Source organism: Sorangium sp. So ce385 (assembly GCF_051474135.1).
Lineage (GTDB): Bacteria > Myxococcota_A > Polyangia > Polyangiales > Polyangiaceae > Sorangium > Sorangium cellulosum_D.
Map to the genome: position 1 here is coordinate 459,962 of NZ_CP150337.1, position 57,172 is coordinate 517,133.

General features: G+C 72.2%; 46 protein-coding genes (2 of these 46 cut by a window edge). 27 read left to right on the plus strand and 19 right to left on the minus strand.

Annotation, left to right across the window (positions count from 1 at the left end; genetic code table 11):
• The 6 genes in view from WME83_RS01780 to WME83_RS01805 are tightly spaced (at most 10 nt apart) and all read right to left on the minus strand, a layout consistent with a single transcriptional unit that may run on beyond the window.
• Positions 1 to 1,231, minus strand: the 5' end (the start) of a protein-coding gene (locus tag WME83_RS01780; RefSeq protein WP_437317527.1) for an nSTAND1 domain-containing NTPase. Its footprint begins 2,690 nt before the window's first position; 1,231 of the gene's 3,921 nt are visible here — the first part of the coding sequence; its start codon is at positions 1,229 to 1,231; its stop codon lies beyond the left edge, outside the window.
• Entirely contained in the window at positions 1,228 to 1,632 is a 405-nt protein-coding gene (locus tag WME83_RS01785; protein WP_437317528.1) for an SCP-2 sterol transfer family protein, read from the minus strand. The genes WME83_RS01780 and WME83_RS01785 overlap by 4 nt, the downstream gene beginning before the upstream one ends.
• A 10-nt stretch (positions 1,633 to 1,642) precedes the next feature.
• Positions 1,643 to 2,713: a hypothetical protein gene (locus WME83_RS01790; RefSeq protein WP_437317529.1), complete on the minus strand. Its 1,071-nt coding sequence runs from the start codon at positions 2,711 to 2,713 to the stop codon at positions 1,643 to 1,645.
• Positions 2,710 to 3,315 (minus strand): hypothetical protein, encoded by a 606-nt coding sequence (locus WME83_RS01795; RefSeq protein ID WP_437317530.1) that lies wholly within the window; start codon positions 3,313 to 3,315, stop codon positions 2,710 to 2,712. Before WME83_RS01795 ends, WME83_RS01790 begins: the two co-directional genes overlap by 4 nt.
• Entirely contained in the window at positions 3,299 to 3,844 is a 546-nt protein-coding gene (locus tag WME83_RS01800) for a hypothetical protein (protein WP_437317531.1), read from the minus strand. The genes WME83_RS01795 and WME83_RS01800 overlap by 17 nt, the downstream gene beginning before the upstream one ends.
• 7 nt (positions 3,845 to 3,851) lie before the next feature.
• Positions 3,852 to 4,910, minus strand: coding sequence for a polyprenyl synthetase family protein (locus WME83_RS01805; protein ID WP_061626110.1), 1,059 nt, complete (start codon positions 4,908 to 4,910; stop codon positions 3,852 to 3,854).
• A 1,149-nt stretch (positions 4,911 to 6,059) separates the two neighbouring features.
• Between WME83_RS01805 and WME83_RS01810 the strand changes: the two genes are divergently transcribed.
• Complete coding sequence (locus WME83_RS01810; protein WP_437317532.1) at positions 6,060 to 7,433, plus strand: serine hydrolase domain-containing protein; 1,374 nt, start codon at positions 6,060 to 6,062, stop codon at positions 7,431 to 7,433.
• 228 nt (positions 7,434 to 7,661) lie between these two features.
• Complete coding sequence (locus WME83_RS01815; RefSeq protein ID WP_437317533.1) at positions 7,662 to 9,053, plus strand: serine hydrolase domain-containing protein; 1,392 nt, start codon at positions 7,662 to 7,664, stop codon at positions 9,051 to 9,053.
• A 52-nt stretch (positions 9,054 to 9,105) separates the two neighbouring features.
• Here the strand turns inward: WME83_RS01815 and WME83_RS01820 are convergent, their stop codons facing one another.
• Positions 9,106 to 9,762, minus strand: a complete 657-nt coding sequence (locus tag WME83_RS01820; RefSeq protein WP_437317534.1) for a YceI family protein — start codon at positions 9,760 to 9,762, stop codon at positions 9,106 to 9,108.
• A 21-nt stretch (positions 9,763 to 9,783) separates the two neighbouring features.
• Positions 9,784 to 10,731, minus strand: a complete 948-nt coding sequence (locus tag WME83_RS01825) for a dioxygenase family protein (RefSeq protein ID WP_437317535.1) — start codon at positions 10,729 to 10,731, stop codon at positions 9,784 to 9,786.
• Positions 10,732 to 10,776: 45 nt separating this feature from the next.
• Between WME83_RS01825 and WME83_RS01830 the strand changes: the two genes are divergently transcribed.
• The 6 genes from WME83_RS01830 to WME83_RS01855 all read left to right on the plus strand — a co-directional run bounded on the left by WME83_RS01830 (position 10,777) and on the right by WME83_RS01855 (position 18,406).
• Positions 10,777 to 11,736, plus strand: a complete 960-nt coding sequence (locus tag WME83_RS01830) for a LysR family transcriptional regulator (RefSeq protein WP_437317536.1) — start codon at positions 10,777 to 10,779, stop codon at positions 11,734 to 11,736.
• Between the two features lie 85 nt (positions 11,737 to 11,821).
• Positions 11,822 to 13,219, plus strand: a complete 1,398-nt coding sequence (locus WME83_RS01835; RefSeq protein ID WP_437317537.1) for an ABC transporter substrate-binding protein — start codon at positions 11,822 to 11,824, stop codon at positions 13,217 to 13,219.
• Positions 13,216 to 14,133, plus strand: a complete 918-nt coding sequence (locus WME83_RS01840) for an ABC transporter permease (RefSeq protein ID WP_437317538.1) — start codon at positions 13,216 to 13,218, stop codon at positions 14,131 to 14,133. The genes WME83_RS01835 and WME83_RS01840 overlap by 4 nt, the downstream gene beginning before the upstream one ends.
• On the plus strand, positions 14,109 to 14,897 hold the full coding sequence (locus WME83_RS01845) for an ABC transporter ATP-binding protein (RefSeq protein WP_437317539.1): 789 nt from the start codon (positions 14,109 to 14,111) through the stop codon (positions 14,895 to 14,897). The genes WME83_RS01840 and WME83_RS01845 overlap by 25 nt, the downstream gene beginning before the upstream one ends.
• Positions 14,894 to 16,246 carry an LLM class flavin-dependent oxidoreductase gene (locus WME83_RS01850; RefSeq protein ID WP_437317540.1) on the plus strand — a complete coding sequence of 451 codons (1,353 nt, stop codon included), beginning with the start codon at positions 14,894 to 14,896 and terminating at the stop codon, positions 16,244 to 16,246. The genes WME83_RS01845 and WME83_RS01850 overlap by 4 nt, the downstream gene beginning before the upstream one ends.
• Positions 16,247 to 16,855: 609 nt before the next feature.
• Positions 16,856 to 18,406 (plus strand): S28 family serine protease, encoded by a 1,551-nt coding sequence (locus WME83_RS01855; protein WP_437317541.1) that lies wholly within the window; start codon positions 16,856 to 16,858, stop codon positions 18,404 to 18,406.
• A 53-nt stretch (positions 18,407 to 18,459) separates the two neighbouring features.
• Here WME83_RS01855 and WME83_RS01860 read toward each other — a convergent pair whose 3' ends face one another.
• A complete protein-coding gene (locus WME83_RS01860) occupies positions 18,460 to 19,284 on the minus strand; it encodes a DUF6597 domain-containing transcriptional factor (RefSeq protein WP_437317542.1) in 825 nt (274 codons plus the stop codon).
• Positions 19,285 to 19,349: 65 nt separating this feature from the next.
• Here WME83_RS01860 and WME83_RS01865 point away from each other — a divergent pair, with 65 nt between their 5' ends.
• The 4 genes from WME83_RS01865 (at position 19,350) to WME83_RS01880 (ending at position 23,716) form a co-directional block, all read left to right on the plus strand.
• Positions 19,350 to 20,024, plus strand: coding sequence for a glutathione S-transferase family protein (locus WME83_RS01865; protein WP_437317543.1), 675 nt, complete (start codon positions 19,350 to 19,352; stop codon positions 20,022 to 20,024).
• A gap of 170 nt (positions 20,025 to 20,194) precedes the next feature.
• Positions 20,195 to 21,514 (plus strand): S41 family peptidase, encoded by a 1,320-nt coding sequence (locus WME83_RS01870; RefSeq protein ID WP_437317544.1) that lies wholly within the window; start codon positions 20,195 to 20,197, stop codon positions 21,512 to 21,514.
• Positions 21,515 to 21,761: 247 nt separating this feature from the next.
• On the plus strand, positions 21,762 to 22,400 hold the full coding sequence (locus WME83_RS01875; protein WP_437317545.1) for a peroxiredoxin: 639 nt from the start codon (positions 21,762 to 21,764) through the stop codon (positions 22,398 to 22,400).
• A 32-nt stretch (positions 22,401 to 22,432) separates the two neighbouring features.
• Positions 22,433 to 23,716: a hypothetical protein gene (locus WME83_RS01880; RefSeq protein WP_437317546.1), complete on the plus strand. Its 1,284-nt coding sequence runs from the start codon at positions 22,433 to 22,435 to the stop codon at positions 23,714 to 23,716.
• Positions 23,717 to 23,796: 80 nt separating this feature from the next.
• On the opposite strand, the gene WME83_RS01885 is transcribed toward WME83_RS01880, so the two are convergent.
• Positions 23,797 to 24,681, minus strand: a complete 885-nt coding sequence (locus WME83_RS01885; RefSeq protein ID WP_437317547.1) for a LysR family transcriptional regulator — start codon at positions 24,679 to 24,681, stop codon at positions 23,797 to 23,799.
• A gap of 111 nt (positions 24,682 to 24,792) precedes the next feature.
• Here WME83_RS01885 and WME83_RS01890 point away from each other — a divergent pair, with 111 nt between their 5' ends.
• Both WME83_RS01890 and WME83_RS01895 read left to right on the plus strand, forming a co-directional pair.
• A complete protein-coding gene (locus tag WME83_RS01890) occupies positions 24,793 to 27,120 on the plus strand; it encodes a Vps62-related protein (RefSeq protein WP_437317548.1) in 2,328 nt (775 codons plus the stop codon).
• Positions 27,121 to 27,563: 443 nt separating this feature from the next.
• The gene (locus tag WME83_RS01895) at positions 27,564 to 29,030 is read left to right on the plus strand and encodes a glycosyl hydrolase family 8 (protein ID WP_437317549.1); all 1,467 of its coding nucleotides are present in this window, start codon (positions 27,564 to 27,566) and stop codon (positions 29,028 to 29,030) included.
• A gap of 8 nt (positions 29,031 to 29,038) precedes the next feature.
• Here WME83_RS01895 and WME83_RS01900 read toward each other — a convergent pair whose 3' ends face one another.
• Positions 29,039 to 29,755 (minus strand): DJ-1/PfpI family protein, encoded by a 717-nt coding sequence (locus WME83_RS01900; RefSeq protein ID WP_437317550.1) that lies wholly within the window; start codon positions 29,753 to 29,755, stop codon positions 29,039 to 29,041.
• Positions 29,756 to 30,028: 273 nt separating this feature from the next.
• Entirely contained in the window at positions 30,029 to 31,162 is a 1,134-nt protein-coding gene (locus WME83_RS01905) for a glycosyltransferase (RefSeq protein ID WP_437317551.1), read from the minus strand.
• Between the two features lie 116 nt (positions 31,163 to 31,278).
• Between WME83_RS01905 and WME83_RS01910 the strand changes: the two genes are divergently transcribed.
• Positions 31,279 to 32,445, plus strand: coding sequence for a glycosyltransferase (locus WME83_RS01910; RefSeq protein ID WP_437317552.1), 1,167 nt, complete (start codon positions 31,279 to 31,281; stop codon positions 32,443 to 32,445).
• Between the two features lie 102 nt (positions 32,446 to 32,547).
• Here WME83_RS01910 and WME83_RS01915 read toward each other — a convergent pair whose 3' ends face one another.
• Positions 32,548 to 33,852, minus strand: coding sequence for a glycosyltransferase family 4 protein (locus WME83_RS01915; RefSeq protein WP_437317553.1), 1,305 nt, complete (start codon positions 33,850 to 33,852; stop codon positions 32,548 to 32,550).
• Between the two features lie 536 nt (positions 33,853 to 34,388).
• On the opposite strand from WME83_RS01915, the gene WME83_RS01920 reads away from it, so the two are divergent.
• Entirely contained in the window at positions 34,389 to 35,186 is a 798-nt protein-coding gene (locus WME83_RS01920; RefSeq protein ID WP_437317554.1) for an AAC(3) family N-acetyltransferase, read from the plus strand.
• 506 nt (positions 35,187 to 35,692) lie between these two features.
• Here WME83_RS01920 and WME83_RS01925 read toward each other — a convergent pair.
• The 3 genes from WME83_RS01925 to WME83_RS01935 form a co-directional block, all read right to left on the minus strand.
• Positions 35,693 to 36,997 carry a hypothetical protein gene (locus WME83_RS01925; RefSeq protein ID WP_437317555.1) on the minus strand — a complete coding sequence of 435 codons (1,305 nt, stop codon included), beginning with the start codon at positions 36,995 to 36,997 and terminating at the stop codon, positions 35,693 to 35,695.
• A gap of 81 nt (positions 36,998 to 37,078) precedes the next feature.
• Entirely contained in the window at positions 37,079 to 37,888 is an 810-nt protein-coding gene (locus WME83_RS01930) for a class I SAM-dependent methyltransferase (RefSeq protein ID WP_437317556.1), read from the minus strand.
• A gap of 208 nt (positions 37,889 to 38,096) precedes the next feature.
• Positions 38,097 to 38,792, minus strand: coding sequence for an alpha/beta hydrolase (locus WME83_RS01935; RefSeq protein ID WP_437317557.1), 696 nt, complete (start codon positions 38,790 to 38,792; stop codon positions 38,097 to 38,099).
• Positions 38,793 to 39,027: 235 nt separating this feature from the next.
• Here WME83_RS01935 and WME83_RS01940 point away from each other — a divergent pair, with 235 nt between their 5' ends.
• A complete protein-coding gene (locus WME83_RS01940) occupies positions 39,028 to 39,741 on the plus strand; it encodes an IclR family transcriptional regulator (RefSeq protein WP_437317558.1) in 714 nt (237 codons plus the stop codon).
• Positions 39,742 to 39,746: 5 nt separating this feature from the next.
• Complete coding sequence (ilvE, locus tag WME83_RS01945) at positions 39,747 to 40,637, plus strand: branched-chain-amino-acid transaminase (protein ID WP_437317559.1); 891 nt, start codon at positions 39,747 to 39,749, stop codon at positions 40,635 to 40,637.
• Between the two features lie 129 nt (positions 40,638 to 40,766).
• Here the strand turns inward: ilvE and WME83_RS01950 are convergent, their stop codons facing one another.
• The gene (locus WME83_RS01950) at positions 40,767 to 41,678 is read right to left on the minus strand and encodes a LysR family transcriptional regulator (RefSeq protein ID WP_437317560.1); all 912 of its coding nucleotides are present in this window, start codon (positions 41,676 to 41,678) and stop codon (positions 40,767 to 40,769) included.
• A 646-nt stretch (positions 41,679 to 42,324) separates the two neighbouring features.
• On the opposite strand from WME83_RS01950, the gene WME83_RS01955 reads away from it, so the two are divergent.
• The 3 genes from WME83_RS01955 (at position 42,325) to WME83_RS01965 (ending at position 47,957) form a co-directional block, all read left to right on the plus strand.
• Positions 42,325 to 43,893 (plus strand): hypothetical protein, encoded by a 1,569-nt coding sequence (locus tag WME83_RS01955; protein WP_437317561.1) that lies wholly within the window; start codon positions 42,325 to 42,327, stop codon positions 43,891 to 43,893.
• A 219-nt stretch (positions 43,894 to 44,112) separates the two neighbouring features.
• Positions 44,113 to 46,086 (plus strand): ABC transporter ATP-binding protein, encoded by a 1,974-nt coding sequence (locus WME83_RS01960; RefSeq protein WP_437317562.1) that lies wholly within the window; start codon positions 44,113 to 44,115, stop codon positions 46,084 to 46,086.
• The gene (locus tag WME83_RS01965) at positions 46,083 to 47,957 is read left to right on the plus strand and encodes an ABC transporter ATP-binding protein (protein ID WP_437317563.1); all 1,875 of its coding nucleotides are present in this window, start codon (positions 46,083 to 46,085) and stop codon (positions 47,955 to 47,957) included. The genes WME83_RS01960 and WME83_RS01965 overlap by 4 nt, the downstream gene beginning before the upstream one ends.
• 58 nt (positions 47,958 to 48,015) lie before the next feature.
• On the opposite strand, the gene WME83_RS01970 is transcribed toward WME83_RS01965, so the two are convergent.
• Together WME83_RS01970 and WME83_RS01975 are read right to left on the minus strand one after the other, a co-directional pair.
• Complete coding sequence (locus WME83_RS01970) at positions 48,016 to 48,441, minus strand: organic hydroperoxide resistance protein (RefSeq protein WP_437317564.1); 426 nt, start codon at positions 48,439 to 48,441, stop codon at positions 48,016 to 48,018.
• 142 nt (positions 48,442 to 48,583) lie between these two features.
• On the minus strand, positions 48,584 to 49,192 hold the full coding sequence (locus tag WME83_RS01975) for a VOC family protein (protein ID WP_437317565.1): 609 nt from the start codon (positions 49,190 to 49,192) through the stop codon (positions 48,584 to 48,586).
• 132 nt (positions 49,193 to 49,324) lie between these two features.
• On the opposite strand from WME83_RS01975, the gene WME83_RS01980 reads away from it, so the two are divergent.
• From WME83_RS01980 to WME83_RS02005, 6 genes are all read left to right on the plus strand, one after another.
• Positions 49,325 to 49,990 (plus strand): TetR/AcrR family transcriptional regulator, encoded by a 666-nt coding sequence (locus WME83_RS01980; RefSeq protein ID WP_437317566.1) that lies wholly within the window; start codon positions 49,325 to 49,327, stop codon positions 49,988 to 49,990.
• A 420-nt stretch (positions 49,991 to 50,410) separates the two neighbouring features.
• Positions 50,411 to 51,964 (plus strand): DUF1501 domain-containing protein, encoded by a 1,554-nt coding sequence (locus WME83_RS01985; protein ID WP_437317567.1) that lies wholly within the window; start codon positions 50,411 to 50,413, stop codon positions 51,962 to 51,964.
• A gap of 14 nt (positions 51,965 to 51,978) precedes the next feature.
• Complete coding sequence (locus WME83_RS01990; RefSeq protein ID WP_437317568.1) at positions 51,979 to 54,141, plus strand: hypothetical protein; 2,163 nt, start codon at positions 51,979 to 51,981, stop codon at positions 54,139 to 54,141.
• 2 nt (positions 54,142 to 54,143) lie between these two features.
• The gene (locus WME83_RS01995) at positions 54,144 to 55,457 is read left to right on the plus strand and encodes a hypothetical protein (protein ID WP_437317569.1); all 1,314 of its coding nucleotides are present in this window, start codon (positions 54,144 to 54,146) and stop codon (positions 55,455 to 55,457) included.
• Positions 55,458 to 55,508: 51 nt separating this feature from the next.
• Positions 55,509 to 56,477 carry a hypothetical protein gene (locus WME83_RS02000; RefSeq protein ID WP_437317570.1) on the plus strand — a complete coding sequence of 323 codons (969 nt, stop codon included), beginning with the start codon at positions 55,509 to 55,511 and terminating at the stop codon, positions 56,475 to 56,477.
• A gap of 262 nt (positions 56,478 to 56,739) precedes the next feature.
• A protein-coding gene (locus tag WME83_RS02005; RefSeq protein WP_437317571.1) for a DJ-1/PfpI family protein crosses the window boundary here: on the plus strand, positions 56,740 to 57,172 show its 5' portion. The gene runs 248 nt beyond the window's last position; the window shows 433 of its 681 coding nt (coding positions 1–433); the start codon lies at positions 56,740 to 56,742; its stop codon lies beyond the right edge, outside the window.

Consider the following 57,172-nt stretch of genomic DNA (forward strand, 5'->3'; position numbering starts at 1 on the left):
GCTCGCGCTGGAAGGCGAGCAGGCCCCGGTAGGGGCGGAGCACCAACGGCCGGTGGTCCGGCCCGTCGGCGGCGCGGGCGTAGAGCTGCAGGGAGGCCCAGTCGACGCCGCCCGCGTCGGCCGCGAGCGCGGCGAGGCGCTCGCGCGCCGCGATGAACGCGTCCTCGAGCGAGCCGTGCGCGACGAGGAGCTCCCGGTAGAGCGCCTCCGTGAGCGCGCCGGCGCCGTCCCACGACAGCGGGTAGCGCGACGCGACCACCGCGGGGATGCCGGCGCGGTGGAGCGCGAGGGCGACGCTGCCGAGGCGGCTGTCGATCTCGCCGGCGTCGCCGCCGTGGCAGGCGCAGAGCACGACGAGCCGCAGCACGCCCGCGTGCGGCCGGAGCTTGTCGGCGAGCCGCTCGGCCTCGACGACCTCGTAGCCGGCGCCGTCCGTGGTGCGGAGGCGCAGCCCGTAGGCGGCGCGCTCCGACGCCAGCGATCCGCCGTGACATACGAGGTGCAGGATGTGCACCGGGGCGTGCGCCGCGAGCGCCTCGCCGAGCGCCCGCAGCGACGCGTCGCCGAGCTCGATCACGCTGCCGCCTTCGTCCGGGTGGCCGCCGTCCCGGTAGGCGCCGCGGATGGAGGCGAGCTGCTCCTCGTGGGGGACGCCCATCCCGCCCGCGGACCAGGCGACGAGGATGCGCCCGTGCTCGGGCGGCGGATCCGGCGCCCGCGGCGCCGTCGCGCTGCCCGGCCACGCGTACCGGATCAGGCCATGCGGCAGCTTGCCGAGGCGCGCGCCGGACGGGAGCTCCACCGCCTCCCACGGCAGCGCGAACAGCTCCGCCGCGCCGAGCTCGAGGGTCACCTGGACCGGATGGCGCGGGTCCTCGAGCTGCCGCTCGTCGGCGTCCCACCCGAGGCGCCCCAGGAAGCGGCGGAGGCGAGCTCCCAGGTGAGGGAGCCGCCCCGGATCCGGCGTCGGGCTGCGGAGGTCGAGGAGGTCGGCGAAGACCTCCTCGTCCCACGCGAACTGCGCGTCCGCCGAGGTGCCGTCGGCGCGGGTGCGGAGGTACCCGACGGTGCCGTGGCGGCCGGGGCCGTAAGGGAAGGAGAAGGGATCGCCCGCGTCCTCGGTGCGCGCGAGGTGGACCTCGATCTCGCGCGGTCCGCGCGGGGGATCCCCGGCGGCGCTCGCGGCGCGCGCGTCGCCCGCGCTTCCGGCGCGCTCCCCGCCGGCGCTCACGGCGCGAGCCTCCGGAACCGCTCGAGCAGCGCCGGGAACGAGGGGCACCGCACCGCGCCGTGCACGTACGCGAGCAGCGCCTCGCGCGCCTCCACCAGCCGCTCCAGCGCGCCCACCACCTCGACCTCGTCCGCGAGCACCGCCTCCGCGAGCGAGCGCCGCGCGTCGAGCACGTCGAGGATCGCGCGCCGGCTCGTCGCGACGCGCACCGCCGCCGCCACCTCCTCGTCCGCGCCCGCCGCGCGCACCTGCGGCGCGCCGCCGTCCGCCTCGACCACGAAGCGCTCGCCGTCGACCCGGATCGCCACCGCCCGGCCGGCGAGCCGCGCGCTCACCCGCTCGTGGGACTCCGGCAGCTCGGCGGCGAGCGCCGCGAACGACTCGGCGAGCAGGCGCGCCACCGGGCCCCGATCATCCGTCGCGGAGGAACTCGAAGACACCTGGGCCCTCCATGGCCACCTCGACCCCGCGGACGCGCCCTGAGAGCGCCGCCCGCCCGCTCACCTCGTTGAGCACCGTCACCGCCTCGAGCTCGCGCTCGCTCGGCATCACCACCTGGGCCACGGCTTCGGGCGCGAATCGCAGGCGGAGCTCGTCCCCGTCGCCGCGCGCGACGACCTCCATCCGGCGCGGCACGTCGCTCGCTGCGCCGGGGGCGAGCAGCGCCATCACCCGCGGCACCCGGAGCGGCCGCCCCACGTCGAAGCAGCCGTCGTACGCGACGCGGATCTCCTCGTCCCGGAAGACCCGCAGCGGCTCGCTCCCCCGCCACAGGAACAGGCCCTGGTAGCGCGCCGCCGACCGGCCGCGGTCGGTCATCCGCACGTGCACGACGCTCCACGCGTTCGCGGGATCCCAGGGCAGCGCCGAGCCCCACTCCCACGAGAAATCGTCGCCCCAGAGGAAGTGGCCCCAGTTGTGATCGTGGTACGCGGGCGCGGCCTCCACGCGGCGGGTGACGCCGCCGGCCGTGATGGTGCCGCGCGCGACCAGGCGCGGCACGAACAGCCACGAGAGGCTCCGCTCGGGGGAGAGCGGCTGGTTCGCCGAGAGCGCCGGGGTGGTGGTCGGCACGAGCTCGAGCTCGGCGGCGAGGGGGCGGTCGCGGAGCGCGATCGAGAGCAGGTAGCGTCCCCGATCGAACCGCAGCCAGCTCTCCCCGAAGCGCGCGTCGATGCGGCCCGGGACCACCTCGACCTCGCCGTCCGCGAAGCGATCGACGCCGCCGTCCCACGCGTCCGTGCGCGCCAGCGCGATGAGGCGCGCGACCTCGGCGCGCCGCGGGTCCGGCGCCCAGCGATCGTCGACCAGGTTGAAGTTGACGAGCAGGTGGGCGCCCTCGGTGTGGACGAGGAAGTGCTGCCACTCCTTGTGATCCGCCCGCCCCCGGAGCCGCGCGGGCGAGCGCCGGAAGTAGTCGGTGGCGGCGAGCGTCGCCGAGACGCGCGGCGCTGGGGCGGGGAAGGGGAGCGCGGCGGTCACCGGAGCAGGCTCCGGAGCCCGCGACCGGCCGTCGCGGGCTCGGGGGCGCCGCGGTCCTCCCGGCGCGCCTCTTCCCGGCGCGCCTGCTCACGGCGCACCTCCCGCAGCGGATCGAGCTCCGCGAGGAGCGTGCGCCGCACCGAGATCGCGCCGAGCAGCAGGTAGATCAGCGCGTCGCTGCGGGCGTCCGTCGCCGCGCCGCCCGGGGACGCCGCCGCGCCCGTCGGCGGCGGCTCCACCGACCCAGGTTGCGGCGCCGGCGCGCCCGCCCCCAACCCCGGCGCGCCGGCGACCGACCCAGGTTGCGTCGCCGGCGCCGGCGGCGCCCCCGACCCAGGTTGCGGCGGCGGCGCCCCCAACCCCGGCGCCCCCGACCCAGGTTGCGCCGCCGGCGCCCCCAACCCCGGCGCCCTCGACCCAGGTTGCGTCGCCGCCAACCCAGGTTGCGTCGCCGGCGTCGCCCCCAACCCAGGTTGCGTCGCCGCCGCCGGCGCCCCGAGCAGCCGGTCGAGCCGGCGCGCCAAGGACACCAGCCCGAGGAGCAGGTGGAGGGGCGCGTTGCCCTCCGCGGACGCGTCCCGGACGCTATCGAGCAGCGCCAAGCGGATCTCCTTTCGCCGCGTCGTAGAGCCCGCGGAGCGCGTCCTCGAGGTCGGGCGACCGCGCCGCCCGCAGCAGCGCCTCGAGGTACGCCGACGGCAGGATCGCGTCCGGATCGTCCTCGAGCATGTTCATCCCGACCGCGTCCCAGACCTGCCGGCCCCGGCGAACCAGGTCCGAGCCGGCGAGCGCCGCGGCCCACTCCGTCCCCTCGGGCGTCGCCGCGAATCGCCGCCCCTCCGCGATGAGCGCCGCGAACGCCGCCTGCGCGGCGACCGGGTGCTTCAGCACGAGCAGCTGCGCCCGGCGCAGGATCGCGGGGATCGCCCCCGCGCCCTCGCCCCCCTCGGCCGGCCGGGCGGCGGGCGCGAGCAGGCGCTCGAAGAGCAGGTCCTGGAGGCGCCTCGACTCCTCGTAGATCATCGCCTGGAGCCGGATCAGATCGAAGAGCGCGGGCCGCTCGCGGCCTTCGCCGTCCTCGGCGGGCGGCGCGGGGTACAGCGCGGGGAGCATCCGGAGCAGGTCGATCATCGTTCGTTCACCTCACGCGCTCGAGCACGTACTGGATCAGGCTCTGGAGCAGATCGCGGTGGACCCCGGGCAGGAGCCACGCCGCGCAGCCGTCGAAGGCGCGCTGGGCCTCGCCCGCCCAGGCGCTCGCCACGGCCCGGGCGTGGTCGATGCTGCCGGTCCGCTCGATCAGCGCCCGCAAGAAGCGCACCTCGTCCGGCGTCTTGACCCGGGCCCCCGCTTCGGCCGCCGACCCGTGCCGGGGCAGCGCCAGGATCCGGATCGCCTCCGCGCGATCCTCGGCCGCCGCGTGGCGCAGGGCGTGCAGCAGGATCAGCGTTCGCTTCCCTTCCCAGAGGTCGCCGCCGATCTCCTTGCCGTACTCGCCCACGTCGCCGGCGAGGTTCAGGATGTCGTCCTGGATCTGGAACGCCACCCCGAGCCGCCGCGCGAAGCTCGAGAGCGCCTCGATCCGGCCTGGATCGAGCCGCGCCGCGATCGCCCCGATCGCGACCGGGGTGATGAAGCTGTACCAGCACGTCTTCTGCTCGACCATGGTGACGTAGTCCTCGTCGGCCAGGTCCCACGCTGCCCGCCGGACCCAGTCGAGCTCCAGGGCCTGCCCCTCCACGGACTCGCGCGTCATCCGCGCCACGGCCTGCAGGATGCGCAGCGCGGGGCCGAGGCCGAGCGTCTCGATGTTGTCGAGGAGCGGCTGGAGCGAGAGGGCGAGCATGGCGTCGCCCACGTTCACCGCGACCGGCACCCCGTACGCGCGGTGCAGCGTCGGCCCGCCGCGGCGCAGGAGCGACTCGTCCTCGATGTCGTCGTGGATGAGGAAGGCGTTGTGGTAGAGCTCGAGCACCGCCGCCGAGCGCAGCACCGCCTCGAGCTTCCCGCCGAGGGCGCGGCAGGCCGCGATGCACAGCGCTGGGCGGAGGCCCTTGGCCTCCCGCAGCGGGTAGTCCAGCATGAGATCGTAGAGCGCCGCCCCGCGGCGCGGATCGGCGGGGATGATCCGGCGGATCTCGGCCGTCACGAGCTCGCGGCATTCGTCGAGGTAAAGGTGCAGCTCCGCCGGCGTCATCGCGTCCCGGGCTCGGCGCCTCCGTCGTCCGAGCAACGCCGCCGGATCCGTCCATTCTCGATGGCGCCGAGCACGGGCGTCAACGCGCCGGCGCTCCCCGCCGTCGGCCGACGCGCGCCGGCGCGCGCGGGCGCCGCGGCGCCTCGTCCCCCGGGATCCCCGCCGGGCCGGCGCTCGAGGGGAGCCGTCCGGCTCCAGGACCCTGCGGTCGCGATCGGCTGTCGGCTGTAATCATCAGGCCTCACGGTAACGAAACCATCTCCGCAGCAACATTACCATCATGCGGTCGAGCGGAGGGGCCCCAGGAAACCCCAGCAAAATACTGTGAAGGCTCGTCCGCCGTGGCGGCATCCAGTCCGGTGAGCTGCCCGAAATCGGGCGGAGGGTTGTCGCTCGTGTGCTCTGGGCCGACGCGCGTCTCCCTGGCTGCTTGCCGGCGGCGCTCCTTTCCCTCGAGCCAGCGACCGACCATCTCATCCTGACGAGGGCCTGCCTATGCACATGAAGTTCGGCTTGAGGAAACCTGGACATCACGGCGCTCCCACAGCATCGCTCATCGGCGGGGCCACGCTGGCCACCGCTGCTCGCGTTTCAGCGATGTTCCGGGCGAAGCGCGGGCCCGCGCCGCGGAAGAGGGCTGGGTGGTGTGCGGTGACTGACTAGCTCCGCGTCGTTCAGGAGGCGGAGGCCCCGACGGGCCGCCCGGCCCAAGGGGCGCGTGCTCGTCGCGCGGCGCGGGGACGACGCCAAACTCGCCAGAGCCCTCGCTCTCCGGCAGAGCCGGAGGAGCGAGGACTCTAGGTCTCCCACATCGGCCCTCCCCGCGACGCGCGACGAACACGCGCCCCTCGGTCTACCCTCTTCCAGAGCCAGAGAGCGCTCGAGGCGCCGCTCGACGAAGCGCATATCCGCGTCGAGGCGCGAGCGCGCGCGCAGGCTTCCCGCCGCAGAGCGCGCCCAGCGGCGCTCGGTGAACCACCGGTGGCGTTCTGAAGAGAAGCTCGCCTCCGGAGTTGAACGATCCTCACGAGTCCGGGAACAGAGCTCCGAAATCGAACGGCGCCCTTCAATCCACATGGCGATACCCGGCGCGAGCCGCGGGCGAGCGCCGGTGAGCCGGGGACGCCCGCACACGACCAGGAGCCGATCATGAAATCCATCGATCATCACTTCACTTCTCCGACAACGCAGGGCGCCGGCGCGGCGACGAGGTGCTTGCGAGGGGTGTTCTCTCTGCTCCTCGTCTCGTCGCTGCTCGGCTCCTCGGCCCTGCTCGCGGGCTGCTCCGACGCCGGCGGGACCCCGGCGAGCACCGACGCCGCGAGCGGCACGAGCGGCGGCGGCGGCGAAGGCACCGGCGGCGATGAGAGCGGCGGTGGCGGCGATGACGCCGGCGCCGGCGGTGGCAGACCGCCGGCCGAGTGCGCCGCTGACGCCACGATCGAGGCCAACACCGATCCGGACGATCCCGTCCAGCAAGCCATGGATCGCCTGGTGCGCGACGACAAGTTCCCCGCCGTGCTCGTCGCCGTCCGCGATCTCGACGGGAAGACCCGTCACTACACGGCCGGCGTCGGCGACCTGGAGACCCAGGCGAAGGTGCCTGTCGACGGGCAGGTGCGCATCGGGAGCAACACGAAGCCCTTCACCGCCGTGGTCGTCCTGCAGCTCGTCGGCGAGGGCAAGGTCGACCTCGACGCGCCGATCGAGACCTACCTGCCGGACCTGATCCGCGGCGAGGGCATCGACGGCCGCGAGATCACGGTGCGGCAGCTGCTGCGGCACGAGAGCGGGCTGCCCGATTTCGTCGGGCTGCTCCTGGCCGACGACCTCTTCAAGGCCATTCGCACGTACGTCCAGCCCCGCGCGCTGCTCGACCTGGCGCTGACGCAGCCCGGGAAGGCTCCCGGGACCGAATGGGCGTACAGCAACACCAACTACATCGTCGCCGGCCTGCTCGTCGAGAAGGTCACCGGCCGCCCTCTGGCCGAGGAGGTCACGCGCCGGATCCTCGATCGCCTCGGGCTGCGCAACACCTACGTCCCTGAGGTCGGCGAGCAGGGCATTCGGCGGTGCCATCCGAGGGGCTATCACGCGAACCTCGGCGAGCCGCTGCGCGACGTCACCGAGCTCGACCCGTCCATCGCCGGCGCCTCCGGAAACATGATCTCCACCCCGAGCGACATGAACCGTTTCTTCACCGCCCTGCTCGGCGGCGAGCTCCTCGAGCCGGCAGAGCTCGAGGAGATGCGCGCCACCGTCGACGCATCCAGCCAGTGGCCCGGCTACCGGTACGGGCTCGGCCTGAGCAGCCTCCCGCTGCGCTGCGGCGGCGTCGTCTGGGGCCACGGCGGCGACATCTTCGGCTACGAGACCAGCGGCGGCGTGGCCGAGGACGGCCGCGCCGTCACCGTCGCCGTCACGGCGCTGCCCTCCGCCGTGCCCAGCGTGCAGACCCGCGAGCAGGCCTACGCCGTCTACGAGAACGTCCTCGCCCTCACGGACGCCGCCCTGTGCGATTGAGCCTCGAGCGCGCCCTCGCGCCGGTGGTCACGACAGCCGTGCTGGCATGATCCACAGCGGGGCATCGAAGTAGAAATCGTATCGAGTCATGAACGATCCTCGCGAGTCCGGGAACAGAGTTGCGAAATCGAGCGGCGCTCTCCCACGAGACGCAGCGAGGCCCGGCGGCGCGAGCCGCGGGCGCGCGGCGGTGAGCCGAGGGCGCCCGCAATCGAACAGGAGCTGAACATGAATTCCATGCACCATCGTTTGACCTCTCCGAGGACCCGTATCGCCGGCGCCAGTGCGAGGCGCTTGCGCCATGTCTTCTCGGTGGCCCTCCTCTCGGCGCTGCTCGGCTCCTCGGCCCTGCTCGCGGGCTGCGACGACGACGAGGCCCCGGCGAACACCGACGCCACGAGCAGCGTGGGCGGCGGCGGCGAGGGCGGCAGCGGCGGCCAGGGCGGCAGCGGCGGCGAGGGCGGCAGCGGCGGCGAGGGCGGCAGCGGCGGCGAGGGCGGCAGCGGCGGTCATGGCACAGCGCCGGGCGAGTGCTCCTCTGCGAACGGCGCCAACACCGATCCTGACGACCCGGTGCAGCAGGTCATGGACAGCATGGTGAGCGACCGCAAGTTCCCCGCCGTCCTGGCCGCCGTCGTCGACCCCGACGGGGATACCCACCACTACGCCGCCGGTGTCGCCGACCTGGAGACGCAGGCGAAGGTGCCCGTCGATGGGCTGGTGCGCTTCGGAAGCAACAGCAAGACCTTCACCGCCGTGGTCGTCCTGCAGCTCGTCGGCGAGGGCAAGGTCGACCTCGACGCGCCGGTCGAGACGTACCTGCCCGACCTGGTCCGCGGCGAGGGCATCGACGGCCGCGAGATCACGGTCCGGCAGCTGCTGCAGCACACGAGCGGGCTGCCCGACTACGACGATGTGCTCCTGGCCGAGGGCGTCTTCAAGATCCAGCACACCTACTTCGACCCGTACACCCTGCTCGACATGGGGCTGTCGCAGCCGGGGAAAGCCCCCGGCAGCGAATGGGCGTACAGCAACACCAACTACGTCCTCGCCGGCTTGATCATCGAGAAGGTCACCGGCCGCCCGCTGAACGAGGAGATCACGCGCCGGATCATCGACCGCATCGGGCTGCGCGACACCTATCTCCCCGGCGTCGGGGAGCAGGACATCCGGGGGTGCCATGTGAAGGGCTATCACACGGACGAGCCCCGCGCGCCGCTGCAGGACATCACCGAGCTGGACACGTCCTGGGGATGGGCGGCCGGACAGGTGATCGGGACCCCGAGCGATCTCAACCGCTTCTTCGGCGCCCTCTTCGGCGGCGAGCTGCTCGAACCGGCGCAGCTCGAGGAGATGCGCACCACCGTGGACGCCCCCGGCATGTGGCCCGGCGCCCAGTACGGGCTCGGCGTGATCAGCACCCCGCTGAGCTGCGGCGGCGCCGTCTGGGGACACGGCGGCGACATCCCCGGCTACCACACCCGCGGCGGCGTCACCGACGACGGCCGCGCCGTCACCGTCGCCGTCACGGTGCTGCCGTACTTCCTGTATGGCGAAGAGGGCGCCGAGGAAGCCTACCTGGAGATCCTCGACCTCGTCGACACCGCCCTGTGCGAGTGAGCCCGCGCCCGCGCCGCCGGCGCGGGCGGCTCACCCGGTGTTTCGCCGGCGCTCAGCCCTGCTTGCGCGGCGCCTTGAGCGAGAGCTTGAGCAGCACGTCGTCGCGGATCAGGTCGTCCTGCTTGCCCGGATAGACGATCCCGAAATCCTTCCGGTTGATCACGAACTCGGCGTTCCCCGACACGGCGTCGGCGCCCTCGGTGAGGGTCGCGGGGAAGGTGATGGTCTTCTTCACCCCGTGCAGATCGAGCTCCCCGGTGATGGTGTGCGTCGCGCCGTTGTCCCCGCCGGCCTTGATCTCGGTCGAGGTGAAGGTCGCCTTCGGAAACTTCTCGACGTCGAAGAAATCCGCCGACTTGAGGTGGCCGTCGAGCTTCTCCGCGTCGGTCTTCACCGACGCGGTGTCGGCCTCGATGCTGAGCTTGCCGCCCGCGGCCTTGCCGCCGGCGAGCGTGATCGAGCCCGAGATCTTCTCGAACTTGCCCTCGTGCTTGCCGGTGACCTTCGAGCCGACGAAGCCGATGGTCGACGCGGTCGCGTCGATGGGGAACGTCTCGGCGGCGCCGGTGGGCGCGGCCGCCTGCGTCTGCGCCGGCGCGGCGGACGAGACGGTCGCCTTGGGCTTGTCCTTCGTCGGATCCTCGCAGCCCGCGAGCGAGAGCAGGAGAGCGGCGGGGAGCGCGAGGCGAACGATGCGGGTCGTGATCATGAGAGACATTCTCCTTGTCGGTCAGCCAAACTGCACAGAACGCTTGGTGAACGAGCCATAGGTGAGCCCCGTGATGGGGAACGCCGCCGCCTCGCTCACGTCGATCGACGCCCCGAGGGCGGCGACGACCGGTACGAAATGCTCGTGCGTCGGGAGCGCCATCTTCACGCCCGGCGCGCGCCTGCGGTAATCGAGCAGCGCGTCCACGTCCCGGCGCCCGAGGACCTCGGCGCACCAGGCATCGAACTCCGTGGCCCAGGGCTGCGCGACCGCATCGCCGCGCCAGTCTGCCGCGCGCAGGTTATGGGTCAAGAACCCGCTGCCGATCAGCAGCACCCCCTCGTCGCGCAGCGGCGCGAGCGCTCGGCCCATCTCGAGGAGAGGGGCTGGAGAAAGCGTCGGTAACGAGATCTGGAGCACGGGTATATCCGCGTCCGGATACATGCAGACGAGCGGCACATAGGCCCCGTGATCGAGGCCCCGGCGCGGATCGTCGGCGACCGGCCCGACGCGGCCGAGCAGCTCCCGGACGCGCCGCGCGAGCGCGGGGGCGCCGGGCGCGGGGTACGTCACGCGGTAATACTTCTCGGGGAAGTTGTAGAAGTCGTAGACGAGGGGCACGGTCTCGGTGGCGCCGAGGGTGGCCGGCGCGTCGACCCAGTGGGCCGAGAGCATCAAGATCGCCTCGGGGCGCGGCATCGCCTGCGCCCAGGCGCGGAGCTCGGCCACCCACGCGCGATCGTCGAGCAGGAACGGAGAGCCGTGCGCGAGGAAGAGGGCCGGCATGCGCCCGGCGTGGGCCTTGTCGTGGGTCTCGGACATGAAACCTCCCTCGGTCGCGATCGACGTCGCGCCGGTTGTCGGAGCCGAGCTCGATGTCGTCGGCGTCGAGCGCCGGCACGCGGCGCCCGCGATGGGCGCAACCCCGCCCGCGGCGAGGAGGAGCTTCAGCGCGGCCCGGCGATCCATGAGCGAACCCTAGGGCGTTTCCGGGAATGGTACAATGCCCCCACAATGAAACGCCAGGTTGTCCAAAAGGAAACCATCGATGCAGATCTGCTCGATTTGCGGGCCTTTTGCCTGGTCGTCGATCTCGGATCGATCACGGCGGCCGCGAGGACGCTGGGGGAGACCAAGGGCAGCGTCAGCCGCCGCATCACCCGCCTGGAGCACGCGCTCGGCGTGGAGCTGCTCCGGCGCAGCCCGCGGCGGGTGCAGGCCACGGAGGACGGCCTCGCCTACCGGATGCGGGTGGGCCGGGCGCTCGAGCTCCTGGAGGACGCGCACGCGGCGGTGCAGCAGGCGCGCGCCAGGCCGAGCGGGCACCTCCGGGTGACCGCGCCGTTCGATCTCGGGCTGAGCCTGCTGGCGCCGCTCTCGGCGGGCTTCGCGGAGCGCTACCCGGAGATCTCGGTGGAGATGCTCCTCACCGAGGCGCTCCTCGACTTCGACGCCCACCAGATCGACGTGGCCCTGCGCGCGACCGCGAGCCTGCCGGACTCGTCGCTCATCGCCTACAGGCTGCAGCACATCGAGATGGGGCTGTTCGCGGCGCCGGCCTACCTCCGCAAGCACGGGCCCGTGCGCAGGCCCGAGGACCTCGCGGCGCACCGGCTGCTCCTCGCCCAGACCACCCGCGGGCACGCGACGCTCGCGCTGCAGCCGCGCGACGGCGGCGACCGCGCCGAGCTCCGGGTGCGCGCGGCGATCGCGGCGTCCGACTACTCCTTCTGCCGCGAGGCCGCGCTCGCCGGGGCCGGGATCGCGCTCGTCCCCGCGGTCAACGTGCGGAGCGATCTCGACGCGAAGCGGCTCGTGCCCGTGCTCAAGGATCACGCGATCGACGGCGCTGCTCCCCTCTACCTCGTGCACCCGGGGACTCGCTTCCTGCCGTCGAAGATCCGCGCCTTCCGCGACTACCTGCTCGAGGCCTTCGGCGTCCAGGGGCGGCGCGAGGCCTCCGCCGCGCGATAGCGGGCTCGTCCGTCGTCGCTCCCGGCCGCGTCTCCCGGTCGGACCGGACCCTGACCGCGTCTTTCCGATCGGACGGACGCCGGCCGTGCTCGCGCCCGAGCAGCGGATCACCACCGGCTGCTTCTGGGGAAGCAACGCGACCGCAGCCCCGCCGCCGGGCGCTGCGCGGCGGCGGGCGCGCGCCCATGGACCGCCGCCGCCAGGGGGCGAGTCGCAGGGCGGCACGGGTGTTGCTGTTCTGTCGCCGCGCGGCGCTCCCGCGGGTGGGTCGCCTTCACCGCCTTCACCGCAGCTCCTCTCAGCGTCTCTCACGGAACCCTCTCCGGCGCCGGCTCGGCGGCGGGGCGGCGCCCGGACACCCGAGGAGCGGCCCCGCTTCCAGCCGCGCACCGAGGTCCATCTGCGCACCTTCATCGACAGGAAATGCTTTCTTCTGCTGCTCGCGGCGCTGCTCGCCCTGCCCGGGTGCAAGCGCGAGGGCGAGGTGAGCGCCGGCGCCCGGCTCGCCCTGGACGCCGCGATCCCGGCCGAATTCCCGCGAGAGACGCGGCTCAGCATCGGTGATCCGACGGTGCAGAAGCAACTCCAGCTCTCGGGCGACATCGACCGGCTGCCGTTCCGCGTCGACTGGCAGAACATCAGCGGTGGACCGCAGACCGTCGAGGCGTTCCGCGCCGGCGCCCTCGACGCGGGCGCGGTCGGCGACACGCCGCCCATCCACGCCACCTTCACCGGGCTCGACGTGAAGATCGTCACGGTGCAGGTCCGGGAAAAGCCCATCTACGAGCTGGCCACGGCGCCGGGCGTGCGGCTCGCGTCGATCGAGGAGCTCCGTGGCAAGAAGATCGCGTATTCGCCGGGGCAGGCGCAGGGCGCGCTCGTCCAGCGCGTGCTCAAGAAGGCCGGGCTGTCGCCGCAGGACGTCACGCTCGTCCAGCTGAGCAGCAGCGAGTTCAAGGAGGCGCTCACCAGCCGCCAGGTCGACGTCGCGCCGCTGTCCGGCATCATCCTCCTGCGCTACCTGAACGAGTACCGCGCCGAGGGCGCCTCGTCGATCCCGCACGGGGTCCGTGACAACCTCAGCTTCCTCTATGTGCGCAGCGCCGTGCTGGAGAACGCCGACAAGGCGGCCGCGCTGGCCGAGTACGCCAAGTGGCGGACCAGGGCCCAGCTGTGGGCGTACGAGCACCCGGAGCCGTGGATCGAGGCCTATTACGTCAAGGATCAGGGCCTGACGGCCAGGGAAGGGCGTTTCCTCATCGAGTCCGCCGGCAAGCCGCAGTACCCGGCCGACTGGACCGAGGCGATCGCGCTGACCCAGGAGACCGTCGATCTGCTCGCCGAGGCCTCTGGTCAGAAGCGCTTCGAGGCCAGGACGATCTTCGACCTTCGCTTCCAGAAGATCGGGGCGGAGGTGGCCGGCGCCGCCCAGGGCGCCGGACCGACGGACCGGCCGGCGACGGCCGGGAGGAGCACGCCATGACCACCGCACTGCCCACGAGGGCCTCATCGCCGCGCCTCGCCAGCATCTCGGATCTCACCGCGACGGCCGGGGTCTCCTCGCCGCAGCTCGGCGCGAGCGCGCCGCCGGCCCGCGGCCCGGCCGCCGTCCGCCGCTCGTCGCGCCGCCTCGGCCCGGGCCGGCGCATCCCGTACGGCCTGGCGCTCGGCCCGGCGCTGCTGATCGCCGCCTGGGCCGTCGCGTCGGCGACCGGCGTGCTCGACGCGCGCGTGCTCTCCGCGCCGTGGACCGTGGTGACCACCGCGCGCGACCTGATCGCCGACGGGCGGCTCGTCTCCAACCTGCTCACGTCGGCGCAGCGGGCGTTTCTGGGGCTCGCCCTCGGGGTCGGCCTCGGCACGGTCCTGGCCTTGCTCTCCGGGCTGACCCGCATCGGCGAGGCGCTCGTGGACGGGCCGGTGCAGATCAAGCGCGCGATACCGACGCTCGCGCTGATTCCGCTGCTGATCCTGTGGTTCGGCATCGGCGAGCAGATGAAGGTGCTCACGATCGCCCTCGGCGTGGTCATCCCGGTCTACGTGCACACCCACGCCGCGCTGCGCACCATCGACGCGCGCTACGTGGAGCTGGCCGAGACGGTCCGCCTGACGCGGTGGCAGTTCATCCGGAGGGTGGCCTTGCCGGGGGCGATGCCGGGCTTCCTCATGGGCCTCCGGCTGGCGGTCACCGGCGCGTGGCTGGCGCTCGTCGTGGTCGAGCAGATCAACGCCACGAGCGGCATCGGTCACATGATGTCGCTGGCCCGCTCTTACGGCCAGACGGAGATCATCCTCCTCGGGCTCGTCGTGTATGGGCTGTTCGGCCTGGCCTCCGACTCGGCCGTGCGGCTCATCGAGAGAAGGACCCTGTCATGGCGTCGCATCCTGGCCGGCTGACCGCGCCGCCGCCCACGGTGCGGATCCGCAACCTGGTTCGCCGCTTCGGCGCCCGCACGGTCCTCGACGGCATCGATCTCGAGATCCAGCGGGGCGAGTTCGTCGCGCTGCTCGGCCGGAGCGGCTCCGGCAAGAGCACGCTGCTGCGGGCGATCGCCGAGCTCGATTTCGAGGTGACCGGCTCGGGCGAGCTGCACGTGCCGGAGAATCGAGCGGTCGTGTTCCAGGACACGCGGCTCTTGCCGTGGGCGCGGGTGCTCGACAACGTGATCCTGGGGCTCGACGCGCCCTCGGCGCGGGCGCGCGGGGAGGCGGCGCTGGCGGAGGTCGGCCTCGCGGGGCGGGAGCGCGCATGGCCTGTGGAGCTGTCCGGCGGCGAGCAGCAGCGGGTGGCGCTGGCGCGGTCGCTGGTGCGGGACCCGGAGCTCGTGCTGGCCGACGAGCCGTTCGGCGCGCTCGACGCCCTGACCCGGATGCGCATGCACGATCTGCTGCGCGAGCTGTGCGCGCGGCACCGGCCTGCCGTGCTGCTGGTCACCCACGACGTCGACGAGGCGATCGCGCTCGCCGACCGGGTGCTGGTGCTCGTGGACGGTCGGATCGCCGAGCAGCAGCGCATCGATCTGCCGGCCCCGCGGCCGCTCCGCGATCCCCGCTTCCTCGCGTACCGCGAGTCGCTGCTGGCCGCGCTTGGTGTGGCGCCGGCCGCGGCCTCGACCGAAGACACCGATTCGAGCTCTGAACTGGAAGGGAGTGCCCCGTGACCCATCGGCCCGGACGACTGCATCTCAACGCGTTTCTCATGAGCGTAGGCCACCACGAGGCCTCGTGGCGCTTGCCGGAGAGCGATCCGTTCGCGAACACGAACATCGAGCATTTCAAGAACCTGGCCCGCATCGCGGAGCGGGGGAAGCTCGACTCGCTGTTCCTCGCCGACAGCCCGGTGCTCTGGAACAACGTCGGCCGCAGGCCGGCCGGGACGCTCGAGCCGACGGTGCTGCTCGCGGCGCTCGCGGGCGTGACCGAACACGTCGGGCTGATCGCCACCGCCTCGACCACCTACAACGAGCCGTTCAACCTGGCCCGGAGGTTTGCGTCGCTGGATCACATCAGCGGGGGGCGCGCCGGGTGGAACATCGTCACGACGGCGGGCGTGGATGCGGCGCGCAACTTCAATCTGGACGAGCTGCCGGCGCACAGCGACCGGTATGCCCGGGCGGCGGAGTTCATCGATGTGTCGCTGAAGCTGTGGGACAGCTGGGACGACGACGCGCCGCTCGGCGACAAGGAGAACGGCGTCTGGGGCGACGACCGGAAGATCCATCCGCCGCGGCACGTGGGCAAGTACTTCAAGGTCGAGGGGGCGCTCAACGTGCCGCGCCCGCCGCAGGGATATCCGCTGCTGGTGCAGGCCGGATCGTCGGAGGACGGCAAGGAGCTGGCGGCGCGGTACGCCGAGGCGGTGTTCACGGCGCAGCAGACGCTGGAGGACGCGCAGCAGTTCTATACCGATCTGAAGGCGCGCGTGCGGGGGCTGGGGCGCGATCCGGAGTCGATCAAGATCTTGCCGGGGATCGTGCCGGTGATCGGGGCCACCGAGGCGGAGGCGCAGGCGCTCGACGCGGAGCTGGAGCGGCTCATCAAGCCGGAGTATGCGAAGCGGCAGCTCGCGCAGACGCTGCGCGTGAAGCCGGAGGAGCTCGATCTGGACGCCGAGCTGCCGAGGGATCTGCCGAGCGAGGATCAGATCGAGGGGGCCAAGAGCCGCTACACGCTGATCGTGAGCCTGGCCCGGCGGGAGCGGCTGACGGTGCGCCAGCTCATCGGCCGGCTGGGCGGCGGCCGGGGGCACCGGACGTTCGCCGGCACGCCGGAGCAGGTGGCGGACGCGATCCAGCATTGGTGGGAGCAGGGGGCGGCCGATGGGTTCAATGTGATGCCGCCGGTGCTGCCGTCGGGGCTGGCGGCGTTCGTGGAGCACGTGGTGCCGATCCTGCAGCGGCGTGGGCTGTTCAGGACGGAATACGAGGGCAGGACGCTGCGCGAGAACTACGGGCTGCCGCGGCCGGCGAACCGCAACCACGGTCAGGAGCTGATCGAGGCGGCGGAGTGAGCTGAATTACGGTTGGGCCGCAACCTGGGTCGCCGGTTGGGCCGGAACCTCCGGAACCTCAACCCCGGTCGGAACCTCAACCCCGGTCGGGCCGGCGGAACCTCAACCCCGGTCGGAACCTCAACCCCGGTCGGGCCGGCGGAACCTCAACCCCGGTCGGGCCGGCGGAACCTCAACCTCGGTCGGGTGAGCCAGCCCGGGTGAGCCTGGGCAGTCGGACCTCAACCTCGGTCGGCACGGCAGAACCCCAACCTCGGTCGGGTGAGCCCCGTTCAGGTAACCCACCCCGCAACCCGGGTCGGGCCGCCGGTCGGCCGGACCTCAACCCCGGTCGGGCAGCCGCCGGTCAGGCAGCCGCCGGTCGGGCAGCCGGACCTCAACCCCGGTCGGGCGAGCCGAGCAGCCAGTGAGCCGCTCAAACAAGCCATAAGTAAATTAAAATACAAAATGCCCCAACCCCGGTCGGGTAAGCCCAACCTGGGTCGGAACAAGCGGCATCTCGGGAGCTCAACCCCGGTCGGGTAAGCGCCGTTAGATCAGCCACAACTACTCGACTTTATTATTAAATCCGGACGAGTCGAGCGCCGGTTCATGTAGCCTGCGTCCGACATGCGCACTCTTTTTGCTACATGGTTTGCCATCACCCTGTCCGCCCTGGCGGTTGCCGCGTGTGGAGACGACGGCAGCAGCGGCCGGCCGTCTGAGGGCGGTGGCGGTGATGGCGGTGCAGCTGGCGCGGGCGGTGGTACCGGCAGCGCGAGCGTTCAGGGGGAGGGCGGCACCACCGGCATCACCAGCACCACCGGCCCCGGCGGCGGCCCCGCCGGCTCCGGCGGCGGCCCCACCGCCCCCACCGCCCCCGCCTCGCGCGACCTCCTCGATCAGCTCCAAACCCTCGAAGGCCTCACCGCCGTCGAGCACGACTCGACCCTCCCGGGCTACCGCTACTTCGTCCTGGAGCTCGACCAGCCCGCCGACCACGACCACCCCGACGCCGCGCGGTTCCAGCAGCGCCTCCTCCTGCACCACCGCGACCCCGCCGCCCCCGTCGTCCTCGTCACCGAGGGGTACAACCTCTACCCCGACGCGCAGTGGCTCGACGAGCCCGCCGAGCTGCTCGCCGCCAACCAGATCCGCGTCGAGCACCGCTTCTTCACCCCCTCTCGCCCCGCGCCCGCGGACTGGTCGCTGCTCACCATCGAGCAGGCCGCCGCCGACCTCCACCGCGTCATCGCGTCGCTCCGCCCCCTCTACGAGGGCCGCTGGCTCTCCACCGGCGCCAGCAAAAGCGGCATGACCGCGATCTACCATCGCCGCTTCTACCCCGCCGACGTCGACGGCACCGTCGCGTACGTGGCCCCGCACAGCGCCGGCGTCTCCGACCCGCGCTACCTCGACTTCGTGGCAGAGCGCGGCGACCCCGCATGCCGGCAGGCCCTCCAGCGCTTCCAGCGCGAGGTGCTGCTGCGCCGCCCCGCCATGCTCGACCTCATGGAAGCCGAGGCCGCCGAGCTCGGCGTCACCTATGACCTCCTCGGCATCGACAGGGCCCTCGACATCGCCGTCATCGAGTCCGTCTTCTCCCTCTGGCAATACAAGGACTCGAGCTTCTGCGCCCGCGTCCCCAACGCCGCCTCGGACGACGCCGCCGTCTGGGCCTTCCTCGACGAGGCGAACGCCCCCCGCCTCTGGTCCGACCCCTACCTCTTCGCCATGGAGCCGTATTACTGGCAAGCCGCAGCAGAGCTGGGCTATCCGAGCTTCGCGGAGGAGCACATCGCCGATCTGCTCCTCTACCCCGGCGCGAACGTGCCCACCTCGTTCGTCGAGGCCGGGCCCGGCAAGACCCCGCGCTTCGATCCCAGGGCGATGCAGGACATCTCCGCCTGGCTCACCACCGAGGGCGAACGGCTGCTGTTCATCTACGGCGAGAACGATCCGTACACCGCAGCCGCCTTCGACATCGGCGCCGCCCGCGACTCCCACCGTTTCATCGCGCCTGGCGGCACCCACGGCGCCGTCATCCTCTCGCTCGCGCCGGCCGACCAGGCGCTCGCCCTCGGCGCGCTCGAATCCTGGACGGGCGTCGCGCCGATCCACCGCGACCCGTCGGCGCTGCGGCCCCTGCTCCGAGGCCGGCGCTGGATGACGCGCGACTAGAGAGCGCCGCCTCGCCCAACGACAAGACCTCTCCTACCGCTCCTCCCACGGCGTCACCCCCGCGCCGCCGACGCCGCCGCGCACCGCGCCGCGTAGGCGGCGGGCGTGAACCCGACCTGCGCCTTGAAATCGCGGATCAAGTGCGCCTGATCGTGATACCCGAGCTCGGTCGCGAGCGCCGCCCACGCCACCGACGCCCCCGACGCCACGCGCTCCGCGGCCTCCTGGACCCGGGATCGCCGGATGATCCATTTGGGCCCGACCCCGATGTACCGCTCGAACGCGCGGTGCAGCGTGCGGACCGAGACCCCCGCGACCCGCGCGAGATCCTCGGCGCGGTGGATGTCGCGATCCCCCTGCGCGCGCGCGGCGAGCGTCATGGCCTCGTCGAGCCCCGGATCCGAAGGACCCCTGTGCGCCCGGAGGAGCGCCTCGATCGCCCGGACCCCGAGGAGGTCGTCCGGTTGATCGAGCACCTCGCGCTCCAGCGCGTTCGCCGCATCACCGAAGACCTCCGCGAGCGGGACGACCCGATCGACCAGCCGGCGCATCGGGCAGCGCGCGAACGGGAAGAAGCCCCCCGGCCTGAACTTCGTGGCCACGACGCGCCCCGTCCCCTCGAGCCGCGAGACCTCACGCCGCGTCCCGAGCCCGTTCACGATCGACCCGTTCACCTGGATCGCCAGGTTGACGCAGGGGTGCGGCAGGATCTCCTGCTCGAACGGCGCGGGGAGCGACCAGCGGACCACCCAGTGCCAGTCGACGAGCGCGGCCAGATCGGGCGCGGGCGCGTGGCGGCGCAGCTCGAAGCGCTTGAGCCCCGCCGCGGGGTTCAGGATGCCGAGGGTGCGACCTCCGGGGGGGTTGCTCGAGCTCATCGCGTGGCGCTCTTTTACAATACGGGGCCCATCCCGGGCAGTAGGGTCCGGCCCGGAGGCACGACATGGCTGATTCGACCACGCCCACGCGGGGAAACCTCGTCTTCTACCATTCACCGCACACGCGCGCGTCAGGTACGCGCATCCTCCTCGACGAGCTCGGCGCGCCGCACGAGCTGCGCGTCCTCAACATGAAGGCCGGCGAACAGCGCAAGGCGCCCTACCTCGCGGTGAACCCGCTCGGGAAGGTCCCCGCCATCGTGCACGACGGCGCGCTCGTCACCGAGCAGGTCGCGATCTTCATCTACCTCGCCGACCTCTTCCCGGAAGCAGGCCTCGCCCCGGCCCCCCGCGATCCGCAGCGAGGCCCCTACCTCCGCTGGCTCGTCTACTACGGGTCTTGCTTCGAGCCGGCCATGACCGATCGCGCGATGAAGCGCGAGCCCGCGCCGCCGGGCATGTCGCCTTACGGCGACTTCGACACGATGTTCGGCACGCTCGTGGAGGCGCTCCGACAGGGCCCCTACCTGCTCGGCGAGCGGTTCTCCGCGGCCGACATCCTCTGGGGTACGGCGCTCCGGTGGATGACGCAGTTCAAGCTCATCCCCGAGCTGCCGGAGATCGCCGCCTACGTCGCCCGGGTCTGCAGCCGGCCGTCGTTCGCGCGGGTCACGGCGGACGACGCGCAGCTCGCCGCGGCGCACGAGGCGGCGGTCGCGGCGGCGGCGCAAGCGAGCTGACCCGCCGACGCGCCGGCGGTCCGCGGCAGACCGCCGGCGCACAGCGCGCGACCCAGCCTCGCCGCCCAGCTCGTCCGCGTCGGAACGAGCGCGGGCCCTGCGGCGCTGAGCGTGATCCGGTCCCCAGATCGGCATTGCCCGCCCCTTGCCTTCGTGATGAGCTGGGCGGCATGGTCGCTTCGAAGCTTGTTGCGGTCCTCTCCACATGCACCCTCGCGCTGGCGGCCTCCGTGATCGGAGGCTGCACTTCAGACGCCACGGAGCCCGACGCGGAAGACTGTTCGACGCCGGGACAGAACCAGTTCCTCTTCGACCTGATGCGGGACGCCTACCTCTGGTACGACCGCGTGCCGGAGCTCGATCCCCGGTCCTACCCGTCGCCCGAGGCGCTGCTCCAGGATCTCGTCGACCCGTCGCGGGACCGCTGGAGCTACATCTCGAGCAAGAGCGATTACGAGGCCTATTTCCGGGAGGGGCAGACCCTCGGGCTCGGTTACCGGTGGAGCTTCGACCCGGAGGGCAGCCTCCGGCTGGCGCTTGTCCACCCCGCCTCGCCCGCCGGAGCGGCCGGCCTGCGGCGCGGCGACAGGGTGCTGGCGATCAACGGGATCGACGTCGAGCAGGTGGCGAACGACAACCTCTGGTCGGAGGTGACGGGCCCCGATGAGGAAGGACACGAGATCTCGCTGACCATCGAGCGCGCGGGCGAGGAGGTCTTCACCGTCGCCGTCCGGAAGGCGGTGCACGGCGTCACCACGGTCATGAGCCCGCGGATCCTGCAGGCGGGGTCCGCGACGGTCGGTTACCTCATGCTCACCACGTTCATCGAGCCCACCACGAAAGAGCTCGACGACGCCTTCGCGATGTTCCGGGCCAACCACGTCGACGAGCTCGTCCTCGATCTGCGCTACAACGGCGGCGGGCGCCTCGCCGTCGAGCGGCACCTCGCGAGCCTGATCCACCGGCCCGCGGACAAAGGCGCGCTGCTCGACATCACCGCGCATAACGACAGGCACCTCACGTGGGACAAGCGGGCTTCGTTCGAGGATCTCGACCAGCCGGCGCTCCCCCTGTCCCGGCTGGTCGTCATCACCACCGGCGGCACGGCCTCCGCGAGCGAGACGCTGATCAACAGCCTGCGCGCCTACATCGACGTCAAGATCGTCGGCTCGACGACGCACGGCAAGCCCGTCGGTATGCACGGGTGGGACTATTGCGACAAGATCGTGCACCCGATCTCGTTCCGGGTGCTCAACGCGAAGCAAGAGGGCGATTTCTACGACGGCTTCGCCCCCGACTGCCCCGTCACCGACACGCTCGACGCGGAGCTCGGCGACGCGGACGAGGCGTGCCTCGCAGAGGCCCTCCACCTGCTGCAGCACGGCGCTTGCTCCACCCCGGCGCAGCCGGCCGAGGCAAGCGAACGGCGCGCCGCCCCGCCGCCGGAGATCCCCTGGGACGGCTTCCGGCGCGAGGTCGGCGCGCTCTGAGGCGATCTCGCCCGCACCGGATTCCCGCGCCCTCACCAGATTTCCCGCGCGCCGAGCCAGGGCCCGTACGGCTGCCCGGCCCGGCGCCGCCGGGCAGGCCGCGGCCGCCGGCGCGGCGCCCACGCGCCCGCGCGCCCACGTACGCGCCCACGTAAAAGACGGCAGCGACCGGCTTGACACCATACGCGGCTTGGCGGACATTCCTCCGCCATAGCGGACACATGGCCCGCGGCCAGGAGGGACTGTCATGAGCCTGCAACTCGGAAGCATCGCGCCCGATTTCGAGCAAGAGTCCACGCACGGGACCATCCGGTTCCACGCGTGGGCCGGGAATTCGTGGGTGATCCTGTTCTCGCACCCGAAGGACTTCACCCCGGTGTGCACGACCGAGCTCGGCGCGGTCGCCAACCTCAAGGCGGAGTTCGACAAGCGCGGCGTCAAGCCGATCGCCCTGAGCGTCGACGACGTCGACTCGCACAAGCGCTGGTCCGTCGATATCGAGGAGACGCAGCGCACGAAGCTGAACTACCCGATCCTCGCCGACGTGGACCGGAAGGTGTCCGGCCTGTACGGGATGATCCACCCGCAGGCGAACGACACGCTCACGGTCCGGTCGGTGTTCGTCATCGATCCGAACAAGAAGATCCGCGCGACGTTCACCTATCCCGCGAGCACCGGGCGCAACTTCGACGAGATCCTGCGCCTCATCGACTCGCTGCAGCTCACGGACAGCCACTCCGTGGCGACGCCCGCGAACTGGAAGGACGGCGATGACGTGGTGATCGTCCCCTCGCTCCAGGATCCCGAGGTCCTCAAGCAGAAGTTCCCCAAGGGCTACAACGCCGTTCGCCCGTACCTGCGCCTCACCCCGCAGCCGAACCGCTGAGGCGGCGCGGCGCGGCGAGCGCTGAGGACTGCATGCGATCCGTGACGCGGCCCCTCGCGGCGCTCGCCGTGACGCTCGCGGCGTGCTCGCGCGCGCCGGCGCGCGACACGCTCGGGGCGACCGGCGACGCCGCGAAGCCGGCGGCGCCGGCCGCCGGCCGCGGATGGCGGCTCGTGCACCACGAGACCTTCGATGCCCCCTTTCACGAGCCGGCGGCGTGGACCGAGGACGCGTACGGCGACGCGAGCCCCTACCACGTCGACGTCTTCGACGACGACGGCGAGTTCTTCGCCGCGCGCGGCGGCGAGGCGTTCCGCGAGGGCCTGCGGAGGTTCCGCTCGTTCCGGAAGTCCTTCACGTACGGCGAGGGAGGCTGGCTCACGGTCGAGCTGTACGGCCGGGACAGCGACCGCGACGGCGTGCCCGAGACGGGCGGCCGCTTCGAGGCGGCCTCCGGCAAGGCGAGGCTCGTCTCGACGCGCCATTACGACGGCGCGATCCTCCGCTCGACCGCGCCCCTGCCGGCGCGGTACCGCGTCGAGGTGACCGTCTCCAGCATCGATTTCGGCGGCCAGCGCGAGGGCAGCTGGACGCACGGGGGCAAGATCAACGGCTACGACGGGGACGAGGTGGCCGACCCGTGGCGGTTCACCGATCGGAGCACGAAGCCGCTGTCCGCCACCTTCGGAAACGGCGTTTACTTTCTCTGCATCACCGATTACGCGCGGCCGGCGCCTCACAACAACGTCTTCATCCATCATCACCGGAAGGTCGTGATGGACACCGACAGCAACTTCGGCGACGACGGCCCCTGGTCGGAGATCTGGAACCCCGTGACCGGCCGGGCCGAGCCGGACGGCTCGCGGTACGTGAGCATGATCTGGCTCCGCGGCGACGCGTTCGGGAGCCCCTGGACCGGCAACGGGTTCACGTCGTACACGGCCGGCGGGTGGAGGGACGGCCCCGTCTTCGTGGACAAGTACCTCGACAAGGAGACCTACGTGTTCACCGTCGAGCGCGACGGCGAGGGGTATGCGATGTCCGCGGCGGGCCGGTTCCACCACGGCGGCCTCACGACGTACGCGGCGCGGCGGGCGTTTCGCGAGCCGCCGGTGACGTGGCATTTCAACCAGCGCCCCGACGAGCTCGAGGGCCAGGTCCATAACGAGACGGTCGACTTCGGCAAGCCGTTCGAGACCTGGCCGGCGGGGTCGGCGTACCCGGATCACTTCTTCTTCGGCGACCCGCACATCAACTATTACGAGGGCACCGCCGAGTTCGACGACGTGAAGCTGTACCTGCCGGACGACCGATAGGCGTTCTTCGCCGGCGGAGCGCTCCGCGCACGCCGGCGAGCCGCTCCTGCGCCTCGCGGCCGAGCGGCGCGCCTCCCCGATCAGCCGGTCACCTCGCGGAGGAGCCTCCGCACGTGCGTCAGCACCATCTTCACCTTCGGGATCTCGGCCAGCGCCTCGGGCACCGTCACCCGCACGGCCCGCTCGCGGCCCACGAGCTCCGGCAGGACCGTGACGAGCTCGTCGCCGGTGGGCTCATCGAGCATCGCGTCCGGGATCAACGCGATGCCCAGCCCGGCCAGGCAGCAGTGCCGGACGAGGTGGATGTCGGTCGCGAGCAAGGCCGGCTCCACCGGGAATTTGCCGCCATTGCGGGTGGGCCACGCGGACGCGTCCTCGCCCGGCGCGCGCCAGGAGAGGAGCTCGTGGCGGGCGAGGTCGTCGATCGAGGCCGGCGTCCCCCGCCGCGCGAGGTATTCCCTGCTCGCGCACAGCCGCTCTCGAATGCGCATGAGCACGAGCGAGAGCCAGGGCCCTCGCGGGGCGCCCTCGCCGAAATGCACGGCGACGTCGACGTCGACGAGCGATTCGGAGAGCGGGTCGCTGCTGAACTCGTACGAGAGGCGCAATTGCGGGTACGTGCTCCGGATCGAGGCGAAGATCGGCGCCATGAGGTGCGGCGGCAGGCCCACGGGCAGGACCAGGCGCAAGAGCCCCGAGGGCTCGCGCCCGATCTCGCGAATCGACGAGATCAGCGCGCTCGCCTCCTCGACCATCGCTTGCCCGCGCTCCGCCAGCGCGCGCCCCGCCTCGGTGAGCACGACGCCCTGCCGGCTGCTCTCCAGGAGGGGGACACCGGAGCGCGCTTGCAGGGACTCCACGCGGCGCCGGAGCGTCGTGCGCGGCGTGCCGGTCACCTCGGCGGCGGCGTGAAACGAGCCTTGCTTGACGACGTGCAGGAAGGCTTGCAGCTCCTCGAGATCCATCGGGCCCCCTCGTTGGCCGGAACGCGGCCCACGGTGGGCCACCCGCGGTCATTGTACGCAGAGCGGCCGAAACTATCCTGGATCTTGCGAGTTTTCAAAGGAGAACGAACCATGTACCGCTTTGCCGCCTCCGCGCTCCGTGCCCTCGTTTCGGCCCCCACCTTCCCCGCTCCCACCTTTTGCGCCATCGCCGCCCTCTCCGGCTGCGTCGCTCTGCCTGAAGAAGGGAGCTTCGAGGACGAGGCGATCGCGTCCGATGAAGAGGCGCTCGAGACGTTCGAGAGCACGTACAGGCTCATCCCGAAACACAGCGGCAAATGCGTCACCGTGAAGAACGCCGATCTGGCCGACGGCGCCCAGGTCTGGCAGATCGGGTGTGACGGCGCGGATCAGCGCAAATTCTCGCTGGAATCGACGGGCGATGGGTATTACCGCCTCGCGGCGAAGCACAGCGGGAAATGCCTGAAGGTCGCCGGCCCCGGGACCAGCAATGGGACGGCGATACAGCAGTGGACATGCGGCAGCGGCGACGATCAGAAGTGGAAGCCCTTGCCGATGGGCGGCGGGTATTTCTCGCTCAAGGCCAAGCAGGGCGGGAAATGCATGGACGTCAGCAGCGCCGCCGACGCCGCGGCGGTTTACGTGTGGGATTGCCACGGCGGCGACAACCAGAGGTTCAAGCTCAGCCGCGTGGAGACGACGGGGAACCTCCTGTATGGCTACTGGAAGAGCTCCGGCGGCCAGAGCGCGACGAGCGCTGGAAACCGGTCGTTCCTGGTCGATTATGCCGGACCGACCCGCGCCGTCACGTTCGACCTGACCTCGACCGTCGATGCGTACCTGTACCTGCTCGACGCGAACGGCAACGTGCTCGCGCAGGACAACGACGGCGGAGATGGTGCCAATGCGCGGATCGCGTTCACGCTCTCGCCGGGCACGTACAGGCTCGTGGCCGCCACGGTCGCCTCGGGCCAGGCGGGCGAGTTCGCGATCTCTTCCAACCTCGCCTCGCTGCGCTACCCGCAGAGCCTGCTCGTCCAGCCGGCGACGCAGTTCGTCTGGATCTATGACGACGCTGGCACCGGCGCCGACCATGACGTCTCGATCTGGCGCCCGAACCTCGGCCAGCACCCGGGCTATTACGCGCTCGGCGACGTGGCCATGGCGAACCATGGCGGCGCGCCGCGGAGCACGTTCGTCGTGAAGGGGGACGGCGACGTGCTCGCGAGGCCGGTCGATTACAACCGTGTCTGGACCGACAAGGGCTCCGGCGGGGATCACGACGGGAGCTTCTGGGAGCCGGTGGCGCCGGCGGGGTATACCTGCCTCGGCCACGTCGCGGCCGGCAATTACACGAAGCCGTCCACGGACCTGATCCGCTGCGTGAAGAGCGAGTACGTGCTCTCCGGGGGCTCCGCGAAGATCTGGGACGACGCCGGGTCGGGCGCGGACGCGGACGTCGGCATCTGGGAGGCGACGACGAAGAGCTACCGCGGGCTCCCGACCTCCACGTTCGTCTCGCGGCCGAGCCACGGCGACAACGGCGGCGCGGGTCGGTACTGGGTGCTGAACAAGAGCGCCACGGCGAACGAGGAGCTGCGCGGCGGGCCGGTGACCGGCCTCTCGGCCACCATGTTCGCCCCGAAGGTCCGGCTCGACCCGAGCGAGGCGTACTTCCCTTCCTCGGCCGAGTTCTTCCTCGCGAACGTGCACGAGGACAACGGATTCCTGGTGACGAACGAGTCGCTCGGCTGCAATAACTGCACGAATCCCGCCTTCCTCGACGGGCAGCGCCCGGATCAGATCAGCGTGCCGGTGTACGCCGAGATCGTCAAGCGCACGGGCACGTCGGTCGACACCACGGACGTCATTTACTGGATGTTTTATCCGTACAACAACGGAAAGGTGGTCTGCCTGCTGTACCTGGATTACGGGCTCGGGACGACCTGCGGCAAGTCTATCCGGTTCGGCAACCACGTGGGCGACTGGGAGCACATGACCGTACGCTTCATCGACGGGCGGCCCGCGCAGGTGTTCCTCGCCCAGCATTCGGGCGGGGAGACGCTCGCTTACGGGCAGAAGCACCTCGGCATCGACGGCTGGCACGCGGAGACGTACTCGGCGAAGGGCTCGCACGGCCTGTATGCGGAGGCGGGCAAGCACGTCTACAAGGACCTGCCGAACGGGGATTACCTGGCCGACTACACGGGGAATGGCGTCGAGTGGCACACGTGGAACACGGTGGTGCCCTTCGAATGGCAGCCGATGGGCAGCTACGCGGGCGCGCTGTCGTTCCTCAACAGGACGAGCCGCTGGGGCAACCGGAAGTCCGGTTGCGCTTTCTGGGAGGCCCTGGCGGACGAGTGCGAGCTGAACGACGGGCCGGAGGCGCCGATGGTGAAGGATTTCGCGGCGCCGTCGTTCTCGGCGCTCAAGTGACGGGGGCGCGCCGCGCGAGCCCCCTCGGGTGAGGGTCCCGACGCTCCAGCCGAACGGACCCCAGCCCGCCGAGGGCTCCCCCGAGAGCTCGACGGCGGCACGCTTCGAGGCGAACCCGGGCTGTTCCGACGAGCTCCCGCGGGCCGTGGCGTCGAGGCCGCCGCTTCGACGCACGGCTAACTTCTCGATATAACGCCAATTTTCCAGAAGGGCCGGACCGCATCGAAGGAGGCTCTGCCGGCCCGAGGCGGGCTCCGCAGTTGGGGCTTGACGCCTGGGAGCGGTTGGAATTCCTTCCCGCCCGCGGCGTCATCCAGCTCGCGTCGTCCTACGCCGATCGAACCTTGCGAGCATAACACACGTGAACTCGCCAACGATGTTCACGCCGAGCACGTCTCCGGTAGGACGCGAGCTCGTCGATGAGGACACTGATGAACTTGCGAATGCTAACGTTTCCGGTCGCATCGTCATGGTTTGCGCTCTCGGCGCTCGCCTGCGCGCCCAGCAACCAGGGCAGCCAGGTCGGCTCGCCCGCTCAGACGAGCGCGGTCGATCCGGCCAGCAGCGCCGCTCCTGCCAGCGCCTCGAGCCAGGCCGGCGCGGCTCAGACGCCCCCGGCGGCGGAGCCTGCGCCCCAGGGGCCCCCGCTGCGGCCTGCGGCCAAGGGAGCGTACTTCACGGGCGAGTATCGCAACCTGTTCGCGGAGCTGGGCCACAAGCCGGCCGAGATCGACGCCAAGATCACGAAGGCGTACACCCAGCTGTTCCACGGCGACCCCAAGGAAGAAGCCGTCATGTTCGCGGCGGGGAAGAACGCGAACGGCCCCAAGGCGTACATCATGGACATCGGCAACAACGACGTCCGCTCCGAAGGGATGTCGTACGGCATGATGATCGCCGTTCAGGTCGATCGAAAAGACGACTTCGATGCCCTGTGGAACTGGGCCAAGTCTCACATGTATCACGCGGATCAGCGCCACCCCGGCTTCGGCTATTTCTCCTGGCAGATGCGCCCGGACGGCACGGCCATCGATGAGAATCCCGCCCCCGACGCGGAGGAGTATTTCGCGACGGCGCTCTTCTTTGCGTCCCATCGCTGGGGGAACGGCAAGGGGATTTACGACTATCGGAAGGAGGCCCTGGGCCTGCTCGATGCGATGAAGAACCGCAAGGCCATCGCGGGGGCGGTCAACGCGAACAAGCGCAAGACCACGTTGCACTCGCTCTTCAACACCGAGCACAAGATGGTGCGGTTCACGCCGGACGCGGATAACTTCGCGAAGAACGGCGACCACACCGACCCGTCGTATCACCTGCCTGCGTTCTACGAGCTCTGGGCGGCCTGGGGCCCCGAGGCGGATCGCGCGTTCTGGGCCGACGCGGCCAAGGTGAGCCGCGATTTCTTCGTCAAGACGACGCATCCGAAGACCGGGCTCGCTCCGGACTACGCCAACTTCGACGGCACCCCCAAGGCCGCCTCCTGGGACGCGGGGACCGCCAACTTCCGGTACGACGCGTTCCGCACCGCGATGAACTGGGCCGTGGACGCGGCGTGGTGGGCGAAGGACCCGCGGGAGACCGAGCTGAGCGATCGCATCCTCGCGTTCTTCGAGTCGCAGGGCCCCGAGTACAAGGCCAACTTCACCCTCGAGGGTAAGCCCCTCGTCGACCACGGATCGCTCGGGCTCGTGGCGATGAACGGCGTTGCGGCGCTGGCTGCGAGCCATCCGCGGGGCTGGCGTTTCGTCAAAGACGTGTATTCACGCGAGCCGCCGACCGGCAAGTGGCGGTACTACGACGGCATGCTGTACACGATGTCCCTGCTGCACTTGAGCGGGAAATTCCGCGTCATCATGCCGCAAGCGCAGCCCGCGGCGCCTGCCGCCGCGGCTGCTTCTGGTAAGCGCTAGCTCGGCGGTCAGCTCGCCCTGCTGCTCATCTCTGCAGCGACCTTCCGCATCGCCTGATCGTGCGGCTCGAGGAAGCTCACCATACGCTGGGTCAGCTCGGGCCCGGCGGCTTCCGGCGTTCCAGCGCGGAACGGCGGGGCGGGGTCGTATTCCAGCATCAGCTGCGTCATCTTCGCGACGTCCTCTCCGCGCAGCAGCGCGAGGAGCGTCAGCCCGAAATCGATGCCTGCGGTCACCCCGCCGCCCGAGATCCGGTTGCGATCGACCACCACGCGCGCATGCACACACTCCACGCCGAGCGCCTCGAGGATGTGGCGCATGGCCCAATGCGTCGTGGCCTTGTATCCCTGCATCAGCCCTGCCGCAGCCAGGATGAGCGACCCTGTGCATACGGAGGTCACGTACCTGGACCGAGGGCCTCGGTCCCTCAAAAATTGAAGGATCTCCCGGTCCGCCATCGCCTCGGTCGTGCCGATGCCGCCCGGCACGAACAGGATGTCGAGGTCGTCCGGACAGTCGCTGAAGGTCGCGGTCGGCTGGATGGAGACCCCCGTGTCGGACGTGACCAGGGCGCGCGTCTTCCAGAGCAGGTGGGTCTCCGCGTGAACGGCCAGCACGTTCTGCGGACCGATCAGATCCAGCGTCGTGAGACCCGGATAGAGCACCATGCCGATCTGGAGCGGCGGCTGCGGAGCTGGCATCTTCAACTCATAAGCTTTCGTCATCTCTCGTCCCTCTTCCTTTCGCTCGTTCATCCGCTGACCGTCCCGGGCGCGTCCGATCAGGACCGACCGCGGCGCGGCCGATCGTCCTCCGGCGCGACGCGGGAGCGCTGTTCGATCGGCGGGGGGCGGTTCACGCGACAACGCTATCCGTCGCGCGCGTGGCGATGACGACAACGTGCCTGCATTTCCTGCCAAACGCCCTGAGGCGCGGAGGTGCGCGCGTCTCGCCGCGGGCGCGCCCGCGGCGCGCCCGCGGAGAGACGCGCGGCGCCGCTATCGCGCCGGCGCGATCTCGGTGAACAGCCGCTCGTGGGCCGCGAGCATCGACCCGAGGCTGAAGCGCGCGTCGAACGCCTGCGCGTTGCGCGCGCCCATCGCGGCGGCGACCGCCGGATCGGACAGCAGCGCGAGGAGCCGATCCGCGAGCGCCCGGGGGTCCTCGGGGGCGACGAGGTAGCCGCCCGCGCCGTCCGCGATCGCCTCCGGCACGCCGCCGACGCGGGTCGCGACGATCGGCTTTCCGGCGGCCATGGCCTCGAGGACCGCGAGCGGGAGCCCCTCCCAGCGGGACGAGAGGACATAGGCGTCGAGGCCCGCCATGACGTCGGGCACGTCGCTGCGCAGCCCGAGGAAGTGCACGCGCTCCCGCGCCGCCATGCCGGCGCGCCGGGCCTCGAGGTCGGCCCGGGCCGGCCCGTCGCCGGCGATCACCACGTGCGCGCGCGGGTCGCGGCCGAGGACCTCGGCCGCGGCGTCGAGCAGGACGTCGATGCCCTTCTGGCGCGACAGCACCGCCACCGTGCCGAGCACGCGCGCGTCCTCGGGCAACCTGAGCTCGGCGCGGAGGCGCTCGCGGCGGCCGGCGCGGACGCGCGCGCCGTCGATGCCGTTGCGGATCACGTGGACGGGCTGCCGGACGCCGAGTTCGCGCCGGAGCTTGGTCTCCAGATCGCCGGAGACCGCGATGATCGCGTCGGCGAGCCGCACGTAGTACCTGAATTTGCGCAGCGAGCGGGGGCTCGCGCTGTTGATCTCGTTGTGCTCCGAGTAGACGACCCGGGGCCGCGGCAGGAGCAGGCGCGACGAGACGCCGCCGAAGATGAGCGGGGCGAAGTTGTGGACGTGCAGGACGTCCGCCCGCACGTCGCGCAGGAAGCCGCGGATCGCGAGGGGCAGCTCGGGATCGACGCGGGCGAAGCCGAGGTTGAGCCGCGGGCGCCGCCGCAGGACGAGCCTTCGCCCGGGCGGGAGGTCCACCTGATCGAAGAGCTTGCCGGGGGCGTCCAGGCAGATGAGCGACGGGTCGAAGCGGGCGCGATCGAGGCCGTTCAGGAGGCTGACGGCGACCTTCTCGAGGCCACCGACATCGAGGTTGATGACCACCGTGCACACGCTGATCTTCCGCATAAGGCCCGCCTCCCCGCGCTCGTACCACGGCGCCCCGGCGCCGGGTAAACCAGGTGCGGCGCGCGCGGCGATCGTGTAGAGCGGAGGCTCTGCGGCGGCTCCGGCTCCTTCACCTGATGCCTTGTCGCTTCTGGGGCGGCCCGGAGCGGCAGACCGTGCAAGCGGCGAGGATCCTGCGCGATCGCGGCGCGTGCGAGGTCTCGTTCGCCGTGATCCCGCACCGGGAGGCGAAGGTCGCGGACAACCCGCTCGTCGTGGGGGCGCGCGCGGAGGGGTTCGAGGCCGAGCCGCTCGCGCTGGAGCGGGGCTACGACCTGCTCGAGGGGGCGCGGCGGCTCCGCGCGATCGCGGCGCGGCTCCGGCCCGACGTGGTGTGCACGGTGGGGTACAAGGCGGACCTCCTGGCGCTCGGGCTGCGCGGGCGCGGCGCGCCGCGGGTGCTGGCGGTGGCGCGCGGGTGGACGGGCGAGGACCTGAAGGTGCAGCTCTTCGAGTGGGCCGATCGCCGGACCCTGCGCTGGCACGACGGGGTCGTGGTCGTGTCCGAGGCGCAGCGCGCGGCGGTGCGGGCGTGCGGGGTGCGCGAGGCGCGGATCTTCCACGTGCCGAACGCGATCGACCTGGATCGGATGCCGCCGCCGGTCCCCCGCGCGCGGCTGCTCGCGGAGCTCGGGCTCGACGCGTCGGCCCGGCTCGTCGGCGCGGTGGGGCGGATCAGCCCCGAGAAGGGGCAGCGCTCGCTCGTGGAGGCGTTCGCGGCGGTGGCGCGCGCGGACCCGCGGGCCGCGCTCGTGCTGGTCGGGGACGGACCGGACGAGGCCGCGGTGCGCGCGGAGGTGGCGGCGCGGGGGCTCGGCGACCGCGCGCGGCTGCTCGGCCTGCGCCGGGACGGCGCGCAGCTCATCGGGGCGCTCGAGGTGCTGGCGTTGCCGTCGCGCACCGAGGGGCTGCCGAACGTGGTGCTGGAGGCGTTCGCTTACGGGACGCCGGTCGTCGCGAGCGCGGTCGGCGGCGTGCCGGAGCTCGTGCTGGACGGCGAGACGGGGTGGCTCGTCCCGCCCGGGCAGCCGGGCGCGCTGGCGCGGGCGCTGCTCGACGCGCTGGCGCGGCCGGAGGAGGCGGGGGCGCGGGCGACGCGCGCCCGGGCGCGGCTCCTGTCGCGGTTCACGGCGGAGCGGCAGGCCGACGCGTGGCTCGAGGCCTTCGCCGCGGTGACCGGCGCCGCGCCGACCGGCGCCGCGGCGACCGGCGCCGCGGCGACCGGCGCCGCCGCGGGGGCCTGATCGGCGCGGGCGCCGGGCGGCGACGCCGCGGGGGCCTGATCGGCGCGGGCGGCGGGCGGCGCGCCTCCCGCGGAGCGCGGCAGATCTCCCGGGCGGCTCGGGTCAGTAGGCCGGCGCGGCGAGGCTCGCGGCCAAGGGCGCGAGCGCTTCCGGGGCGCCGCGGCGCTGCTGGTGCAGCTGCTGGTAGATGCGGGCGAGCGTGTCGCCCACCACGCTCCAGTCGTACCTGCTCTGGACGAGCGCCCGGCCGGCCGCGCAAAGGCGCGCCCTGAGCGCCGGATCGGCGTCGAGCTCGAGGAGCGCGCCGCCGATCGCCTCGGGGCTCCGGGTGATGAGCGCGTGCTCGCGGTCGCGCAGCGTGAGCCCCTCCGCGCCGAGCTCGGTGGAGACGACGGGCACGCCGGCCGCGAGCGCCTCCAGGATCTTCAGCCGCGACCCGCCCCCGATGCGCAGCGGCACCACGGACGCGAGCGCGTCGGCATAGTAGGGCCGCACGTCGGGCACGGTCCCGGTCACCTCCACGCCGGGCAGCGCGCCGAGCGCGCGCACCTCCGGCCCTGGGTTCCTGCCGACCACGGTGAGGCGCCACGCGGGCCGGGCGGCGTGGATGGCGGGCCAGAGATCGCGCGCGAAGGCGACGATGGCCTGCGCGTTCGGGCGGTAATCCATCGAGCCGACGAAGACGACGCGGCGGCGCGGCCCAGACGCGGCGCCGCCCGCGCCTGCGAAGGCGTCCACGTGGACGCCGTTGTCGACGGCGAAGGCGCGCAGGCCGGGGCGGAGCGCGAGGAGCTTCTCGCGATCCCGCTCGCTGACCGTGAGGTGCGCGTCGAACTGCTCCAGCACCTTGCGCTCGAACCCGGCGAGCTGCGACGCCAGCGCGAACGCCGCGAGCCCGCGGAGGCGATCGGGCGCGTTCTTGCTGTAGCGGGAGAGCACCTCCGACTCGATGTTGTGCCAGTCGCAGAGGAGCAGCGGCCGATTGCGCGCCGCGCGCAGCAAGGGCAAATACCCGGCGAGGTGGACGCTCTCGACCTGCACGGCGTCGAACTGGCCTTCGTCGAGGACGCGCGCGAGCTCCTGGCGCATGGCGCTCGTCGTGTAATTGAGGACGACGAGCGGCAGCGGCCCCACGGCGCCGCGCAGGATCTTGCCCAGGGAGTTCGGCTTCTCCTGCGTCAGCGTGAGCACCTGATCGGTGATCTGCGCGATATCGTTCATCGGATGCGGGGCGGGGCCGGCCGCGCCCATCCGCACCCGCCCGTTCCGGACGGCGCCGTCGTCGGCGAAGCTCAGGTACGTCACCCGCGCGAACCGCGAGAGCTGCCGGACAAAGTGCCAGTTGCGTAGCTTGGCCCCGGTGTCGAGCGGCCAGCAGGCGCGAGGTGCAAAATAGAGAATACGCATCTGTCGCATCGACATAGACACCTCCAGCTCGCGCGGGACGTGCAGGCAGGTTGCACCGATGCCTCAGCGTCGCGCGGCACGTTCAGGGCGATGAGTGATCCGAGCCTCCGGCGCCGGCTCGGTGATGGGATTGCAGGGCCGACGCCCGAAGAGCGGCGACCATGACCTGGAAAGGTAACATGGCTCTTCGGCGCAATGTAAAGAATTTAGTGCGAGGCGGCGCGCGTGAGCGTCGTAAGCGGTCCATGGCGGCGGACGGCGGCGGCAGGCGCCTCGCGTCGCGGCGCAATACGGGAGGCGCGCGCGGAAGCGCGCCGTCTTTATCGATTTCGTGAAGGCTTCCGGGGCGATGCGCTTGTGGAGCCGATGCGGGCTATCGCTGGGCGAGACAGCCTTTCTTGCAGGGCTGGAATCGCCCGGACGTCCACCTCCAGCGGTGCATCGCCCGGCGTCTACCCTGCCTCCGGCGCCGGCAGGGAGCCGCCCTTCCAGGGAGGAGCGACCGCGATAATGCACAAGAATGATATGCCTGGACGATGCATGAGCCCAGCGTGAGCCAGGTGGTCGCCGAGCTGCTCGCCCTCGGCGTGAGGCGGGGCGGCGTCCTCCTCGTCCACACGTCGTTCAGGGCGGTGCGTCCGGTCGAGGGCGGGCCGCTCGGGCTGATCCGCGCCCTGCGCGCCGCGCTCGGGGACGACGGCACGCTCGTCATGCCGACGATGACCGACGGACAGAGCGTGTTCGATCCCCGGTCGACGCCGACCAGCGGCATGGGGATCACCGCCGAGACGTTCTGGAGACAGCCGGGCGTGCTGCGCAGCGGCCATCCTGGCGGCTCCTTCGCCGCCGCCGGTCGCTTCGCCGAGCGCATCTGCGCGCCGCAGCCGCTGTCGCCCCCGCACGGGCCGGACAGCCCCCCGGGCCGCGTCCACGAACTCGGAGGTCAGGTGCTGCTGCTCGGCGTCACGCACGCCGAGAACACGACGCTCCACGTCGCCGAGGCCATCGCGCGGGTCCCCTACTCGGTCACGCACCCGTGCCTGATCGAGGTCGACGGCGTGACCCGGACCGCGATGATTCACGAGACGGACCATTGCTGCCGTCGGTTCGGGCTCGCCGATGGCTGGTTGCGCGAACGGGGGCTACAGCGGGAAGGGAGGGTGGGCGGCGCCCACGCGCGACTGTGTGCTTCACGCGATCTCGTCGCCGTGGCGGTCGAGCACCTCGCGAAAAGCCCGCTCGTATTCCTCTGTCCGCCCCACGAGGGCTGCGACGAGTGCGACGCGGCGCGCGCCAGCGTGCCGGCCGAGGGGGCCCGCGGAGAGCATGCATGATGGCCGGCCGGCCGGCCGGCCGGCTCCGGCGCGGCGTTGGGGCTCTCGCCAGCACCGCGATTCAGCTGGATCGCGTTAGTTAGTCTTACTAACTATTCGGCGGCCTGGGCGCGGCGTTGGGGCTCTCGCCCGCGCCGCGATTCGACTGAATCGCGTTAGTTAGTCTTACTAACTATTCGGCCGGCTCCGGCGCGGCGCTGGAGCTCTCGTGCGCGCCGCGATTCGGCCGGATCGCGTTAGTTCGCTCTACGAACTATTCGGCCGGCTCCGGCGTGGCGTTAGGGCTCTTGCCCGCGCCGCGATTCGACCGAATCGCGTTAGTTAGCCTTACTAACTATTGCGGTGACGATACGCTGACCACCACGCGGCGGCTCGCGCGCTCCGGGCCAAGCTGCGGCTCGCGCGCTCCGGGCCAAGCTGCGGCTCGCGCGCTCCGGGCGCGGCGCTCGCATGCATATCGGAAGAACGCGCCGGTCCGCCGCCTCGACTTCGCCTGGAGACTTCGTCTAGAGATCGAGCGCCAGCGTCAGGCGCATGGCAGGCCCTCTCCACGCGAACGCGGTCGTCCCCGCCGGACCCCCGGCGGAGACCGCCGCGGAGGGCCCGAGATCGTACCCGCCCGAGGCGTCGATGACGACAATGGACGGCACGCGCCATTTCAAGCCCGCGGCGAGACCCACGAAGCCGAACGTCCCCGCGTCGCCTCCCGCGCGCACGGAGCCCACGCCGCCATGGCCGCGCATGTACAGGCCGAGCCGCGTCGGAACCGGCCAGAGCACGTAGCCTGCGAACAGGTGTCCTCCGAAGCCGCCGACGCCGGCCGGGCCGGACGTCCCCACGACTCCGTGCACGCCGAGGCCGAGGAGCGGCCCGTGATGCACGCGATACGCCTCGAAGGCGACCCCGGCAGAGACGGCGTTGCCCACGGATACTCGCGCTTCCGGGACGAACGCGACGCCCCAGAGCGGGCCGCCGAAGACGACGCCGTCCTTCGGCGCGAACGGCCGATCGGGCCAGAGGCTGCGGACCTCGGCGCGATCCCCGGTCACCTCCGTAACGACGCCGGTCTTGGCGGCGGCGCCCACCCGCGCGGGGACCCGGGCCTCGGCGCCCGCGCTCGGAGCGGTTCCGGGGATCGCCTGCGCCCAGGCGCGCTCGCCGCGCGCCTCGACGACCGCCGCGCGCGGGAGCAGGTCCGCGAGCTGCTCCCGGATGCGCTCGGGCGTGCCGGACAGCGCGGACGCGCTCGCCCCCAGCGCGGGCGGCCTCTCGCAGCGCGCCGGCGTGACCAGCTGGACCACCGACGTGAGCTCCCCGTACCGGGCCCGGCGCGCCTCGTACTTCGAGGAATCCTCGTGCTCGACGCACACGCTGACCAGCGGATCCGCCTCCGGAAACGGCTTCCCGCTCGGCACCGTCTCGCGCCGGAGGCACTCCTGCTCCGGCGCGCCGCCGGCGAACGTCAGCTCGTCCGAGGCGACGAGCAGCAGCTCGGCGCCCGAGCGCTCGAGCAACGCGCACAGGTCGCGCCCTGGATCGCGCTGCGCCGAGTTGTCCTCGACGACCTCCTCGCTGTAAACGAAGCGCGATCCGCGGAACGCGTCGCGGATCACCGAGGTGACCGCACGGGAGCTCGTGATCGCGTGGACCCTCAGCGCGCCGTCCGAGAGCCCGCCGGCGATGTCGGCGGCCGTGGGGCTCGGCGCGTACGTCGACAGCCGCGTGTAGAAGACGCAGCCCGCCGGCGCGAGGCAGACCGCGGCGGCTGCGCAGGCGCGGAGGAGGCGGCCCAGCCCACCGGGATAAGGCATCGCAGCCTCTCTACGGCCCGGCGCTCGCTGCGACAAGCCAGCTCGCGCGGCGGAGGGGCTGCGGCGTCGATGTCCGCCGGGTCAGTCGGACGCCACCTCGCGCGGGCGGCGGGCGACCAGCGCGTGCCCCTCCAGGACCTCGCGCACGATGCCGTCCGCGTCGGCGTGCTTCGCGATCGCCCTGCGGACCTCGACGGCCAGGTCCTCCTCGCGCGATCCCGGCCGGCCGTGCCAGGTCGCCGCGAACGACAGGGCGCGGTCGACGAAGCGCTCCACGGGCGTCGCTCGCTGCTCCAGGACCGAGATCCGCTCGAGATGGCTGAAGGCGGAGTCGAGCAACACGGCCTCGTTCTTCACGGCCTCGCGGATCTGCGGCCGCGCCGGGTCCTCGGTCGAGTACTTGTCGATGAGCGCCTGGAACTCCTTGTGCCACGCGTTCGCCGGGACCTCGGGGTAGGTCTCCCCGAACAGCGCCACCGCGCCGCCCCGATCGAGCAGCGCGTCCAGCGACCTGATGGTCTCGACACGATCCATCCAGTGGAACGCGCGACCGATGGTCACGAGGTGGAAACGACCGAGGTGCGGCCCGAGCTCGTACGAGCTGCCCTGAACGAACTGGATCGAGACGTCGGCTCGAGCGGCGTTCGCCCTGGCCGCCGCGAGCATCTCGGGCGACGGATCCACCGCCGTCACCGCCCGGGCGCGCGGCGCGAAGTCGATCGCGAGGAACCCCGGACCGGTCCCGAGATCGAGCACGCCGCCGTCCCGCGTGAGCCCGACCAGCTCGGCGACGCGGCGGCTGAGCAGCTTCGGATAGGTAGGGCGTCCGGTCGTGTAGTACTGCGAGGCGGTCTTGAAGCGTTCCGGGTAGAAGAGCTTGCGTTCTGTCATGATGATTGCACCTCACTCCATCGACCGGCTCAGGGCACGCGGCGTACCAGCGCGGAAAGCTGCGAGCGGCAGGCGCGGCGGCGCGACGCTGCTGCTTCTGGAGCAGCCGCTCAGCAGCGCAGCTGTCCGAGGCGCACGGCGGCCGCGCGCGAAGGCGCTCGGCAGCGACGCCCGGATCGCGCCGTGAATGAACCGGTTTTGTGACGTCTCAGATCGCCGCGACGATGTCGCGCACGAGCGCGACCACGTCATCCGGCCGCGACAGGAACGGAGAGTGGCTCGCGTCGAGGCGCCGCACCTGCCGCGCGCGCCGCGACATCGCCTCCTGCGCGACCACCGGGATGGCGTTGTCGCGCTCGCAGATCACGTACGTGGACGGCAGCTCCTGCCAGGCGGCGGCGCTCAGCGGCTGCACGAACGACGCCCTGGCCTGCGGCAGCAGGGCCGCTTCCGCGGCGGCCGCGACCTCGTCCGCGCAGTCGTTGTAGAAGATGTTCCGCGGGTCCGCGGGCCGCAGCGTCAGGCCGTCGGCGGAGGTGATGAACCACGGCGGCTCCTTGCCGCCGATCGACGAGAGCAGCGACTCCCCCGGGCCGAGCTGGAACGCGCACAGGTAGACGAGGTGGGCGACCTTGCCCGTGCGGGCCGCCACCTCGGTGACCGGCAGCCCGCCGTACGAGTGCGCGACCACGACGGCCTTGCCCGGAACCTCGGCCAGCGCCGCGCGCACCGCCTCGGCGTCCGCCGCGAGGCCGCCCAGCCGAGCCGCGTCCGGCCCGGCGCTCGGCAGCGCGGGCGCGCGGACGTCGAGCCCGCCCCCGAGCAACCGGCACGCGACCTGGGACCAGCACGCCGGGCTGTGCCAGGCGCCGTGGACGAGCACCACCGAATCGACCTTGCTCATGAGCTCCTCGCCTCCTCGGCTCTCGACGTTGTCTCGACCTCGATCGAACGGACGCTATCCGAGGCCCCCCAGCGACACCAGCGAGCGCTTCGCCCGCGCCCCTGAGCCCGCTCTCCGTCCCCGATCCGGCGGCGCCACGGCGCCGGATCCCGCGGCGTCACGGCGCCCGACCGACGCGCCCTGGACGGCGGCCCCGGAACGGAGTAAATCAAATATCGGAACTTGATTCCGAATAATGGAACGATCTGGGACAGTCGACAAGGCGGTGCGCGCCCTCGAGGCGCTGCGCGAGGGGGGCGGCAGCGCCTCGCTGGCGGAGCTCGCGGCGCGCCTCGGCATGCCCAAGGCGACGCTGCACCGGCTGCTCGCGTCGCTCGCCGCGCACGCGCTTGTCGAGCAGGACGGGGAGGGGCGCTACCGGCTCGGCGTCGGCCTCATCCGCCTCGGGCTCGGGGCGCAAGGGCTCGACCCCGTCGCGCGCGTGGCCAAGCCCGAGCTCGAGCGGGCGGCGCGCGCCTTCGGCGAGACGTTCTTCCTCGTCGCCGCCCGCGCGGGGCGGCTCGTCGTGCTCGACAAGGCCGAGGGCACGGGGCTCCTGCGCGCGGCCCCGACGGTCGGGGCCGAGGTCCCGGTCGACGTCACCGCGAGCGGACGGCTCTACCTCGCGCACGCGCCGGAGCTCGTGGGCGCGCAGGGCGCGGGCCCCGCCGCCGAGCGCGCCGCGCAGCGCGCCGCGAAGCGCGGCTACGACGTCAACGAGGGCGAGTGGATCGACGGGCTGACCGTCATCGCCGCCCCGGTGCTCGCGCGCGGCGGCCTGCACGGCTGCATCGCCTGCGCCGCCGCCGCCCAGAGCCTGCGCGGCGATCGACGCGACGCCGCGGTGCAACACACGCGCGACGCCGCCGAGCGCGTCGCGCGCGCTCTCGAGGGGAACAGCAGGAGGTGAACGTCATGAAGACCTGGATCGATGGGCGAATCGTCGACGCGAAGGACGCGACCGTGAACGTGACCGATCACGGGCTGCTCTACGGCGACGGCATCTTCGAGGGCATCCGCGTCGCGGCGGGGCGGCTCTTCCGGATCGACCGCCACCTCGCGCGGCTCGACGCCGGCGCGAAGGCGCTCGGCATCGCGCTGCCGCGCCCGCTCGAGGGGCTCCGCGCGATCGTCGAGGAGACCGCGCGCGCCCACGCCGAGCGCGAGGCCTACGTCCGCCTCGTGGTGACGCGCGGCGTGGGCCCGCTCGGCGTCGACCCGACCACCTGCGAGCGGCCGGGGCTGTTCTGCATCGTGGGGTCGATCCGCCTCTTCGACGACGAGCAGCGGCGGCGCGGCCTCGAGCTCATCACGTCGAGCTACCGCCGGCCGGACGCCGACGCGCTCGACATGCGGATCAAAAGCCTGAACTACCTCGGCTCCGCCCTCGCCAAGCTCGAGGCCAGGCAGCGCGGCGCCGACGACGCGCTGCTCCTGAACGCGCGCGGCCACGTGGCCGAGGCCTCCGTGGCCAACGTGTTCGCGCTCCGCGGCGACGTGCTCGCGACGCCGCCCCCCACCGACGGGTGCCTCGAGGGCATCAACCGCGCGGCCGTGATGGAGCTCGCGCGCAGCATCGGCCTCACCGTGGTGGAGCGCTCGCTCGGGCGGCTCGATTTCTTCGCCGCCGACGAGGCGTTCCTGACCGGCACCGGCGCCGGCGTGATCGCGATGCGGAGCCTCGACGGGCGCACGATCGGCCGCGGCGAGCGCGGCCCCGTCACCGCCCGGCTGACCGCGCTGCACCGGCAGCTCGCCGAGCGCGAGGGCGTCGAGCTCATCGCCGCGCCCGGCGGCCCTACCTGAACGGACAAGCAGAGGGAAAGGGAAAACGACTTAACCGGTTTACGGTCCCGCTCCCCGCCGCGCCGGCCCGCCTCCGGGCGACAGGGGCGCGGCGGGCGCGGGGCGCGCGGCAGGTCGAACGAGGGCGCCTCAGCTGTCGCGGGCGATCTCCGCGAAGATCCCGCGCAGCCAGATGTGCGCCGGGTCCTTCGCCTGCCGCTCGTGCCACACCTGATCCAGCGAGAACCCGCCGAGCTCCACGGGCGGCTTCATGACGCGCAGCGCCTCCATCTCCGCGAACACGCGCGCGATGCGCGCCGGCACGGTCAGCACGAGATCCGTCTGCGCGACGATGTGGGCCGCCACGAGGAAGTGGGGGATCTGCAGCGCCACGCGGCGCGAGAGCCCCCGCTCGGCCAGGACCTCGTCCACCCGGCCGCCGCCGTCGCCGCGCGGGCTGATGAGCGCGTGCGGCAAGCTCGTGTAGGTCTTGAGGGTCAGCTTGCTGCCCACCACGGGGTGATTCTTCCTCACCACGCACATGTAGTGCTCCTCGATGAGCCTTTGCCGGTAGAACCCCGCGGGCACGGTGGGGAGCAGGCCGATGGCCAGGTCGACCTTTCCGGTCTCCATGGAGCTCCACATGTCGCTGTCGTAGGGGCGCGCGATGAGATCGACGAACGGCGCGTCGGTGAAGAGCTTTTGCACGAGCCGGGGCAGCAGGATGAGCTCCACGTAATCGACCGTGGCGACCGCGAACGAGCGGCGCGCCGTCGCGGGATCGAAGCGGGGGCGGCGCGCGACGGTCGTCTCGATCTGGGCGAGGGCCTCGCGGATGGGGCCGATGAGCTCCTGCGCGCGCGGCGTCGGGATCATCCCCCGCGGCGTGCGCACCAGGATGGGGTCGTCGATCAACGTGCGGAGGCGCCCGAGGGCGTGGCTCATGGCCGACTGGCTCAGCCCGACGCGCGCCGCCGCGCGCGTGACGCTCCCCTCCGCCAGGAGGGCGTCGAAGACGACGAGCAGGTTCAGGTCGATCGAGGCAAGATGCACGGGATGCATGTGGCCCATGCTACTAATGAGTTGGAGGGGCGCCACCGGCCGGTCTAGACGTTCTCCGTTGGACCGGAACGGTCGCAGACCCCGCCGAGGGAGCGGTCGGAGGGACGCCGCCGGTCGTCACGCCCATGTCTCGCTTCGATCCCCTCGAGCACGCCCGCGGAGCCCGGCTTCCGGCCCCTCCTCGCGCCCGATCCGCCCGTGATCGCAACCCTGTTGCAGATCGAGCCGCTGGTGCGTACCGTCTCGAGGTCCTCTGTGGTAGGTCATGATGTAGTCGGAATCGTGCTGCGAGCGCCGGTGAAGGTTGATGTGCCTGTCCTGGTCCGCTAAGTAGTCGCCCCCCGAGACCGCCCTAGCGCCGGCCCCCGCGCGGCTCACCTGACCGCGGGGCGGCTAGAGTGCCCTTGTCGCAGGGGAGCGGATCATGGATCTCCGGTACGCCGCGAGGGCGGCATGGAGGACCGAGAGGGGCCATCTCCCCCACGGCTGAGCCCGCATGGCCGGCCCGGGTCGCGCCGGCGGCCGACGCTCGCCGAGCCGGTTTCCACCGCGTTTCCCGGCGCTGCACGCCGAGCGGCGCGCAGCACCCACGAGCGTCGCGTTTCGGCAGCTGTACGGAACAACGGTCACAGGAAGAGAGAGCGCTATGCCAAGTTCGAATTGGGGTTCCTTGTTCGTCGCTCCGCTCGTCGCCGTCACCCTCCTCGCCTCGTGCGCCCCTTCCGCGCCCGGGGGCGAGCGTCACGCCGCCGTGTCGAGCGCGCTCACCGCCGAGGACAGGATCGCTGCTTGCCAGCAGGATCCCCGCGTGATCGCCGGGCTCGTGACCAGGGAAATTTGCGCAGGCGCTGACATCTTCTTTCGCGAGACCTTCGAGGGCAACGGCCGGACTTGCGGGTCCTGTCATCCTGTCGAAAACAACTTCACGATTGACATTCCTTTCATCGACGCTCTCCTCGACATCAACCCTTTTGACCCGCTGTTCGTCTACGAGGAAGACGCCGCGCTGACCGACCTCGAGACGTACGAGCTGAAGACGAACGGCCTGATTCGCGAGAACATCGACGGCTTCGACGATCTCGACGGCAAGTACGTGATGCGCGGGGTCCAGCACACGCTCTCGCTGGCGACGACCATCGCGCCGGACCCGGCGCAGGAGGGGGAGGGCATGCCGCTCGAGCGCACCGGCTGGTCGGGCGACGGCGCCCCGGGCAGCGGCTCGCTGCGCGACTTCCTCACCGGGGCGGTCACCCAGCACCTGCCGAAGGATCTCAGCCGGGAGCCGGGGGTCTCGTTCCGGCTCCCCACCGAGGAGGAGCTCGACCTGGCCCTGGCCTACCAGATGAGCCTGGGGCGGACGAACGAGCTCGACCTGACTCGGGTGAAGCTCACCGACCCCGACGCGAACGACGGGCGGCTGGCGTTCCTGGATCCGCAGCGGGGCCGCTGCAACGTGTGCCACTCCAACGCGGGCGCGAACCACCTGGACACGGGGCGGAACCGCAACCTGGACACGGGGGCCCGGAAGGCGCCGGGGACCGGCAGCAGCCCGGGGGCGTTCGACGGCGGGTTCGGGGGCGCCGGGCTCTCGACGCCCAACATCGACGTCCTCGGCCGCAATATCCTCGACGGGTACGGCGACGGCACGTTCAACACCCCGCCCATCATCGAGGCCGTGGACACGCCGCCGTTCTTCCACTCGAACGCCTTCGGGAACACCATCGAGGCGGCGATCTCCTTCTACACCAGGTCGGACTTCAAGGATTCGCCGGCTGGCCGGGAGCTGGAGGCGCGGTTCGGCACCCCCATCCAGTTCCCCAACTCCGACATCGACAAGATGGGGCGCTTTCTCCGCGTCCTGAACGCGGCGTTCAACCTCGACCTCGCGAAGCAGCGCCTGCAGGCCGCGCGGGAGCTCGCGCGCCGGTTCCACGACACCCGGGACGACGTCCAGGAGCGCCTCATCGAGCTGGCCGAGGTCGAGATCGACGACGCGCTGGAGTCGCTCCACGTCTCCGGCGGCGCGCCGCTGCACCCCGTCTCGCAGTACCGCCTCCGGCAGGCGAAGACCGAGATCGCCGCGGCCCTCTCGGCGGCAGGATGGTCGGCGCGCGAGAGCCGGATCTCGATCGCGGTCCTGCGCGTCCAGAACGCGCGCGATCAGTTCGGCTCGAACATCACCTACCGGCTCGGCCAGGGCAACCTCATGTACTAGCGGCGCCCCGGCGAAGGCGGCGACGACCTCCAGGCTGCCGAGGCTGCCAGGAAGCGAGCTCTCTCGGACATCCTGGCGTCCCTGGCAGCCTGGCGATCCTCCCACGTGCGTCGCTGCACACGCGCCGCCGATCCGCGCGCGCCAGCCGCTGGCCAACGCCGCGCGAGCCGGTAGGTTACGGGCCCCCGGCGTGGCCGGTCTGCCAGGTGCCCTGCTCTGATGTCGTCCGGCTCACGTTCTGATCGCGGCGCGCTCCCCGCGCCCGAAGCGGCGCGCCCCCGCGGCGGGCGCTCGCTCCTGCTGCGGCTCCTCGGGTTGAGCTGGGCGTACCGGGGGCGGGTCGCGCGCGTGCTCGGCTACCAGATCGTCCTGCTCTCGCTGGGGCTCGCGGGGCTCGGCCTGACCGGGCTCGCCATCGACATCCTCCGCCACCGGCTCGATCCGTCGATCCGCGCGCCCGCGCTGCCGCTCGGCGTCGGCCGGCTGATCGACGTGGAGCGGGAGCCCATGGCCGCGGTCCTCTCGATCGGCGGCGCCATCCTCGCCATGGCGGCCGCCCGCGCGGTGCTCAACTACGGGTACGCGCTCTCGGTGGGCCACCTCGTCCACATGGAGATCGTCCCGGATCTCCGCGCGCGGGTGTACGACAAGCTCCAGCGGCTGAGCTTCCGGTTCTTCGACGCCAACACGAGCGGCTCGCTCATCAACCGCGTCACCGGCGACGTGCAGCTCGTGCGCTCGTTCGTGGACGGCGTGCTGCTGCAGAGCGTCATCATGGTCCTGTCGCTCGGCGTGTACGTCGCGTACATGCTCCGCACGCACGCCCTGCTGACGGTCGTGTGCCTCGCGCCGACGCCGCTGCTCTGGATCGCGAGCACGCTCTTCGCCCGCTGGGTGCGGCCCGCCTACCTGCAGAACCGCGAGCTCGTCGACCGCATGGTCCTGAGCTTCAGCGAGGGGCTGCAGGGGATCCAGGTCATCAAGGGGCTCGGGCGAGAGCGCGAGGCCCACCGCCGCTTCGACGAGCGGAACCGCGAGGTGCGCGAGCAGCAGCAGGGCACGTTCCGGAAGGTGAGCGTTCTCAGCCCGACCATCGACCTGCTCGGGCAGCTGAGCCTCGTCCTCCTGCTCGGCATGGGCGGGCTGCTCGTCACGCGCGACCGGATCACGCTCGGGCAGCTCGTGGTGTTCGCCGGCATCCTGCAGCAGTTCTCCGGGCAGATCGCGAGCATGGCGACGATCGTCAACACCGCGCAGCAGAGCTTCATCGGCGCGCGGCGCGTCTTCGAGGTGCTCGACACCCCCGTCGAGATCGCGAGCCCCGAGGCGCCCGAGCGCCCCGCCCGCGCGGAGGGGCGCCTCGTGTTCGAGCGCGTCACGTTCGGGTACGACCCGGAGAGGCCCGTGCTCCACGGCGTCGACCTCGACGTGGCGCCCGGGCAGTTCGTCGCCGTGATCGGCCCGACCGGCGCGGGCAAGAGCACGCTGCTCAGCCTGATCCCGCGCTTCTACGACCCGACCTCCGGGCGCGTCCTGCTCGACGGCGTCGACCTCCGGCGGCACGACCTCGACCTGATCCGCCGGCGCATGGGGGTCGTCTTCCAGGACAACTTCCTCTTCAGCAACACGGTGGCGGCCAACATCGCGTTCGGCGCCCCGCACGCGACGCGGGAGCAGATCGAGCGCGCCGCGGTCATCGCCCGCGCCCACGAGTTCATCCGGGAGCTGCCCGAGGGCTACGACACCGAGCTCAGCGAGTCGGCGGTCAACCTCTCGGGCGGCCAGCGGCAGCGGCTCGCCATCGCGCGCGCCGTGCTGCTCGACCCGCCGCTGCTCCTGCTCGACGACCCGACGGCCGCGGTGGACGCGCGCACCGAGCGCGAGATCCTCGACGCGATCCTCAGCGCGACCCGGGGGCGGACGACGATCATGGCCACGCACCGGGCCCACCTGCTCCGCCGCGCGGACCAGGTGATCGTGCTCGACCGGGGCCGCGTCGTCGAGCGGGGAACCCACGAGGAGCTGCTCCGGCGGCGCGGCCACTACGCGAGCGCGCTCTCGCTGCACGACGCGCACGCCGCCGTCGCGCGCGCGGACGAGAGCGCGGACGAGAGCGCGGACGAGAGCCCGCCGCCGCCTTCGCGGCGCGGCGCGCGCCCCGCGGCGCCGGGCCCGGCCGAGGAGCCGGCGTGAGCCGCGCCGGCGAGGCGACGCGCCGCGCCACGAAGGCGGCGGCGGGGCCGGCGCGCGCCGCGGCCGAGCCGGCGCCGATCGACGTGCGCCTCGGCCTCTCGCGCGCCGCGATCGAGGACGAGCGGGACCACGCCCTCGGCCGGCTCGATCTCGGGCTCGTGCGGCGCGTGTTCGCGTTCACACGCCCGTACGCGAGGAAGCGCAACGCGCTCTTCGCGCTCGTCGTGGTGCGGTCGATCCAGCTCCCGCTCCTCACCTGGGCGGTCGGCGCCATCATCAGCGGCCCGGTGGCCCGGCGCGACGCGCGCGCCACGGTGCTCTCCGTCCTCGGCTTCGGGGCGTTCGCGCTGCTCACGGCGGTGGTCTTCCACTTCCGCGCGCGCCTCGCGCTCGAGCTCGGGGAGGCCGTGGTGTTCGACATGCGCGATCGGCTGGAACGGCACCTGTTGCGCATGCCGATGAGCTTCTTCGTGAAGACGAAGGTGGGGCGCCTCATCGGCCGCATGACCTCCGACATCGACGCCATCCGGGTGGCGGTGCAGGACGTCGTGTTCGTGAGCACGGTGCAGCTCGGCACGATGGCGGTGGCGATGGCGCTGATGGCCCGCGCGCACTGGCCGCTCTTCCTCGTGGTGGCGGCGATGGTCCCCGTCTTCTGGGGGCTGATCGTCTATTTCCACAAGCGCCTCGGGGCCGCGCACCAGCGCGCGCAGGAGAGCTTCACCCGGGTCACGGCGACGCTCGCCGAGTCGGTCACGGGGGTGCGCGTGACGCAGGGCTTCGTGCGGCAGGACATCAATGGAGGGCTCTTCCGGGCGCTGATCTTCGATCACTCGCGCTACAACATGGATGCGGCGCGCCACTCGGCCGCTTTCCTCCCGCTCCTCGAGTTCAACGGGCAGCTGTTCCTGGCCGTGCTCGTGGTCGTCGGCGGTTATCAGGCCCTGCACGGCGCGATCGAGCTCAGCGTGCTCGTGGAGTTCTTCTTCCTCGCGAACCTCCTGTTCAACCCGATCCCGGTCCTGGGCAACCAGTACAACCAGGCCCTGACGGCGATGGCGGGCGCCGAGCGGCTCTTCCGCGTGCTCGACACCGAGCCTGACTGGCCCGACGAGGGCGGCCTCCCGGCGCTGCCGCCGGCGCGCGGCCGGGTCGTCTTCGAGGGGGTGAGCTTCGCGTACGAGCCGGGCAAGCCGGTGCTCCACGGCGTCGATCTCGTCGCCGAGCCGGGCCAGATGATCGCGCTGGTCGGGCACACGGGCAGCGGCAAGACCTCGATCCTGAACCTGCTGGCGAAGCTGTACCTGCCGACGGCGGGGTCGATCACCGTCGACGGGCACGATCTGGCGGCGAGCTCGTCGGCGTCGCTGCGCGCGCAGCTCGGGCTAGTCTTGCAGAGCAACTTCCTCTTCAGCGGCACGGTGCTCGACAACGTGCGCATGGGGAACCCGGCGGCGACCGACGCCGAGATCCGCGACGCGGCGCGGGACCTGGACGTGCTCGACCTGCTGGACGGGCTGCCGGAGGGCCTCCGCACCGAGGTGGGCGAGCGGGGGACGGGGCTGTCGCTGGGGCAGCGGCAGATCGTGTGCTTCCTGCGGGCGATGGTCGCGCGTCCGCGCATCGTGCTGCTCGACGAGGCGACGAGCTCGGTGGACGCGCTGACCGAGGCCCGGCTGCAGGCGGCGCTCGGGCGGCTCCTGCGCGGGCGGACGAGCTTCGTTGTGGCGCACCGGCTGAGCACGATCCGGCACGCGGATCGGGTCGTGGTGCTCGACCACGGGCGGGTCGTGGAGCAGGGGACGCACGCGGAGCTGCTCGCCCGAGGAGGGGTGTTCGCGGCGCTTCACCGCGAGGGGACGGGCCCCTGAGAGGTGGTCTAGAGATGCAGGTGATGTCGCTCCGACGTGGGAAGGCGACGGGCGTCGATCAGGCGACTTCCAGGCGGACGGCGACGTTGTTGCGGGTGGCGTTCGAGTAGGGGCAAACCTGGTGCGCCTTCTCGACCAGCTGCTCGGCTTGCGCACGCTCGATGCCCGGCAGCGAGATGCGCAAACCGATGTCGAGCCCGAAGCCGCCCTCGGAGCGGGGGCCGATGCCGACCGTCGCCGTCACCGTGGCCTCGGCCGGGATCCGCGCCTTCTCCTGCGCGGCCACGAACTTCAACGCACCGAGGAAGCAGGCGGCGTAACCCGCCGCGAAGAGCTGCTCCGGGTTGTTCCCCTCGCCACCGGCGCCGCCAAGCTCCTTCGGCGTCGAGAGCTTCACGTCGAGGGCACCGTCCGCGGTCTTGGCCCGGCCGTCGCGGCCGCCCTGAGCAGTGGCTTGGGTCGTGTACTTCACGTCAACAGGCATCGGAGCGCTCCTTTCGTGACGACAGACCCGGGCACGGAAGATCCTCCCCCGCGGGGCAGGGCCCGGCCAGGCCGCCGTTCGGATACGCTCCCCATACTGCTCAACCTCACCGTGCGCAACGAAGGAGGCGATCGCGCGCGGCTCAGGTGCCCGTCCAGGCGTACTCCAACGCGGAGACGTCCGGCGCGCCGACGGGGATCTCCCCCGTGAATCCGAGCGTGACAAGCTCGAGACGATTGCCGAACGGATCGTTGAAATAGAGCGACGCCTGGCCCGGCGGCCCGAGCCGCGTGGGGCCGTACGTCGGGACGCCAGCGCGGTTCAGGCGCTCCTTCCAGGCGAGCAGCCTTCCCGGCGCGACCCAGAGCGCGCAGTGCGGATGATCCGCGTTGCGGGGCGGCTGCCCGATCGGCGATTCGAAGAGATCGAACCGCGGCCCGCCCGCGAAGGCGATCGAGAGGTGAACGCCGCGCGCGACCTCGTCCGCCGGCCGCCCCATCCGCTCGAGGAACGGGGCGTCGACGCGCATCAGCACGCGCGCGCCGAGCAGCCCGACATAGAACCGCTCCGCCACGCCGAGATCCGCGCACGGCAGGGTGAGGTGATCGACCGCGCGCAGCTTGCCGCCCCACGGCGGACTCAGGCGATAAGCAAGGTGAGACCAGGCGAAGAAGAGGCGCATTCCCACGCCGATCGCCTTTCGCTGAACCCGCGCAGCCAGCGGCGCGGCCGTGAACCCCAAGGACGTCATGCGTTTTCCTCCATCCCGACGACGAGCGTCAATCAATCAGTTGATTGACGCTACGCCATGGCGGGCGAGCGGTCAAGGCGCGCGCCGGGGGCGCTTGATGGACCCGGAGGAAACCTGTAGCGTTGCGCGGGCTTGGCGAAGACGAGACGCGCCGCTGCGGCCGGCAAGGCCTCGACCTCGGAGCTCGGTGCAGCGCGGCGGCGCGACCTGCTCGAGGCGGCGTACACGCTCATCGCCGAGAAGGGGCTGGAGGGGCTGCGGACGCGCGACATCGCGGCGCGCGCAGGCGTCAACATCTCGACGCTGCACTACTACTTCGGGACGAAGGACGCGCTGCTCGTCGCCATCGTCGAGCACGTGACCGACAAGTTCGGAAAGGAGCGAAAGCCCGCCCGCCGCGCGGGCGCCGCGAGCCCGGCGGAGCCGCCCGAGAGCCTGAGAGCGCACCTCGAGGGGGCATGGCGCAGCTTCCAGGACCATCCGCACCTGGCGACCGTCCTCCAAGAGCTGTCCCTGCGCGCGCAGCGCGACCCGGCCGCGCGGACGGCGTTTCGCGCCGTCCACAGGGAGTGGAACCTCGGGGTCGAGCACCTCGTGCGCCAAGGCGCGCGCGCCGGACAGCTGCGCTCCGATCTGGATCCGCGCGCGGCCGCCGCCATGATCACGTCCTTCATCATGGGCGCCATGCTCCAGCTCGGGATCGACGCCGGCGCGTTCGACTTCCACCACGTGTCGGGCGAGATCGATCGGTGGCTCGCCCCCGCGCCCGGCAAACCGGCGCGCGGCCGGAAGGCCTGATCGCCGCGCAAGAGACGCGAGCTGCCGCGCCCGCGCACCGGACGCACGTCGCGATCGTGCGCCACGATACCCCACGGCGCGCGATGGGAGCATTCTAGAGGCGTCCCGTTGGAGAGGAATCGGGGAGATCGAGCGCTCAGGCCTCGCCTGCGCAGACCCTCTCGAATCTCTCCATCGGACAGGTGCGCTGCGCCGTCGGGGCGCACCGTGAAAAAACGACGAGCCACGCGCGATCCCGTGAAGGATCGACGGGCCCATCATCATTCATGAGGTCACGACGCGAGCGACGACTCGGCACGTTCCGCGGGTCGCGCGCTCGCGCGCGCTCACGTCACAGATGTCGATGGCGATACGGTATTTTTTAGGGGCGTGTCGCGCCCCGGGCTGAGGGTAGGTCGCGCGAGGGTAGGTGCTGGGGCGATGAAACGTCGTCGTTTTCTTCAGTCCGGGGCGGCGCTCGGCGCGATGGCCGCGGCGGGCACGCTGTTCCGGAGCTCGAGGGCCGGAGCGGCCTTCGGCGAGACCCCGGAGCCGTACCGGCAGATCGGGCTCCCGCCCGAGCTCCGCGCCGAGAACATCCTGGAAGTCTTCCTGTACGGCGGGCTGACCACGTGGGAGACGTTCTATGGAGTCGAGGCGTACGGGCGCCCCGACGATCCGGACCCGGACCTGCGGGGCACGCAGCTCCACACCTTCTACAACCCCGCCGCGCCGGAGAGCTCGCTGCTCTCCTCGGTGCTCCTGGAGTGCGGGCTCGCGGCGGGCGACCTCGGGCTGGTCCCCTTCGCCCGCGACGCGCTCGGGATGAACGTGAGCCTCGGGCCGCTCCTCGCCCCGCTGATCGCCCGCAAGGACATCCTCGATCGCATGCGCGTCGTCGTGACCCGGCACGACCTGGAGCCGCACGAGGCCGCCATTCCCTACGCGCTGTGCGGCCGCGCGCTCGGCTCGCCGCAGATGGCGTGCCTCGGCGCCCACGTGCAGCGCCACGCGATGGAGCACGGCGATCCGGGGCGCGCCGCCCCCTACGCCTACACGTTCACGGACCTCGGCATCCCCGGCGACAACCTGCAGGCGTCGCTCGCGACAGGGCTCCACCCCGCGGCGGCGCGGCCGCTGCTCCTCCGCGCGAGCAGCGAGGAGTTCCTGGGGCTCTTGAAGCGGCCGAAGGTCGGCGCGGCGCCCGAGCGGGCGGCGTTCGACGGCCTGCTGTCGCGCTACGTCGACCAGTACCGCGACCGGGTGAGGTACAGGCGCGAGGGCGATCCGCTCCGCGCCTCGCGGCTGTCGGAGCTGAGCCAGACGATCCGCGCCGTCGCGAGCGCGCACGAGCTCGACGCGGTGCTCGACAGCGCGCTGTTCGAGCAGACGGTGACCGCCCTCTGCGGCCTGGAGAACATCAACGCCCCGGCCATCTGCCTGCGGGTCATCGCGCACCTGCTCACGCACCCGGCGACGCCGGCGCGCTACTGCTGCTTCATCGATCCGGGGCTTGTCATGGCCGACGGCGGCGGCGGCTACGACACCCACGCCGAGACGTGCCGCACGCAGGCGATGAACCTCGGCAACACGCTCACCGAGCTCCTGTCGCACGTCCGGCGCCCGGACGAGCAGGGGCCCGAGGCCGAGGGGAAGCTCGACCTGGACCGGACCCTCGTCATCCTCAACATGGAGTTCGGCCGCTCGCCGGGCGCGCAGAACGAGCTCGGCCGCAACCACTGGCCCTACGGCTACGTCACGGTGTACCTCGGCGGCCCCATCCGCGAGAAGCAGCGCGGCATCTACGGGGCCATCGGGCCGGACGGGCGCGCCACGACGTTCGTGAAGCCGCCGGAGCAGCGGATCGCCGCGCTGCTCGCGCTCGGGATCTGGCCGTTCGCCCAGGAGGGCTTCGGCGTGAGCGACGTCGAGGGGACGCGCAACGAGGGCGAGGCCGCGGAGGCGGCGCTCGCCAGGGTGCTCGGGCACGGATGAACGGGGCGACAACGATGAGACGCGCGACGCTGAGCTCCACGCTGCTCCTTGCGGCAGGCCTCGCCGGCGCCCTGCTCGGCGCGGGCGCCTGCGGCCCCGACCCCGCGCCCGGCGCGCCGGGGGCGCCCGAGACGCCGGCCATGGAGGACGACGCGGGCGCGCCCCCGACGCCCGAGGTCCCCGACGCCGGCGTGGACCGGCCGGTCGAGGAGGCGAAGGATCCGCTCGCGCGCTGCCAGGACTCCGACGCGGCGTTCGTGCGCCGCGCCCACCTGGCGACGCTGGGGCGGAGGCCGCGCAGCCAGGACGAGGTGCGCTTCTACACCGACCTCATCCGGCAGGTCGACGGCGGCGCGCCGCTCGCCGAGGGCGCGCCGCTCAGCGCGGGGCGGCGCACCGCGGTGCTCGCCATGATCAAGACGTCGCAGCTCGACTACCTCCGCCGCTGGGCGGACTTCTACCTGGACAGCCTGCGCGTCGTGCGCGCCACGGAGGGCTCCGCGAAGTGCTTCTCGACGCTGCTCAGCGCCGACGGCGAAGCCCGCCGGAAGGCCGCCGAGCGCGTGCGGCGCGAGCCGGCGCGCGCCCAGGGCGACGAGTTCTCGATGCTGGATCTGATGCTCGGCTCGCTCGAGAGCGACGATGTCTCGTCGATCTACGTCGCGAACCTGTTCAGCATCGTGTCGCAGAGCTTCGAGGGCGCCAACGCGGACCCGGTGAAGCTCGAGCTCGCGCGCCGGCAGAACTTCGGCGCGCGGTTCAGCGGCGCCTACCTGCACCGGGACATCGTGTGCCTGCGCTGCCACAACAGCGAGGCGTCGGTCACCTTCGACCCGGAGCCGAGCAAGAACCGCTTCTTCCCGCTGCCGGGCCTGCTGGAGAAGAGCCTGTTCACGGACTCGAGCGGCCCCCCGGAGAAGGACGGCCACGACGGCATCGCCCGGGCCTACGGCGTGTTCCGCTTCGGCGGGTTCTCGGTCGCGTCGATGGGCGACGCCGAGCCGCTGCCCGTCGTGCTCCCGAACGCGGTGGTGAGGCCCTGGGGCTGGACCGCGGGGTGCGGCGAGTTCTTCTCGGAGATCACCGACGATCCGGCGGGGGTCGACGCGCTCCTCGGCAGCGTGCGCGGCGCGCGCACGTCGATGTGGGACCTGTCCGCCGCGCTGCAGCGGGGCTTCGTCGGGCTGCGCCAGCACGGCCTCTCGCGCGGCGAGCGCGGCGAGATCCCGAACCCCGACGAGGCGCTCGCGTACCTCGTGTCGGCGCACATCGCCGAGGAGGTGTGGCGCGAGGTCATCGGCACGCCGCTCACCGTCGCGCACTACTATCCCCGCAGCGCCGCGTCGCGCGGCGAGCTGCTGCGCGTCACCGAGGCATTCCTGGCCTCGGGCTTCTCGCACGTCCGCCTGCTCCTCGAGGTGCTCCGGAGCCCCGGGTTCAACCTGCAGGCGCCGGAGGACGGCTGCGCGGACGAGCCGTACGCGTTCGCCCCCCTGTTCGACCCGTGGATCATCGCCGAGGAGGACCCCGCGCGCCGCAGGAACAGCGTCGGGGACGCGATCGCGCCGCTGTCGGGCCGGACGCTGCTGAGCGCGGCCCACGGCGCGCTCGACTGGCCTGCTCCGATCGCCGTGCCGATCGCCGACGCGGCGTTCCTCGGCGCGATCGGCGTGTTCGTGGACGACGGCCAGCCCGGGCACCGGGGGCTGGACTTCCAGGCGCGCCTCGTCTGGGAGGACCGGTTCGCCGCGTGCGATATCGCCCCGGAGGGCGACCTCGTGGCGCGCCTCCTCGAGGCGGCGTCGGAGCAGCCGGACGCGACCGTGGCCGACGTGATCGCGGCGCTCAAGGACCGCATCGTCGGCGATCCCGGGCTCGGCGACGCGGGCGAGCGCGAGGCGCTCGAGCAGGTCCTCGGGGCCTCGCTCGACGCCGAGGTGGCGGCGCTCGATCCCGAGGCGCTCGAGCGCCGGGTGCGCGGCGTGTGCGGGGCGCTGCTCGAGTCGCCGCAGTTCATGCTGGGCACGCTGGTGCCGCGGGGCGTCGAGGCGACCCCGAAGCTCACACCGCCCGACGCCGCCTACGGCGCGGTCTGCGCGCGGCTCGCCGCCGAGCCGCCCATCGACGGCTTCGAGGTCGAGTGCGCCGCGGGCGGCGTCCGGCTGCGGAGGGAGTGACCATGGCCTCCTCGCGGCTCCGTGCACCGGGACGTCCTTGCCTGCTCCTCGGCGCGATCCTGCTCGCGTCGTGCTCCGACGGCGGCGGCGGCGCGCCGCCGGCGAGCGGCGACGGCGGCGGCCCGCCGTCGAGCGGCCAGGGCGCCTCCGCGTCGACCGGCTCGAGCGCCTCCGCGTCGACCGGCGACGACCCGGTCGCGGCGCGCTTCCCGACGCCGCGGGCCCTCTACGAGGGCGCCGTCGCGCCGTCGTGCGCGGGCGCCGAGGGCAGCTGCCACCACGGCTGGGCGCAGCCCGAGCTGTCGTCGTTCGAGGCGTTCATCGCGACCGCGGGCGCGTTCTGCCAGACCGGCGTCGGCGATCCGCGCGCGATCGTCGACGGCTGTGAGCGCCCGGGCGACCGCCTGGTGTTCGCGGACGGCGTCGAGCGCGCGCTGCTGCGCGTGAGCGTCCCCGAGGGCGCGCCGCGGGTCCCCTCCGAGGTGACGGTGGCGCTGGACGGCCCCGCGGGCGACGTGAGCGCGGTGGCGCGGGTGCGCGCGCCGGTCGTGGAGGGCCAGGCCGAGTTCCGGCAGGAGCTCCGCGGCGTCGTGTTCACGCCGCTCGAGCCCGCGTCGCGGCTGCGGCTCGACCTGAGCCGGGCGGGCGAGGACGTGGCGCGGGCGTTCGACCTGCGGCGCTGGCCGCGGCGGGGGGCCGACGTGGTCGTCGGGGACGCGAACGGCAACGGCCGTGACGCCGCCGGCGCCGGGCTGAGGCAGCTCGTTCCCGGGAGGCCCGAGCGGAGCTTCCTCTACCTGCGGCTGCTCGGCGACGAGCTCGGGCCGCGCATGCCGCTCGTCGAGAACGGCTGGTCCGAGGAGGCGACGCGGGCGCTCTACTGCTTCGTGCGCGGGCTGCCGGAGGGCTGGCAGCCCGACACGCGCGTCGCCGACGAGCCCATCGCGTACGCGGGGTGCCCGAGCGGCCCGGAGGACGGCGGCCCAGTCGCGTCGGACTACGAGGCGGTGCAGGCGATCTTCGACCAGCGCTGCGCGTCGGCCCCGTGCCACGGCGCCGAGCGCGCGTCGGGGCTCGACCTGCGGCGGGCCGCGCTCGCCGGGGGCGAGGTCATCGGCGCGCCGTCCCGCGAGGTGCCGGGCCGGGCGCTGATCGCGCCGGGCGCGGCGGACGAGAGCTACCTGGTTTGCAAGATCGAGCCCGGCTGCGCCGAGCGGGCCCAGGGCACCGCGCCGATGCCCATCGGGGGAGCGCTCGGCGCCGAGGAGCGGGCGGCGATCCGCGCGTGGATCGAGGCCGGGGCGAAGCTGGACTGAGCCGGAGACACCGAAGCGATGGCACCCACCCGAGCGATGGAGAGCGGAAGCATGTCTGGGAAGCGATGGCCTGGAGCGCGCCTTGCGCCCGGCGGCGCGGCGGGGCCGGCGCTGGTCGGCGCGCTGCTGTGCGCGCTGATCCTCCCGTCCTGCAAGGGCGACGGCGGCGGGGCCCCTCCCGCGGCCGCGGCGCCGTCGCTCGCGTGCGGCGACCGGACGGTGCAGCGAGGGGACGAGTGCGTGGCCGAGCCGGACGGCACGCCGCCCGCGGTGCGGTGCGGGCCAGGGACCACGCTGGTGGCGGGCGAGTGCGTGGCCGTGCAGACCTCGGACGACGATGACCTCATCGATACGGAGGTCGACCTGTCCGGCAGCGGCTTCCTCCCGGCGTGCATCGATGCGCCGCCCGAGCCGGCCGCGAGCAACGGGAGCTGCGTTGTGGTCGACGGGGCGATGGTCACCTGCAATCCCATCACCAACGAGGGGTGCGAAGGGCAGGCGGGGCCGTGCGGTTACGATGCCTTCGCCGGCTTCTTCCAGTGTCTCTGGCCGACGAACGACGGGAAGAGCTGCGAGACCTGCTCCATCGCGTTCGAGACCTGCGGCCCGGGCTTCACGTGCAGGGGCGGTCTCTATGCGTGCCAACGATACTGCTGCGATGACGGCGATTGCGGGGAGGGCGCGGCGTGCGTGCTGCAGCCGCCCTTGCCGTTCGGCATCTGCCAGGCCCAGCGCTCCGACGCGTTCGCGTACCTGAGCGACTTCCACCCGCCGGACCCCGGCGCCGGCGTCGGGGGCTGGTTCGGCGAGGGCGGCTGGTCGGGGGAAGGCGGCTGGTCGGGGGAAGGCGGCTGGTCGGGGGAAGGGGGTTGGTCGGGAGAAGGTGGGTTCGGCGAAGGGGGCTGGCTGGGCGAGGGCGGCTTCGGAGAGGGCGGGTGGTCCGGAGAAGGCGGCGCAGGAGGCCGAGAGACGGGCGCCGGCGGCGCGGGCGGCGCGGCAGGCGGCGAACCGCGCCCGTAAGACAAGCGCCTTCGCTCCTCCGGAATCGAGCGCGCCTGCTCCTCCCGGCGTTCCCGCTCATGCGACATCGCGCCGCAGGACAACGTGTCGCATAGGCGCGCCGCAGGACAGCGCGTACACAGGCCTCATGAAACGCCGACAAATCTTGGACCTCGCCGCCGTGAGCGCCGCGCTCGCCACCCTGCAAACGCTCGGCGGATGCGCGCAGGACGACGCCGGCCCCGGGCCATCGCCCACAACGCCTGAAGGAGAGAGCTCCCCCATGCAGCACATCGCCATGCTGGTTTATCCGGGCTTCACCGCGCTCGATCTCATCGGTCCCCAGACCGCGTTCAGCATCCTCGAAGATACGAAAATACACCTCGTGTGGAAGACCCTCGACCCCATCACGACGGACTCGGGCCTCACCCTCTCCCCCACGGCGACCTTCGACACGTGTCCCGAGGAGCTCGAGATCCTCTTCGTTCCGGGCGGCGTCGCGGGCACGATCGCCGTGATGAAGGACGGCGAGGTCCTCGATTTCCTCGCGGCGCGCGCGGAGCAGGCGAGCTACGTGACGAGCGTTTGCACGGGGTCGCTCGTGCTCGGCGCGGCGGGGCTGCTCCGCGGTTACCGCGCGACCACGCACTGGGCATTCCGCGAGGTCTTGCCCCTCCTCGAGGCCGAGCGCGTCGACGCGCGCTACGTCGAGGACC

What these genes read in the sequence shown, in the direction of transcription:
- WME83_RS01935 (WP_437317557.1), bottom strand. Translation starts at nt 38,792, where the DNA reads ATGAGCAAGGTCGATTCGGTGGTGCTCGTCCACGGCGCCTGGCACAGC.
- WME83_RS01955 (WP_437317561.1), top strand. Translation starts at nt 42,325, where the DNA reads ATGCCAAGTTCGAATTGGGGTTCCTTGTTCGTCGCTCCGCTCGTCGCC.
- WME83_RS01910 (WP_437317552.1), top strand. Translation starts at nt 31,279, where the DNA reads ATGCCTTGTCGCTTCTGGGGCGGCCCGGAGCGGCAGACCGTGCAAGCG.
- WME83_RS01905 (WP_437317551.1), bottom strand. Translation starts at nt 31,162, where the DNA reads ATGCGGAAGATCAGCGTGTGCACGGTGGTCATCAACCTCGATGTCGGT.
- WME83_RS01895 (WP_437317549.1), top strand. Translation starts at nt 27,564, where the DNA reads ATGCTAACGTTTCCGGTCGCATCGTCATGGTTTGCGCTCTCGGCGCTC.
- WME83_RS01875 (WP_437317545.1), top strand. Translation starts at nt 21,762, where the DNA reads ATGAGCCTGCAACTCGGAAGCATCGCGCCCGATTTCGAGCAAGAGTCC.
- WME83_RS01840 (WP_437317538.1), top strand. Translation starts at nt 13,216, where the DNA reads ATGACCACCGCACTGCCCACGAGGGCCTCATCGCCGCGCCTCGCCAGC.
- WME83_RS01880 (WP_437317546.1), top strand. Translation starts at nt 22,433, where the DNA reads ATGCGATCCGTGACGCGGCCCCTCGCGGCGCTCGCCGTGACGCTCGCG.
- WME83_RS01860 (WP_437317542.1), bottom strand. Translation starts at nt 19,284, where the DNA reads ATGAGCTCGAGCAACCCCCCCGGAGGTCGCACCCTCGGCATCCTGAAC.
- WME83_RS01900 (WP_437317550.1), bottom strand. Translation starts at nt 29,755, where the DNA reads ATGACGAAAGCTTATGAGTTGAAGATGCCAGCTCCGCAGCCGCCGCTC.
- WME83_RS01805 (WP_061626110.1), bottom strand. Translation starts at nt 4,910, where the DNA reads ATGACGCCGGCGGAGCTGCACCTTTACCTCGACGAATGCCGCGAGCTC.
- WME83_RS01940 (WP_437317558.1), top strand. Translation starts at nt 39,028, where the DNA reads ATGGAACGATCTGGGACAGTCGACAAGGCGGTGCGCGCCCTCGAGGCG.
- WME83_RS01815 (WP_437317533.1), top strand. Translation starts at nt 7,662, where the DNA reads ATGAATTCCATGCACCATCGTTTGACCTCTCCGAGGACCCGTATCGCC.
- WME83_RS01890 (WP_437317548.1), top strand. Translation starts at nt 24,793, where the DNA reads ATGTACCGCTTTGCCGCCTCCGCGCTCCGTGCCCTCGTTTCGGCCCCC.
- WME83_RS02000 (WP_437317570.1), top strand. Translation starts at nt 55,509, where the DNA reads ATGTCTGGGAAGCGATGGCCTGGAGCGCGCCTTGCGCCCGGCGGCGCG.
- WME83_RS01995 (WP_437317569.1), top strand. Translation starts at nt 54,144, where the DNA reads ATGGCCTCCTCGCGGCTCCGTGCACCGGGACGTCCTTGCCTGCTCCTC.
- WME83_RS01810 (WP_437317532.1), top strand. Translation starts at nt 6,060, where the DNA reads ATGAAATCCATCGATCATCACTTCACTTCTCCGACAACGCAGGGCGCC.
- WME83_RS01855 (WP_437317541.1), top strand. Translation starts at nt 16,856, where the DNA reads ATGCGCACTCTTTTTGCTACATGGTTTGCCATCACCCTGTCCGCCCTG.
- WME83_RS01950 (WP_437317560.1), bottom strand. Translation starts at nt 41,678, where the DNA reads ATGCATCCCGTGCATCTTGCCTCGATCGACCTGAACCTGCTCGTCGTC.
- WME83_RS01915 (WP_437317553.1), bottom strand. Translation starts at nt 33,852, where the DNA reads ATGCGTATTCTCTATTTTGCACCTCGCGCCTGCTGGCCGCTCGACACC.
- WME83_RS01865 (WP_437317543.1), top strand. Translation starts at nt 19,350, where the DNA reads ATGGCTGATTCGACCACGCCCACGCGGGGAAACCTCGTCTTCTACCAT.
- WME83_RS01845 (WP_437317539.1), top strand. Translation starts at nt 14,109, where the DNA reads ATGGCGTCGCATCCTGGCCGGCTGACCGCGCCGCCGCCCACGGTGCGG.
- WME83_RS01870 (WP_437317544.1), top strand. Translation starts at nt 20,195, where the DNA reads ATGGTCGCTTCGAAGCTTGTTGCGGTCCTCTCCACATGCACCCTCGCG.
- WME83_RS01825 (WP_437317535.1), bottom strand. Translation starts at nt 10,731, where the DNA reads ATGGATCGCCGGGCCGCGCTGAAGCTCCTCCTCGCCGCGGGCGGGGTT.
- WME83_RS01885 (WP_437317547.1), bottom strand. Translation starts at nt 24,681, where the DNA reads ATGGATCTCGAGGAGCTGCAAGCCTTCCTGCACGTCGTCAAGCAAGGC.
- WME83_RS01830 (WP_437317536.1), top strand. Translation starts at nt 10,777, where the DNA reads ATGAAACGCCAGGTTGTCCAAAAGGAAACCATCGATGCAGATCTGCTC.
- WME83_RS01990 (WP_437317568.1), top strand. Translation starts at nt 51,979, where the DNA reads ATGAGACGCGCGACGCTGAGCTCCACGCTGCTCCTTGCGGCAGGCCTC.
- WME83_RS01920 (WP_437317554.1), top strand. Translation starts at nt 34,389, where the DNA reads ATGCATGAGCCCAGCGTGAGCCAGGTGGTCGCCGAGCTGCTCGCCCTC.
- WME83_RS01800 (WP_437317531.1), bottom strand. Translation starts at nt 3,844, where the DNA reads ATGATCGACCTGCTCCGGATGCTCCCCGCGCTGTACCCCGCGCCGCCC.
- WME83_RS01930 (WP_437317556.1), bottom strand. Translation starts at nt 37,888, where the DNA reads ATGACAGAACGCAAGCTCTTCTACCCGGAACGCTTCAAGACCGCCTCG.
- ilvE (WP_437317559.1), top strand. Translation starts at nt 39,747, where the DNA reads ATGAAGACCTGGATCGATGGGCGAATCGTCGACGCGAAGGACGCGACC.
- WME83_RS01985 (WP_437317567.1), top strand. Translation starts at nt 50,411, where the DNA reads ATGAAACGTCGTCGTTTTCTTCAGTCCGGGGCGGCGCTCGGCGCGATG.
- WME83_RS01975 (WP_437317565.1), bottom strand. Translation starts at nt 49,192, where the DNA reads ATGACGTCCTTGGGGTTCACGGCCGCGCCGCTGGCTGCGCGGGTTCAG.
- WME83_RS01970 (WP_437317564.1), bottom strand. Translation starts at nt 48,441, where the DNA reads ATGCCTGTTGACGTGAAGTACACGACCCAAGCCACTGCTCAGGGCGGC.
- WME83_RS01820 (WP_437317534.1), bottom strand. Translation starts at nt 9,762, where the DNA reads ATGATCACGACCCGCATCGTTCGCCTCGCGCTCCCCGCCGCTCTCCTG.
- WME83_RS01960 (WP_437317562.1), top strand. Translation starts at nt 44,113, where the DNA reads ATGTCGTCCGGCTCACGTTCTGATCGCGGCGCGCTCCCCGCGCCCGAA.
- WME83_RS01925 (WP_437317555.1), bottom strand. Translation starts at nt 36,997, where the DNA reads ATGCCTTATCCCGGTGGGCTGGGCCGCCTCCTCCGCGCCTGCGCAGCC.